Origin of the sequence: Mycobacterium sp. SA01 (genome assembly GCF_041287105.1) — a bacterium.
Classification (GTDB): domain Bacteria; phylum Actinomycetota; class Actinomycetes; order Mycobacteriales; family Mycobacteriaceae; genus Mycobacterium.
Window position 1 is genome coordinate 1 of record NZ_JBGGNO010000010.1, and the last position, 57,246, is coordinate 57,246.

The 57,246-nt window shown below is 65.7% G+C and carries 54 protein-coding genes (1 of these 54 only partly in view); 33 read left to right on the forward strand and 21 right to left on the reverse strand.

The window, feature by feature from the left end:
* The first annotated feature begins 49 nt into the window (after positions 1-49).
* From AB4879_RS02070 to AB4879_RS02100, 7 genes are read left to right on the forward strand one after another with little or no spacing between them, the layout of a single operon-like run.
* A complete protein-coding gene (locus tag AB4879_RS02070; RefSeq protein WP_370506216.1) occupies positions 50-1,327 on the forward strand; it encodes an MCE family protein in 1,278 nt (425 codons plus the stop codon).
* Positions 1,324-2,349, forward strand: a complete 1,026-nt coding sequence (locus AB4879_RS02075; RefSeq protein WP_370506217.1) for an MCE family protein — start codon at positions 1,324-1,326, stop codon at positions 2,347-2,349. Before AB4879_RS02070 ends, AB4879_RS02075 begins: the two co-directional genes overlap by 4 nt.
* Positions 2,349-3,431 carry an MCE family protein gene (locus AB4879_RS02080; RefSeq protein WP_370506218.1) on the forward strand — a complete coding sequence of 361 codons (1,083 nt, stop codon included), beginning with the start codon at positions 2,349-2,351 and terminating at the stop codon, positions 3,429-3,431. The genes AB4879_RS02075 and AB4879_RS02080 overlap by 1 nt, the downstream gene beginning before the upstream one ends.
* On the forward strand, positions 3,431-4,861 hold the full coding sequence (locus AB4879_RS02085; protein ID WP_370506219.1) for an MCE family protein: 1,431 nt from the start codon (positions 3,431-3,433) through the stop codon (positions 4,859-4,861). The genes AB4879_RS02080 and AB4879_RS02085 overlap by 1 nt, the downstream gene beginning before the upstream one ends.
* Positions 4,858-6,213 carry an MCE family protein gene (locus AB4879_RS02090; protein WP_370506220.1) on the forward strand — a complete coding sequence of 452 codons (1,356 nt, stop codon included), beginning with the start codon at positions 4,858-4,860 and terminating at the stop codon, positions 6,211-6,213. Before AB4879_RS02085 ends, AB4879_RS02090 begins: the two co-directional genes overlap by 4 nt.
* Entirely contained in the window at positions 6,214-7,923 is a 1,710-nt protein-coding gene (locus AB4879_RS02095) for an MCE family protein (protein ID WP_370506221.1), read from the forward strand.
* A 14-nt stretch (positions 7,924-7,937) separates the two neighbouring features.
* Positions 7,938-8,438: a hypothetical protein gene (locus AB4879_RS02100; protein WP_370506222.1), complete on the forward strand. Its 501-nt coding sequence runs from the start codon at positions 7,938-7,940 to the stop codon at positions 8,436-8,438.
* 3 nt (positions 8,439-8,441) lie between these two features.
* Here AB4879_RS02100 and AB4879_RS02105 read toward each other — a convergent pair whose 3' ends face one another.
* The 3 genes from AB4879_RS02105 to AB4879_RS02115 form a co-directional block, all read right to left on the reverse strand.
* Complete coding sequence (locus tag AB4879_RS02105) at positions 8,442-8,825, reverse strand: hypothetical protein (RefSeq protein WP_370506223.1); 384 nt, start codon at positions 8,823-8,825, stop codon at positions 8,442-8,444.
* 74 nt (positions 8,826-8,899) lie between these two features.
* Positions 8,900-9,358, reverse strand: coding sequence for a hypothetical protein (locus tag AB4879_RS02110; protein ID WP_370506224.1), 459 nt, complete (start codon positions 9,356-9,358; stop codon positions 8,900-8,902).
* A gap of 134 nt (positions 9,359-9,492) precedes the next feature.
* A complete protein-coding gene (locus AB4879_RS02115; RefSeq protein WP_370506225.1) occupies positions 9,493-10,269 on the reverse strand; it encodes a hypothetical protein in 777 nt (258 codons plus the stop codon).
* A 194-nt stretch (positions 10,270-10,463) separates the two neighbouring features.
* Between AB4879_RS02115 and AB4879_RS02120 the strand changes: the two genes are divergently transcribed.
* Positions 10,464-10,838: a hypothetical protein gene (locus AB4879_RS02120; protein ID WP_370506226.1), complete on the forward strand. Its 375-nt coding sequence runs from the start codon at positions 10,464-10,466 to the stop codon at positions 10,836-10,838.
* Positions 10,839-10,897: 59 nt separating this feature from the next.
* Here AB4879_RS02120 and AB4879_RS02125 read toward each other — a convergent pair whose 3' ends face one another.
* The gene (locus AB4879_RS02125) at positions 10,898-12,175 is read right to left on the reverse strand and encodes a cytochrome P450 (protein WP_370506227.1); all 1,278 of its coding nucleotides are present in this window, start codon (positions 12,173-12,175) and stop codon (positions 10,898-10,900) included.
* A gap of 140 nt (positions 12,176-12,315) precedes the next feature.
* On the opposite strand from AB4879_RS02125, the gene AB4879_RS02130 reads away from it, so the two are divergent.
* A complete protein-coding gene (locus tag AB4879_RS02130) occupies positions 12,316-13,002 on the forward strand; it encodes a TetR/AcrR family transcriptional regulator (RefSeq protein ID WP_036344143.1) in 687 nt (228 codons plus the stop codon).
* Here the strand turns inward: AB4879_RS02130 and AB4879_RS02135 are convergent.
* A complete protein-coding gene (locus tag AB4879_RS02135; protein ID WP_199190091.1) occupies positions 12,918-13,331 on the reverse strand; it encodes a hypothetical protein in 414 nt (137 codons plus the stop codon). The genes AB4879_RS02130 and AB4879_RS02135 overlap by 85 nt on opposite strands.
* A 132-nt stretch (positions 13,332-13,463) precedes the next feature.
* On the opposite strand from AB4879_RS02135, the gene AB4879_RS02140 reads away from it, so the two are divergent.
* The 3 genes from AB4879_RS02140 to AB4879_RS02150 are packed head-to-tail and all read left to right on the forward strand — an operon-like array spanning position 13,464 to position 16,783.
* Positions 13,464-14,693, forward strand: a complete 1,230-nt coding sequence (locus AB4879_RS02140) for an acetyl-CoA C-acetyltransferase (RefSeq protein ID WP_370506295.1) — start codon at positions 13,464-13,466, stop codon at positions 14,691-14,693.
* On the forward strand, positions 14,693-15,466 hold the full coding sequence (locus AB4879_RS02145; RefSeq protein WP_370506228.1) for an enoyl-CoA hydratase/isomerase family protein: 774 nt from the start codon (positions 14,693-14,695) through the stop codon (positions 15,464-15,466). Before AB4879_RS02140 ends, AB4879_RS02145 begins: the two co-directional genes overlap by 1 nt.
* Positions 15,467-15,484: 18 nt before the next feature.
* Complete coding sequence (locus AB4879_RS02150) at positions 15,485-16,783, forward strand: acyl-CoA dehydrogenase family protein (protein ID WP_370506229.1); 1,299 nt, start codon at positions 15,485-15,487, stop codon at positions 16,781-16,783.
* Here AB4879_RS02150 and AB4879_RS02155 read toward each other — a convergent pair.
* The 5 genes from AB4879_RS02155 to AB4879_RS02175 form a co-directional block, all read right to left on the reverse strand.
* Entirely contained in the window at positions 16,780-18,063 is a 1,284-nt protein-coding gene (locus tag AB4879_RS02155) for an HNH endonuclease signature motif containing protein (RefSeq protein ID WP_370506230.1), read from the reverse strand. The genes AB4879_RS02150 and AB4879_RS02155 overlap by 4 nt on opposite strands.
* A 107-nt stretch (positions 18,064-18,170) precedes the next feature.
* Positions 18,171-19,136, reverse strand: a complete 966-nt coding sequence (locus AB4879_RS02160) for a phosphotransferase family protein (protein ID WP_370506296.1) — start codon at positions 19,134-19,136, stop codon at positions 18,171-18,173.
* Positions 19,133-19,918, reverse strand: coding sequence for an SDR family NAD(P)-dependent oxidoreductase (locus tag AB4879_RS02165; RefSeq protein WP_370506231.1), 786 nt, complete (start codon positions 19,916-19,918; stop codon positions 19,133-19,135). Before AB4879_RS02165 ends, AB4879_RS02160 begins: the two co-directional genes overlap by 4 nt.
* 75 nt (positions 19,919-19,993) lie before the next feature.
* On the reverse strand, positions 19,994-21,100 hold the full coding sequence (locus AB4879_RS02170) for an NAD-dependent epimerase/dehydratase family protein (protein WP_370506232.1): 1,107 nt from the start codon (positions 21,098-21,100) through the stop codon (positions 19,994-19,996).
* Positions 21,100-21,594, reverse strand: coding sequence for a nuclear transport factor 2 family protein (locus AB4879_RS02175; protein WP_370506233.1), 495 nt, complete (start codon positions 21,592-21,594; stop codon positions 21,100-21,102). The genes AB4879_RS02170 and AB4879_RS02175 overlap by 1 nt, the downstream gene beginning before the upstream one ends.
* An 88-nt stretch (positions 21,595-21,682) precedes the next feature.
* Between AB4879_RS02175 and AB4879_RS02180 the strand changes: the two genes are divergently transcribed.
* The 6 genes from AB4879_RS02180 to AB4879_RS02205 are packed head-to-tail and all read left to right on the forward strand — an operon-like array spanning position 21,683 to position 27,496.
* Positions 21,683-22,324, forward strand: a complete 642-nt coding sequence (locus AB4879_RS02180) for a TetR/AcrR family transcriptional regulator (protein ID WP_370506234.1) — start codon at positions 21,683-21,685, stop codon at positions 22,322-22,324.
* Between the two features lie 26 nt (positions 22,325-22,350).
* Positions 22,351-23,169: a TauD/TfdA dioxygenase family protein gene (locus AB4879_RS02185; protein WP_370506235.1), complete on the forward strand. Its 819-nt coding sequence runs from the start codon at positions 22,351-22,353 to the stop codon at positions 23,167-23,169.
* Positions 23,169-24,296 (forward strand): LLM class flavin-dependent oxidoreductase, encoded by a 1,128-nt coding sequence (locus AB4879_RS02190; RefSeq protein WP_102808705.1) that lies wholly within the window; start codon positions 23,169-23,171, stop codon positions 24,294-24,296. The genes AB4879_RS02185 and AB4879_RS02190 overlap by 1 nt, the downstream gene beginning before the upstream one ends.
* On the forward strand, positions 24,293-25,462 hold the full coding sequence (locus tag AB4879_RS02195; protein WP_370506236.1) for a sulfotransferase: 1,170 nt from the start codon (positions 24,293-24,295) through the stop codon (positions 25,460-25,462). Before AB4879_RS02190 ends, AB4879_RS02195 begins: the two co-directional genes overlap by 4 nt.
* A gap of 6 nt (positions 25,463-25,468) precedes the next feature.
* Complete coding sequence (locus tag AB4879_RS02200) at positions 25,469-26,272, forward strand: sugar phosphate isomerase/epimerase family protein (protein WP_370506237.1); 804 nt, start codon at positions 25,469-25,471, stop codon at positions 26,270-26,272.
* Positions 26,273-26,287: 15 nt separating this feature from the next.
* Complete coding sequence (locus AB4879_RS02205) at positions 26,288-27,496, forward strand: hypothetical protein (protein WP_370506238.1); 1,209 nt, start codon at positions 26,288-26,290, stop codon at positions 27,494-27,496.
* Between the two features lie 8 nt (positions 27,497-27,504).
* On the opposite strand, the gene AB4879_RS02210 is transcribed toward AB4879_RS02205, so the two are convergent.
* Positions 27,505-28,221 carry an enoyl-CoA hydratase/isomerase family protein gene (locus AB4879_RS02210; protein ID WP_102808719.1) on the reverse strand — a complete coding sequence of 239 codons (717 nt, stop codon included), beginning with the start codon at positions 28,219-28,221 and terminating at the stop codon, positions 27,505-27,507.
* 73 nt (positions 28,222-28,294) lie between these two features.
* Between AB4879_RS02210 and AB4879_RS02215 the strand changes: the two genes are divergently transcribed.
* On the forward strand, positions 28,295-29,830 hold the full coding sequence (locus AB4879_RS02215; protein ID WP_370506239.1) for an AMP-binding protein: 1,536 nt from the start codon (positions 28,295-28,297) through the stop codon (positions 29,828-29,830).
* Between the two features lie 57 nt (positions 29,831-29,887).
* On the opposite strand, the gene AB4879_RS02220 is transcribed toward AB4879_RS02215, so the two are convergent.
* The 3 genes from AB4879_RS02220 to AB4879_RS02230 form a co-directional block, all read right to left on the reverse strand.
* Positions 29,888-30,715, reverse strand: coding sequence for a hypothetical protein (locus tag AB4879_RS02220; protein WP_370506240.1), 828 nt, complete (start codon positions 30,713-30,715; stop codon positions 29,888-29,890).
* Between the two features lie 108 nt (positions 30,716-30,823).
* Positions 30,824-32,470, reverse strand: coding sequence for an FAD-dependent oxidoreductase (locus AB4879_RS02225; protein WP_370506241.1), 1,647 nt, complete (start codon positions 32,468-32,470; stop codon positions 30,824-30,826).
* 137 nt (positions 32,471-32,607) lie between these two features.
* Positions 32,608-33,309, reverse strand: a complete 702-nt coding sequence (locus AB4879_RS02230; protein ID WP_051660174.1) for an IclR family transcriptional regulator — start codon at positions 33,307-33,309, stop codon at positions 32,608-32,610.
* Positions 33,310-33,480: 171 nt separating this feature from the next.
* On the opposite strand from AB4879_RS02230, the gene AB4879_RS02235 reads away from it, so the two are divergent.
* The 8 genes from AB4879_RS02235 to AB4879_RS02270 are packed head-to-tail and all read left to right on the forward strand — an operon-like array spanning position 33,481 to position 42,582.
* Complete coding sequence (locus AB4879_RS02235) at positions 33,481-34,344, forward strand: alpha/beta fold hydrolase (protein WP_102808698.1); 864 nt, start codon at positions 33,481-33,483, stop codon at positions 34,342-34,344.
* A gap of 2 nt (positions 34,345-34,346) precedes the next feature.
* Positions 34,347-36,026, forward strand: a complete 1,680-nt coding sequence (locus tag AB4879_RS02240; RefSeq protein ID WP_370506297.1) for a bifunctional 3-(3-hydroxy-phenyl)propionate/3-hydroxycinnamic acid hydroxylase — start codon at positions 34,347-34,349, stop codon at positions 36,024-36,026.
* Complete coding sequence (locus AB4879_RS02245; protein WP_370506298.1) at positions 35,974-36,891, forward strand: 3-carboxyethylcatechol 2,3-dioxygenase; 918 nt, start codon at positions 35,974-35,976, stop codon at positions 36,889-36,891. Before AB4879_RS02240 ends, AB4879_RS02245 begins: the two co-directional genes overlap by 53 nt.
* 29 nt (positions 36,892-36,920) lie before the next feature.
* The gene (locus tag AB4879_RS02250) at positions 36,921-38,651 is read left to right on the forward strand and encodes an FAD-binding protein (protein ID WP_370506299.1); all 1,731 of its coding nucleotides are present in this window, start codon (positions 36,921-36,923) and stop codon (positions 38,649-38,651) included.
* Entirely contained in the window at positions 38,648-39,952 is a 1,305-nt protein-coding gene (locus AB4879_RS02255) for an LLM class flavin-dependent oxidoreductase (protein WP_102808694.1), read from the forward strand. The genes AB4879_RS02250 and AB4879_RS02255 overlap by 4 nt, the downstream gene beginning before the upstream one ends.
* Before the next feature lie 4 nt (positions 39,953-39,956).
* On the forward strand, positions 39,957-40,769 hold the full coding sequence (locus AB4879_RS02260) for a coniferyl-alcohol dehydrogenase (RefSeq protein WP_370506242.1): 813 nt from the start codon (positions 39,957-39,959) through the stop codon (positions 40,767-40,769).
* A gap of 14 nt (positions 40,770-40,783) precedes the next feature.
* A complete protein-coding gene (locus tag AB4879_RS02265; RefSeq protein WP_370506243.1) occupies positions 40,784-41,764 on the forward strand; it encodes a cyclase family protein in 981 nt (326 codons plus the stop codon).
* Complete coding sequence (locus AB4879_RS02270) at positions 41,761-42,582, forward strand: alpha/beta fold hydrolase (RefSeq protein ID WP_370506244.1); 822 nt, start codon at positions 41,761-41,763, stop codon at positions 42,580-42,582. The genes AB4879_RS02265 and AB4879_RS02270 overlap by 4 nt, the downstream gene beginning before the upstream one ends.
* A gap of 78 nt (positions 42,583-42,660) precedes the next feature.
* On the opposite strand, the gene AB4879_RS02275 is transcribed toward AB4879_RS02270, so the two are convergent.
* From AB4879_RS02275 to AB4879_RS02285, 3 genes are read right to left on the reverse strand one after another with little or no spacing between them, the layout of a single operon-like run.
* On the reverse strand, positions 42,661-44,835 hold the full coding sequence (locus AB4879_RS02275; protein WP_370506245.1) for a molybdopterin-dependent oxidoreductase: 2,175 nt from the start codon (positions 44,833-44,835) through the stop codon (positions 42,661-42,663).
* Entirely contained in the window at positions 44,823-45,662 is an 840-nt protein-coding gene (locus AB4879_RS02280; RefSeq protein ID WP_036344180.1) for a mycofactocin-coupled SDR family oxidoreductase, read from the reverse strand. Before AB4879_RS02280 ends, AB4879_RS02275 begins: the two co-directional genes overlap by 13 nt.
* 34 nt (positions 45,663-45,696) lie before the next feature.
* The gene (locus AB4879_RS02285) at positions 45,697-46,878 is read right to left on the reverse strand and encodes a cytochrome P450 (protein ID WP_192827532.1); all 1,182 of its coding nucleotides are present in this window, start codon (positions 46,876-46,878) and stop codon (positions 45,697-45,699) included.
* Between the two features lie 216 nt (positions 46,879-47,094).
* Between AB4879_RS02285 and xylB the strand changes: the two genes are divergently transcribed.
* Positions 47,095-48,495, forward strand: coding sequence for a xylulokinase (gene xylB, locus AB4879_RS02290; RefSeq protein ID WP_370506246.1), 1,401 nt, complete (start codon positions 47,095-47,097; stop codon positions 48,493-48,495).
* On the opposite strand, the gene alr is transcribed toward xylB, so the two are convergent.
* The 4 genes from alr to AB4879_RS02310 all read right to left on the reverse strand — a co-directional run bounded on the left by alr (position 48,456) and on the right by AB4879_RS02310 (position 53,148).
* Complete coding sequence (alr, locus tag AB4879_RS02295; RefSeq protein ID WP_370506247.1) at positions 48,456-49,598, reverse strand: alanine racemase; 1,143 nt, start codon at positions 49,596-49,598, stop codon at positions 48,456-48,458. The two genes, xylB and alr, sit on opposite strands and share 40 nt — an antisense overlap.
* Position 49,599: 1 nt before the next feature.
* A complete protein-coding gene (locus tag AB4879_RS02300; protein WP_370506248.1) occupies positions 49,600-50,619 on the reverse strand; it encodes an aminotransferase class IV in 1,020 nt (339 codons plus the stop codon).
* A 22-nt stretch (positions 50,620-50,641) separates the two neighbouring features.
* A complete protein-coding gene (locus tag AB4879_RS02305) occupies positions 50,642-52,162 on the reverse strand; it encodes an APC family permease (RefSeq protein ID WP_370506249.1) in 1,521 nt (506 codons plus the stop codon).
* A 92-nt stretch (positions 52,163-52,254) separates the two neighbouring features.
* Positions 52,255-53,148, reverse strand: a complete 894-nt coding sequence (locus AB4879_RS02310) for a LysR family transcriptional regulator (RefSeq protein WP_370506250.1) — start codon at positions 53,146-53,148, stop codon at positions 52,255-52,257.
* 185 nt (positions 53,149-53,333) lie between these two features.
* On the opposite strand from AB4879_RS02310, the gene AB4879_RS02315 reads away from it, so the two are divergent.
* The 5 genes in view from AB4879_RS02315 to AB4879_RS02335 are tightly spaced (at most 46 nt apart) and all read left to right on the forward strand, a layout consistent with a single transcriptional unit that may run on beyond the window.
* Positions 53,334-54,149, forward strand: a complete 816-nt coding sequence (locus AB4879_RS02315; protein WP_370506251.1) for an SDR family NAD(P)-dependent oxidoreductase — start codon at positions 53,334-53,336, stop codon at positions 54,147-54,149.
* Positions 54,150-54,195: 46 nt separating this feature from the next.
* Complete coding sequence (locus AB4879_RS02320) at positions 54,196-54,861, forward strand: TetR/AcrR family transcriptional regulator (RefSeq protein ID WP_370506252.1); 666 nt, start codon at positions 54,196-54,198, stop codon at positions 54,859-54,861.
* A gap of 7 nt (positions 54,862-54,868) precedes the next feature.
* Positions 54,869-55,063 (forward strand): ferredoxin, encoded by a 195-nt coding sequence (locus AB4879_RS02325; RefSeq protein WP_370506253.1) that lies wholly within the window; start codon positions 54,869-54,871, stop codon positions 55,061-55,063.
* 3 nt (positions 55,064-55,066) lie between these two features.
* A complete protein-coding gene (locus tag AB4879_RS02330; RefSeq protein ID WP_370506254.1) occupies positions 55,067-56,305 on the forward strand; it encodes a cytochrome P450 in 1,239 nt (412 codons plus the stop codon).
* Positions 56,306-56,345: 40 nt separating this feature from the next.
* On the forward strand, positions 56,346-57,246 hold the 5' portion of the coding sequence (locus AB4879_RS02335; protein ID WP_370506255.1) for an amidohydrolase family protein. The gene runs 269 nt beyond the window's last position; the window shows 901 of its 1,170 coding nt (coding positions 1-901); the start codon lies at positions 56,346-56,348; its stop codon lies beyond the right edge, outside the window.

Sequence of the window (57,246 nt, forward strand, 5' to 3'; positions counted from 1 at the left end):
CATCTACGGCTCCAACGGCAACTTCAACCTGTCCGGATAGGGAGATGACGTGACACGCAATCTCGGTCCGGGCCCGGCCGACCGATCCGAAACCGAAACCGCCGCCGCACCGGTGGCGGCCCGAACCGGCGCCAGCTTCGGTGCGACCGGTTGGGCGCGGCCGGTGGCCGGCCTGTCCACCGTGGTCGTGGTGGTGGCGATCGTCGCGGTCGCCGTCGGCCTGTTCCGCGGCGACTTCACCAAAACCGTTCCGGTGACCGTGATCTCCGACCGCGCCGGCCTCGTCATGAACCCCGACGCCAGAGTCAAGATGCGCGGTGTCCAGGTCGGCAAGGTCGAGTCGATCGAGAGCCGCGCCGACGGCACGGCGGCGCTGCACCTGGCGATGGATCCCGCTGAGCTTCGCAAGATCCCGTCGAACGTGGTCGCCGACATCGCCTCGACGACGGTGTTCGGCGCCAAGTACGTCAACTTCGAGCCGCCGACCGATCCGTCCCCGAAACCCATGTACGCAGGCCAGGTTCTGCAGGGGCAGCACGTCACGGTCGAGATCAACACGGTCTTCCAACAGCTGAATCAGGTCCTGAACAAGATCGACCCGACCCAGCTGAACGCCACGCTCGGTGCACTGTCGAAGGCGTTCGCGGGTCGCGGCAAGCAATTCGGACAAACCGTTGCCGACTTCGACAGCCTGCTCGCCAAGCTGGAGCCCAGCCTGCCGAACATGGCCAAGGACATCGAGCTGACCGCTCCGGTGGCCGCCGCGTACGCCGACGCCGCGCCGGATCTGGTCAAGACCGTGCAGAACACCAACAAGATCAGCCAGAGCATCGTCGACGAGCAGCAGAACCTGGATACGTTCCTGGTCAACATGATCGGGCTGGCTGATCAGGGCAACGAGGTGCTCGGAACCAACCAGCCGGCACTGAGCAAGGTGCTCCATCTGCTGACGCCCACCACGGCACTGTTCAACGAATATGCGCCCGTGATCCCCTGCACGCTCAAAGCCATGGACTGGATTCGGTTGTCACCGCCTCTGCCGGACCCCGGCGTGGCCGTGGCGGTCGCCTTCACGCTGGGCATCGATCGGTACCGCTACCCGTCGAACCTACCCAAGGTGGCAGCCACGGGCGGCCCGCAATGCATGGGCCTGCCGTACCTCGGATTCGGCAACAAGGCCAAGTACCTGGTGACCGATACCGGTGTCAACCCGTGGCAGTACGGCAACCAAGGCATCGTGCTCAACTCCGACGGTCTCAAACAGCTGTTGTTCGGCCCGCTGGATGGGCCGCCGCGCAACACCGCACAGATCGGACAGCCGGGATGATGCGCACCACAAGCACTCTCGTCAAGTTCGGCGTGTTCGCCGTCATCATGGTGGTGCTGACCGCGTTCCTGTTCCTGACGTTCAGCAACTACCGCAGCGGCTCGACCAACCGGTATTCGGCGGTGTTCGGCGACGCCTCCCGGTTGAAGGAAGGCGACACCGTCCGCGTCGCCGGTGTCCGGGTCGGCACCGTCAACAGTGTCGACCTGCTGGCGGACAAGAGCGTCCTGGTCAAATTCGATGCCGACCGCGACATCGTCTTGACCACGGGAACCCAAGCGGCGGTGCGGTATTTGAACCTGACCGGTGATCGCTATCTGGAACTTATCGACGGACCCGGCTCGACCCGGGTGCTACCGGCGGGTTCCCAGATACCCAAGGACCGCACGCAGGGTGCACTTGACCTGGACCTTCTACTCGGCGGATTGCGGCCGGTCATCCAGGGACTCAATCCCCAGGACGTCAACGCGCTGACCGCGTCCCTGATCAACATTCTGCAGGGCCAGGGGGACACACTCGACTCGTTGTTGAGCAAGACCACGTCATTCTCGAATGCGTTGGCCGACAACAGCCAAACGGTCGAGCAGTTGATCGACAACCTCAAAGTCGTCGTCGACACACTCGCCAAAGACGGTGACAAGTTCTCCGGGGCCATTGACAAGCTGGAGAAGCTGATCACCGGGCTGTCGCAGGATCGCGAACCGATCGGCACCGCGATCACCCAGCTGGACAACGGAACCGCGTCGCTGACCAGTCTGTTGAACGAGGCCCGCACTCCGCTGAAGGGCGATATCGAGCAGCTCAACCGTTTGGCGCCGCTATTGGACGACAACAAGATCGTCCTCGACAGAGGCTTGCAGAGGGGGCCGGACAACTATCGCAAGATGGCCCGGCTCGGGGCCTACGGCGGCTGGATCATGTATTACATCTGCGGACTTGGCATCCGCGTCACCGACCTTCAGGGACGGACCGGGGTGTTCCCGATGATCAAACAAGAAACCGGTAGGTGTGCGGAGCCCTAATGCTGAAATACCGAGCTTCCAATTTGTGGCGTGCCGGTTTCCTCGGCGCGGTCCTGATCCTGTTGGTGATCGCTGTGGGATTGCAGCCCGAACGCTTGCTGCAGCTGGCTACGTCGGTCCGCCATCAGGCGTTGTTCACCGAGGCCGGTGGGATTGCCACCGGCAACGACGTGACGCTGTCTGGTATCAAGATCGGCACGGTCACCGATGTTTCACTGGACAACGGTGATGCGCTCGTCACGTTCACGACTGCGGGAAAGTACTCGCTGGGATCCGAGACCACCGCGCACATCCGCACCGGCTCCCTGTTGGGCGAGCGGGTGATCACCCTGGAATCTGCCGGCAGCGGGAGCCTTCGTTCCGGCGATGTCATTCCGACGACGCGCACGTCGTCGCCCTATTCGCTCACCGAAGCGGTCAGCGATCTGACCAGCAACACCGCTGGGACGGATACCGCGACGCTCAACCAGTCGCTGGACACTCTCTCAGCCACGATCGACCAGCTGGCACCAAAGCTGGGGCCGACGTTCGATGGTTTGAGCAAGCTGTCGCGATCACTGAACAGCCGTAACGAGAATCTGGCGGGCTTGCTCAAGAGCGCTTCCGACGTCACCACCGTGCTCGGGCAGCGCAGTCAGCAGCTGAACACCTTGATTCTTAATGCGAACGACCTGCTCGGTGTGCTCAACGACCGGCGCGAGGCGATCGTCGATCTACTGGCCAACACCGCGGCGGTGTCGGCCCAGCTGTCGGGTCTGGTGCACGACAACGAGGACAAACTGGCCCCGACTCTGCAGCGGTTGAATTCCGTTGTCGGGGTGCTGGAGAAGAACAAGGACAACATCGCTCAGATGCTGCCGAACGTGAAGAAGTTCATCTTGTCTGAGGGCGAGACTCTGGCGAACGGTCCCTACTACAACGCGTACGTGCCCAACCTGCAGCCTGCGCAGCTGCTGCAGCCCTTCATGGACTACGCGTTCGGCTTCCGCCGTGGCGTCAACGCGGGCCAGCCGCCGGACAATGCGGGGCCGCGGGCCGAATTGCCGCTGCCCTACAACGGCATCCCGGGAGGGTCACGTTGATGATGCGGAAACGTTGGGTGAAGGTTCTGTCGGTTCTGCTGACCGGACTGCTGGTAGTTGGTGCGGCGGTTCTCGTGCGCAACATTTTCTTCGGTCCGAAGACGGTCAACGCCATCTTCACCACCGCGACTGGTATCTACCCCGGTGATGATGTCCGGGTGTCGGGCGTCAAGGTCGGCACGATCAAGGCGATAGAGCCGCAGGGCACCCAGACCAAGCTGGTGCTCGATGTCGATCGCGACGTGCCGGTTCCGGCCGATGCCAAGGCGGTGATCGTGGCACAGAACCTGGTCGCCGCCCGCTACGTGCAGCTCACCCCGGCCTATCGCAAGAACACCGGGCAGAAACAGATGGCCGACGATGCGGTGATCCCATTGGACCGCACCGCGATCCCGGTCGAGTGGGACGAGGTCAAGCAGCAGTTGACCAGGCTGGCGACTGACCTCGGGCCGCAGAGCGGTGTATCGGGCACGTCGGTCTCGCGTTTCATCGACAGTGCGGCCGACGCACTCGACGGCAACGGTGACAAGCTGCGCCAGACCATCACCGAGTTGGCCGGCGTCTCGCGCGTTCTGGCCAACGGCAGCGGCAACGTCGTCGACATCATCAAGAACCTGCAGACCTTCGTCACCACATTGCGTGACAGCAGTGAACAGGTGGTGATGTTCCAGAATCGGCTGGCCACCTTGACCAGTGTGATCGACGGAAACCGGTCGGATCTCGATGGCGCACTCAAGAATCTGTCGGTGGCGATCGTCGACATTCAGCGGTTTGTCGCGGGCAGCCGCGATCAGACGTCTGAGCAGTTGCACCGGCTGACGAACGTCACCACGAACTTGTTGAACAACAAAATGGAGATCGAGAACCTGCTCCACATCGCGCCGAACGCGTTGAGCAATGCCTACAACATCTACAACCCGTCCTCCGGTAGCGCGGTCGGCCAGTTCGTGCTGAACAACTTCTCCAATCCCACCGAATTCGTCTGTGGCGCAATCGGCGCGATCGAGAACACCACCGCCCCCGAAACGGCAAAGCTGTGCAGCCAATACCTCGGCCCGGCGCTTCGTCTGCTGAACTTCAACTACCTGCCACTCGGAATCGATCCCTATCTGATGCCCGCAGCGTCGCCGGACGAACTTGTCTACTCGCAGCCGAACCTCGCCCCGGGTGCCGGTGGTCCGACTCCCGACGTCCCCCCGTTGCCGCCCTACCATTCGGCCTACGAGGGTGTCCAAATGGGGCCGGGTCCGTTCACCGGTCGCGCGCCAGGCGAGGCGCCCCCCGGCGCTGCCCAGTTGCTCCCGGGCGGATCTCCGGCAATACCGCCATCGGTGATCTCGTCGCTGCCCGGCATGTTGAATCCGGCGGGAGCGCCTGGTCCGGCACCCGGAGGACCCCCGATGGCCGCAGAAGCGGGAGGCACGCCATGATCGGCGCAAAGTCGTTGCAGCGGGCCGTGATCGCTGGGGCGTGCGTGGCGGCCACCACCACTGCCTGTTCGTTCCAGGGCGTCAACTCATTGCCACTGCCGGGCACGGTGGGCCGTGGTTCGGACGCGAGCGTCTACCATGCGGAGATCGCGAATATCGCGACGCTGGAGCCGAATTCACCGGTCATGATCAATGATGTCGTGGTCGGGAGCGTACGTAAGCTGACGGTCAAGAACTGGCATGCCGATGTGGAGTTCTCGGTCAAGCCCGATGTCGTGGTGCCGGCCAATGCCGTTGCCAGCGTGGGCCAGACGAGCTTGCTGGGCTCCATGCACCTGTCGCTGAACACCCCGGTCGGCCAGACGCCGAGCGGAAAGCTCTCGCCGGGCGGCACCATCGCTCTGAACGCAACCTCGACCTATCCGACCACCGAGCAGACCCTCGCCTCGCTGGCGGCAGTCGTCAACGGCGGTGGGCTGGGTCAGATCGGCGATGTCATCCACAACTTCAGCACCGCGGTCAGCGGCAACGAGGCGGCATTCCGCGACCTCATCACCCGGTTGGACACCTTCGTCGGAACGCTGGACAGTCAGCGCGACAACATCGTCTCGGTCATCCAGTCGTTGAACCGGATGACATCGACGTTCGCCGGGCAGCGCGACGACCTTGCCGCGGCCTTGCAGAAGATCCCGCCGGCCATCGACGTCCTGATCAAGGAAAGGCCCACGCTCACAACGGCGTTGGAGAAACTCGGTACCTTCAGCAATACCGCCAACACGTTGGTCAATGAGTCACAGGCCGACTTGGTGGCGAACCTGAAGAACCTGGAACCGGCGTTCAAGGCATTCGCCGACGTTGGCCCCAATCTGGACGCACTATTGGAGTACGCGGTCCACTTCCCGTTCACCCAGCAATTCATGGATCGCGCGATCCGCGGTGACTACTACAACCTGTTCGCGACCATCGATCTGACGGTCCCACGGTTGAAGCGGACGCTGATGCTCGGTACCAGATGGGGAGACGCGGATGCACAGCTGATTCCCGCTCCTGGCGATCCGTACTACCTCAATTACACCTACGACCCGCTCAAGACCGGTGTCACCCCGCCGCCGCCGGACGTCTTCGCCGACAACCCGCCGGTCCCGCCCCCACCGGCGGCCATCGCGGCCGCAGGTCCGATCCTTCCGCTGGTGCCTCCGCCTCCGACCTCGGTGCCGGGCACCGAGATCTACACCCGGGACCAGCTGGCCGCAACGGGCGTCACCCCGATCTTCGCGGGACCCTATGGGGCCCAACCCAATGCGCCGGCGAGTGTCGCGCCGCCGGCTCCGCCGACAGGAGGGGGCGGCTAAATGCTGACGCGTTTCGTCCGTACTCAGCTGATCATCTTCACGATCGCCTCGATCGTCGGTGTGGCGATCATGCTGTTCGCCTACATCCAGATACCCACTCTCCTAGGGGTGGGCCGCCTCACCGTCAAGCTGGATCTGCCCGCTACCGGCGGTCTCTACAAGTTCAGCAACGTCACCTATCGTGGCCTGCAGGTCGGCAAGGTCACCTCGATCGAACTGACCGACACCGGCGCTCTGGCGACGTTGTCTCTGGACACATCGCCGAAGATCCCGGCGGATCTCAAGGCCGAGGTACGCAGCATGTCGGCGGTGGGCGAGCAATACGTGGAACTGTTGCCGCGCACCGACAAAGCGCCCTACTTACAGGACGGGTCGGTCATCCCGGTCGGCAACGCATCGATCCCACAGGCGGTGGGCCCGATGCTCGACCAGGTGAGCAAGCTGGTCGGAAGCATTCCAAAAGACAAATTGAGCCAACTGCTGGGCGAGACCTACCAGGCGTTCAATGGGACGGGTTATGACTTCGGGTCGCTGGTGGATTCCGGTGCGACGATTACCAGGGACGCCAACGGAATCTCGGATAACACCCGGGCGCTGATTGATGACGCACGCCCGTTCATAGCGGCGCAGGAGATGACTACCGACTCGATTCGGACCTGGGCGCAGAGCCTGGCCGGTATCACTGGGCAGGTGGCCGACAACGACCCCCAGTTCCGGTCGATTCTGCGCGACGGTCCAGGTTTCGCCCAGGAGACATCGAAGCTGCTCGAGCAGATAAAGCCGACGTTGCCGGTCCTCTTGGCGAATCTGACGACGTTCGGTCAGATCTTCCTGACGTACAACAAGTCGGTCGAACAGTTGATGGTGCTCGTGCCGCCGTTCGTCGCCCAGATTCAGACCTACCTTCAATCCAACAACCCTGCAGGCATGCCGAATGGTGACTTCTCACTCGGACTCGGCGATCCCGCGGCCTGTACGGTTGGGTTTCTCCCGCCGTCCTCATGGCGCAACCCGGCCGACACCTCCGTGATCGACACACCGGACGGGCTGTATTGCAAGCTGCCGCAGGACTCGCCGGTGGCCGTCCGCGGCGCCCGTAACTACCCATGCGTGGAACATCCGGGTAAGCGCGCACCCACCGTCGAACTATGCAACGACCCCAACGGATTCCAACCGCTGGCCCAGCGTCAGCACGTCACCGGTCCGTACCCGATCGACCCGAACCTGGTCGCGCAGGGTGTCCCGATCGACAGCCGAGTTCTGCCGGATTCCAACATCTATGGGCCCCTGCAGGGCACTCCTTTGCCGGCTGGGGTGACCGCCCCACCACCGGGGGCCGCGCCGATCGACCCACCGCCACCGAATTTCGCGGGCACTGGACCCGGTCCGCTGCTGCCGGGTCAGCCGATCTACCAGACGCCGCCGGTCTCACCGCCGGGCCCGGAGGGCAACATCGGTCCGGATCCGATCAACCTGCCGGGACCCGCCAACATGCTGCCTTCTGATATGCAACCGCCGCCACCCCCGGAACCCGGTGTGCCACAAATTGCTCCAAGCGCCTTTTCGCCCAGTGGCCAGAAGGCGCCCGGGCTGCAAGTCGCCAAGTACGACCCACGAACGGGTCAGTACATGGGCAGCGACGGAACGCTGTACCGCCAGACCAACCTCGCCAAGCCGGCGACGACGTGGCAGGACATGCTGCAGAGCTGAAAAGGGGTATGTCTATGCGTGCACTTCAGGCGCTGAGCGCCATGGGCTTGGCCACAGCCGTTGGGATCTGTTGCGCCGCAACCGCTGCGGCGGACCAGGCCTGGGGCATCAACGGTACCTTCGCGACGTCGTCGAACGGTGACTGGGCGAAGCTCAACGAGCGCTACGAGAACCAGCCATCGGAGCGCGAGAACTGGACGATTTCGACCCAGTGCATTTCGCCCACGGAGTGCACCGGAACGGTGCAGAGCGACGCCGGCTGGACCGCGCCCATCTACACCACGAGTGGCCTGTGGTACATCAAGCGCACCGTTCCGAATTGGCGGTTCTGTGCCGACGGCGCGGCGATCGAGGGCTTCCAAGAGTACCGAATCTATCCGGTCGGCGCCGACGGTCACTATGACGGGGCGGCGAATGAATACACCGGCGAAAATCGGGTCATCGGCCCGAGTGGGTCGTGCGGGCGCAACCAGCCGCCAGTGATCCGGATGCCGTTTTACATGAAAAAGCTTTAGTGTCTACCAGTTTCGTATGGAGCACAGCGCCCCCCGGGGGCCGCTGTTCTGCCTGACCACTTGCCCGTTGATCTCCATCGTGCAGTTGAAACCGGCGGCGGCTTTGGGCAGTGCACCGGTGGCCTGGACCATGACCATGCCCCACTGGATCGGGTCAGTAAGGGTGGCCTCGAGTACCCACGGCTTGTTGGGGCCGACCGTGGCTTCGGCACTGGGGCTGAATACGTATGGGTCGTGGCTGTAGTCAGAGAACGTCGGCGGATCGGTGTCGCGGTAGTAGATCTCGGCGTTGACGGGTTTGTCGGCGGTAACGGTGTATCGGACGTTGAAGACCTGCGGCGGTGGGGGAGTAGCGGGATCGACTCCGGGCGGAGGGTCATCCGCCATTGCCGGCGCCGCGAGACCCGTTGCGGCGCAGAGCATTATCAAGGCGGCGGACATGGTCGAGGTGAATCGCATGGTCACATCCGGCTCAGGTGGAACGGATAGGTGAAGGCGCCACCCGGTGCCCCATCGCATCCGGCGTCGAACGACGACACCATCGATCCGCTGAGTGTGTTCGCGTCCCAGGTGTAGACGTCATGGGTGGGAATGGTTGGGCCGTAGTAGATGTCACCGCATCGCAGGCCGAAGGGGTCGTCGATGGTCAGCGTGTACTGGCCGTTGACCAGAGGTGCGTCGGTTTTGCTTTGAACGGCCTTCGCGATCGGTCGGGGCAGGGTGAACACGTGAACGCAGTTGGGGATGTTGGCGGCAGTGTCCTGCGCTACGCACGGCGTCACGGACCAGACCCAGGTATGAAAATCCCTGCGGTCGGGCATGATCAGCTCGTAATTGCCGAGGTACATCTCAGCGGATGCCGGCGGTGCGAGCGCCACCGTTGCCGCCACCACCACCGTGGTGATCACAAGGGATTTCACGCTGGCTTCCTCCACATTCGGTGCGCACGGTGCGAAGCCCCGATTATCGCACGCTGCGAGATTGGCATTCTCGTCATCGGAGAATACTATCTTCCGGCTTCCCGGAGAAAGGGTTTGGTGGTTCTGTTCGCCGGTCAGGCGAATTCGACGTCCGACACCTTCAGCTGGTCGCCGTCGCGCTCCAGGCTGACCACGACCCGCCAGACTCGGGGCTGCTGATCTTCCTTGGGTGCATCCGGCCCGGTGCGCTGCGAGGTCGCCGCGACGAGCACGGTGGCCGAATCCTTGTCCATCGACTCGACGGCGGTGTCGTTGACGGTGACTTTGGTGACGACCTTCGACTGCTGCATCGCCTTGATCAGATCGTCGGCGCCGTCCTGGAAATTGGCTTTGAACTTGCCCGTCGAGTCGTCGATGACCCGCTGCACGCTCTCCTTGGCCTGATTGAAGTCCATCGACATCAGGTTCACCACGCCTTGGCGGGCTGCTGCCGAGAACTCGGCGGTGCGGTGCCGCTGCGCCTCGGCGTCCCGGTGTTTCCAGACCATGTATCCGGTCACGCTGAGCAAGCCGAGGATCGCGAGGACGGTGATTGACGCGGCGACGATTCTGGCCCAGGAGCGCTTCGTCTTCGGCTTCTTCGGCTTCTTCGGCTTCGCGGGCACGGCGTCCGCAGTGGCTTCCTCGGTGTCTTCAGTGGTGTCGGCGTCGGCGCTCTCGGGATCGAACCCAGTCTCCGGGACGTCCGGCGCCTCGTCGCGAGACTCGGCCAGCTTGCGGCGCAATTCGTTTGCGCGCGCCCGGGCTGCCTCGGCGCGAGCCTCGGCGGCCGCCGCTGCAGCCTCCGCAGCCTCCGCGGAGTCCAGGTCGTCGGCGTCGGGAGCTTCGGATTCACGGTTGCCCGGCGGCATGGGACCCTCCTCGTTCATCGCGGTCGCATGGCGACGCGCGACGCTAGCACTGCTGCCCAGCATTACACAGCGACAAACCCGGTCTGTGGGAGGCAGGTTTTCTTGCCGGTTTCTTGTGAAGACCCGGAGAATTCGGTTACCAAATATGCGAGAGTGTTCGAGTGCGATCGACCGTGGCAGTTGTTGCTGCACTCATGGCGGCTGGAATGTTGATGCCGGCGTCGGCGTCCGCGGATCCCGACGGGCCGCCGATCAACGCCAACGAATGCAATGATGCGTTCTGCACCCCGGGCATCACGCCGGGTGTCGAACTCGGTGCCCCGTGCAGCAATACGACGTATTACGTGTTCGGCGTCGATACCCGCAACAACTGGGGCCGGTTGATTTTCTGCGGCTCACCGCGGCGCTACGAACCCCGGTATTTCCGGTCGCCGCCCATGGTGGGCGTCAAGAACTTGAACGCCGACTGCGTCGGCTACGAGAACTCCGTCGCGCAGGCTCCCGACGGGATGTTTCTGACCTGTGTCGCGGCCGGCGGGCGGACCCGCTGGGTGCAGGGCGACGCTTAAGTACCTGATCCAAAAGAGCCCTGGTCCGCCGATAGGCGGCCAGGGCTCTTTTGGTGCGGCTAGCCCCTGCCGGTGAACTTCACGTGGATGTCGGCCAGCCCGCGCAGGATGTACGTCGGCTCGTAGTTGTAGCGGCGGTCGCCGGCCGAGCCGTGGTACTCCTCGTCGATGGTGATCTCGCCCATCCGGTCCAGCATGCGCTCCAGCGAGACCCGTCCCTCCACTCGCGCCAGCGGTGCGCCGGGGCAGGAGTGGGCGCCACGGCCGAACGCGATGTGCTCGCGGACGTTGGGCCTGCGGACCTGGAATTCGTGGGGGTCGGTGAATCGCCGCGGATCGCGGTTGGCCGCACCGGGCAACACCATGACGACGGTCCCGGCTTTGATGTTCATGCCGCCGAGCGTGGTGCTCCGGCGAGCCAGCCGGGAATCGCTCTTGACCGGGCTCTCCAGGCGCAGTGACTCCTCGACGAAGGTCGGGATCAAACTGCGGTCCTCACGCAGCGCCTGCTGCAGGTCGGGTCGCTCCACCAGAGCCTTGATCGCCGCCGACAGCAGCTTGGCGGTGGTCTCCTGGCCGGCGGCGAACAGGAATGTCGCGGTGCGGACCACGTCGATGATCTCGGGGGTCGACCCGTCCGGGTACTTCGCGCTCGCCAGTTCGGTGAGCACGTCCTCGCGGGGATTGCGGCGACGTTCCTCGAGGTAGGCGCTGAACTTCTCGTCGAGGAACTCCAGCGGGTTGAGCCCCATCTTCTCGTGGTCGAGCGAGCCCACCCGGGCGCCCGGCCGATCGGCGCCGAGCACCGTGCGAAATTCCTTGTGATCCTCTTCGGGCACACCGAGAAGATCGGCAATCACCAACAGCGAGAACGGTTTTGCGTACTCGGCCAGGAACTCGCTGTGGCCCAGGGAGAGGAACTCGTCGAGCTGGCGATCGGCCAGCCGCCACATGAAGTCCTCGTTCTCCTTGAGGCGCTTGGGAGTCAGCAAGCGGCTGAGCAGTGAACGCGCCTTGGTGTGGTCGGGCGGGTCCATCGTCACCATGTGCTCGTACATGGGGAACTGGTTGCGGTGCGCGTCGATCGCAGCGTTGAGGTCGTCGCCGTCGGGGGTGAAGGGCAGGGGCGGGAACGGTCCGCCGAGGGCCACGATGTTGGAGAAGTCCTCGGGATTCTTGTAGACCTCGAGGGCTTCTTCGTAGCCGGTGACTGCCACGAAGCCGTGCGGGTCGAGCCGCAACACCGGGCTCTGCTCACGCAGGTAGTCGTAGTACGGGTACGGGTCGGGAACCAGCGACTGATCGGTGAGGAAGTCAACGGTGGCGAAATCGGTCATGCGTGTTATTTCCTCCCGGCGGGCTGATTGCTGTGCACCTGCTTAGCATGGCGTAAAGTACGTGGTCAAGGCTGGATCGCATCGGCCCACGTACTATCGGCGTGTTCAATCGGCGGTCGTGGACAGAGCAGAGGTGGCAGATGGCATCGGCGCGGCGGATCGGTGCGCCCGACGCGAAGAATCGTGCGGTGCTGTTGGACGCCGCTGAACAGCTGCTGATCGAAGAGGGCTACGCGGCGGTGACGTCACGCCGGGTCGCCGAGAAAGCGGGACTGAAGCCGCAACTCGTGCACTACTACTTCCGCACGATGGACGACCTGTTCCTGGAGATCTTCCGCCGCTACGCCGATCAGGGAATGGAAGCCCACCGGGTGGCGCTCGCCTCGCCGCAACCGTTGTGGGCGCTCTGGCGATTCGGGATCAACCCCGACGCCAGCCGTCTGACGATGGAGATGGCGGCGCTGGCCAACCATCGCAAGGCGCTGCGCACCGAGATGTCGCGATACGCCGAGCTGTTCCGCGAGCAGCAGCGAGAAGTGTTCGTGACCGCGCTGGACCGGCACGGTGTGCTGCCCAGTGAAGTGCCGCCGGTGGTCTGGTCGATCCTGCTGACCGGTCTGTCGACGGTGGTCATGCTGGGCGAGGCGCTCGGCGTGACCGCGGGCCACGCGGAGACCATGGAACTCGTGGAGCGCTACCTCACGCTGATGGAAGGACCGCCGCTGCCGGTGGACGACTCAGCTCACCAGTGGCGCAGCGAGCAGAGCGCGCCCTTGGGCCCGGAGTTCTCCGCGACGACGACGCCGTCGACCGCAAGTACGCAGTGAACGTTCGGCGGGGTGGGAGATAGCCCGCTGGTGGCCGCCACCATCGCCCACTCGTCGGGGTTCGCCAACGTCACGTTGAGCACCCACTTCTTGGTGGGGCCGATGTCCGCCTCGACCTTCGGGCTGAACACGTAGGGGTCGTGGCTGTAGTCCGACCAGTTCGCGGGCTCGGTGTCCCGGTAATAGATGTCGGCAGCCCGGAACGGCAGTTCCGAGAACACGCTGTATGTGACTTGGTGCAGTGGCTCTTCGGCGCCGGCCGGAGCCGACGAAGCGGCCACGCACACCGCAGCCAGTGCGATCGCAGAACCCACCCGGACAAAGCGCATGGCTCAGTTTGACATGGCGAAGTCGTCCCGGTGGACGGTTTCTTGTGTGGTGGGACCTTCTGTGCAACAGTGCGCTTAGAGAACTCGATTCTCGCTTTCGGCGAAGCAGCATTCCCAGTAAGGGGGCCGGCCATCAGGGACGCACTCATCCTCGACGCGGTGCGCACTCCTCGCGGCCGTGGCCGCCCCGACGGCGCGCTGCACGGTGTGCATCCGCAGGATCTGTTGGCGCAGTGCCTCACCGCGACAGTCGATCGGCTCGGCTTCGACCCCGCCGCCGTCGACGATGTGATCGCCGGTAACGGCATCTTGGCGGGGGAGCACGGTGACGACATCGCCAGGCTGTCGCTGCTGCTGGCCGGCTGGCCGCAGACGGTCCCGGGGATGACGTTGAACCGCTTCTGCGGATCCGGACAGCAGGCCGTCACGGTGGCGGCCGCCGGGATCGCCGGCGGCCAGCAGGATTTGGTGGTGGCCGGCGGCGTGGAATCGATGTCACGCTGGAACGTCAGCGTCGGTGCGCCGACGATCGACGGAGCGAATCCGGCCTTCCGGCGGTTGTATCCGACCGTGCCGCAGGGTGTTTCGGCGGACCTGATCGCCTCGATGGAGGGATTCAGCAGGGCGGACGTCGACGCGTTCGCGGTCACCAGCCAGGACCGCGCCGCAGCGGCCATCGCGGGCGGGCACTTCGACCGGTCGATCATCGCGGTGCGGGGCCGTGACGGGGAGGTCGTCGCGGACTCCGACGAGCACCCGCGGCCGGGTACGACAGCGGAAAAGTTGGCCAAGCTGCCACCCGCCTTTGAACGGATGGGCGCAGCGAACCTGGACGGCGAGGACCTCAGCTTCGACGAGATCTGTCTGAGCCGGTACCCGGATGTGGCGCGCATCGACCATGTTCACCATGCCGGCAACTCGTCGGGCGTCGTCGACGGTGCCGCGGTGGTGACGCTGGCGTCCGCGGAGTGGGCGCGGGCTCACGGTGCGGTGCCGCGTGCGCGGGTTCGCGCCACCGCGGCGATCGGCAGCGAGCCGATCATCATGCTCACCGCACCCGGCCCGGCCGCCGAGCGCGCTCTGGCCAAGGCCGGGATGACCGTCGGCGACATCGATCTCTGGGAGATCAACGAGGCGTTCGCCGCGGTGCCGCTCAAGACGATTCGCGATCTGCATCTGGACCCCGAACGGGTCAACGTCAACGGCGGAGCGATCGCGCTCGGACATCCGATCGGGGCCACCGGGGCCATGTTGATCGGCACCGTCCTCGACGAGTTGGAGCGCCGGGACCTCACCACCGGCTTGGTCACCATGTGCACCGGCGGTGGGATGGGCACGGCGACCGTCATCGAGCGAGTCTGATGACCGAGACCCTCGAACTCGAGACGCCAGCACCCGGCGTCGTGCTGATCCGGCTCAATCGTCCGAAACAACTCAACGCGATCAACGAGGTGATGCGCGACGAGCTTGCGCTGCTGCTGGCCTCGCTGGCGCGGGACACGTCGGTACACGCGGTGGTGATCACCGGCGCCGGGCGCGGCTTCTGTTCGGGTATCGACATCCGTGACTTCGGCCCGGGCATGCTCGACGCCCAGGCCCCCGCTATCGACCGGATGCGGTTCCAGGAGGCGATGGCGGGCCTGGTGCGCGCGGTCGCCGACCTGCCGCAACCGGTGATCGCGGCGGTCAACGGAGCGTGCGTGGGGGCCGGGCTGGCGTTGAGCCTCGCCGCCGATATCCGGATATGTTCCACTGCAGCCACATTCGGGAACGCGGCGATCCTGCTCGGGCTGTCCGGTGCGGAGATGGGGATGAGCTATCACTTGCCCCGGATCGTCGGGGCGGGGGTCGCCGCGGACTGGATGCTCACCGGCCGCACCGTGTCTGCCGAGGAGGCGGACCGTCGGGGCTTGGTGAGCCAACTGGTGGAGCCGGAGAAGCTTGCCGAGCGAGCCGTCGACATCGCCCGTGGGGTTGCCGATCTGGCGCCGTTCGGTGTTCAGCTGACGAAGCGGGCGCTGCAGGTGAACATCGCCGCCGCGGGGTTGGGCCAGGCGCTGGAGTTGGAGAACCGCAATCAGGTTCTCAGCCATGCGACCGATGATGCGGCAGCTCGCAGATCCAGCCGGTCGTAATCGAAAGGGACGAAGCATATGTCGTGGGATTTCTCCACTGACCCGGAGTGGGCGGATCAACTGAAGTGGGTCGAGGAGTTCGTTCGCTCGGAGTGTGAGCCGATCGACTACATCGTCACAGAATCCCATGACCTCACCGACCCGGTACGTCAGGCGCTGATTCCGCCGCTGCAGCAGATCGTCAAAGACCGTGGCCTGTGGGCAACTCACCTCGGCCCGCATCTCGGCGGCCCGGGCTACGGTCAGGTGAAGCTGGCGCTACTCAACGAGATCCTCGGCCGGTCGGAATGCGCGCCAATAGTTTTCGGCTCGCAGGCACCCGACTCGGGCAACAGTGAGATCCTCGCCCACTATGGCACGCCGGAGCTCAAGGAGCGTTACCTCGAGCCACTCCTGGACAACCGCATCATCTCCTGCTTTTCGATGACCGAACCGCAGGGCGGCGCGGATCCGAAGATCTTCGAGACCACCGCTGTGCAGGACGGCGACCACTGGGTCATCAACGGCGAGAAGTGGTATTCGTCGTTCGCGTCGAAGGCGTCGTTCATCATCGTGATGGCGATGACGGACCCCGATGCCGCGCCCTACGAGCGGTATTCGATGTTCGTGCTGCCCGGCGGTACCCCCGGCATCAACGTCCTGCGCGATGTCGGGCTGGGGTACCAGCCGATCGGGGGCGGCGGGCGCGAGGGTTACGTGCGGTACGAGAACGTGCGGGTGCCCGCCGACCACATGCTCGGCCCGCGTGGTGGCGCGTTCGTGGTGGCGCAAACCCGCCTGGGTGGCGGCCGAATTCACCACGCGATGCGCACCGTCGGCCTGGTGCGGCGGATCTTCGACATGATCTGCGAGCGGGCGGTGTCGCGCTACACCCAGGGCAGTGTGCTGGCGGACAAGCAAATGGTGCAGGAGATGATCGCCGACTCCTGGATGGAGATCGAGGCGTTCCGGCTGCTGACCTTGCAGACCGCGTGGAAGATCGACCAGTACAACGACTACAAGGCGGTGCGAGCCGACATCTCGGCTGTCAAGGCGATGATGCAGAAGGTGTTGCATGACGTTTCGGCGCGCGCGCTGCAGATTCACGGTTCGCTGGGCACCAGCCACGAGATGCCGTTCGTGCAGTACCTTACGGAGTCGTTCGTGCTGGGGCTCGCCGACGGGCCGACGGAGGTACACAAGGTGACCTTGGCCAGGCTGCTGCTCAAGAACCGCGAACCGGCGCCGGACCTGTTTCCCTCCGAGCACCTGCTCCGATTGCGTGCCGCCGCCGAGGAGAAGTTCGCCGACAAGCTGGCCGGCATTCCGCGCGGCTAGTCCTTTTCGTCGTCGTTGGGCAGGAAACGTTCAGGGTGGTGGTAGTCGTTGGTGCCGCCGATGAGCGGAACATCGTGCGGCGGAATCCATTCGGTGTGTCCGTTGGCGAGTTGGCGGGTGGTCCAGCCGTCGTTTTCGACGAGCAGGTTGTCACACTTACAGGCCAGGGTGAGGTCGTCGATGTCGGTGGCGCCGCCGTGTTTCCAGTCCTTGGCGGCGTGGTGGACTTGGCTGTTGTAGCCGTTGACGGTGCAGCCGGGTGCGGTGCAGCCACGGTACTTGGCCAACAGCATGATGCGCTGGTCCGCGGATGCCAAGCGTTTGGAACGGCCGAGCCAGAGTGATTGGCCGGTGACGCTGTCGAAGACGGCCAGATAGTGGTGGGCGGGGGTGGCCATCTGGATCAGGTCGGTGATCGGCAGCAGGGTGCCGCCCGCGGTGACGGCGTGCCCGGCCCCGGCCTGCAACTCCTGCAACGTGGTCGTGACGATGACGGTGACGGGAAGGCCGTTGTGCTGGCCGAGTTTGGGGTCACCGAGCCGGCCGCGCACCAATTCGGCGAGCGCATCGTGCTGGCGTTGGGCGTGGCTGCGTAGGTCGTCGGGTTCGGGTGCGGCGAATTTCGCCAGCCAGGCATCCAGCATCGCCCGCAGTTCTGGATCGGCTACCAGCTTCGCGACGCTCATGCCGTCCGGGCGTTGACCGCCACACCACACGAAGCCGCGCTTGCGGGCCCGGTCTTCGTCGGAGAATCTGCCGTCGGGGTTGAGGTGGGTGGCGAGGCGGTCGGCGATCTTCTCCAGCTGATCGGGACGCATGGTGTGGGCGTGTTCGGCCAGGGTGCGTTCGGCCTTCTCGATCTCGACCGGCCCGACATGGTCGGGCAGATCGCGGAAGAACTTCTGAATCACCCGCACATGCTCACCGTCGAGAAGCCCGGCGTCCCAGGCCTTCCCGGTCTCCGGCAGCAGCGCCGCCAAGGGTTCACCGGTCAGCGCGGTGCGGGCCGTCAGCTGCTCGGCATCACGCAGTCGGCGTTTGGCGGCGCCGCGGCTGATCCGCAAGACATCGGCCAACACGATCGGGATCGGTGGGCAGCCCTGGTAGCGATCCAGATGGGTGACCTGCTCGTGGGAGGCCGCGACCAGGCGCCGAATCGCACTTTCCAGCCGCTCGATGGGAGCGAAGCGTTGCGGCGCAGGCAGTTCCTCGATATCGGCGGCACCGAGGAGTTCGACCGCGGCGTCCAGCGCATCCAACGCCACACTGATCGAACCCATGTTCGAAACACTACGCCCGCCCACCGACAAAAAGACCGACGCCAAACCGACCTGTGGACGAACGCGGAACTGTGGAAAACGCTGCACCGCTTCGCGGTTCGGCTGTCCTAGCCGAGATGGTCCGCAGCTCGGGCCAGCAGTCTGGGCAGGGTCGCGACCATCGCCTCCAGTTCAGGGTCGGGTGCAGGTCGGCGTCGGTTGTGTTTGACGATCAGCGACCAGGTCGCCGTCGATTTGAAACAGGCGAGCGCCTGGAACCACGCCAGCCGAGGCGCGTCGCGCCCCAGCGCATCCTCGTACTCGGCGACCAGTTCCCGCACCGGCGGGGTCGTCCCGCGATGGGGCGTGGCTCGCCGATAGGTGTCCGGGTCGGAGTTGATCAAAAACCAGCCCACGTCGACACGCGGATCGCCGACTGACCAGATCTCCCAGTCGATCACAGCGGTGATGCCCTGCTCGCCGGCCAGCATGTTGCCCAACCGGAAGTCGCCGTGCACGATCGCAGGCGCGATCGGGGACGGGGTGGCAGCCCGTAGCGCGGCCGCAACCTGTTGCCAATCGGGGGCGAGCGCCGGATCCACCGTTTCCAATGTGCGACACCACTTGTCGACCTCCGCCACGGGCGCGACGACGGGCTCCGCGGCGAGGCCGAGCTCGGCAGGGGTCAACTCGTGCAGCGCACCCAGTGTCCGTGCGGCGTGACGGAACCGCGCGGCGACAGCGGGCTCGGGACCCGCGTCGTCGGTGTCGAACAGCGGCTCCACCGACGTTCCGGGGGCGAACGACATCACAAACAGCGGTGGGACCTCGGGGGGTTCGCCCGCGTCGTCGAACAGGATCTCCGGTACCGGAACCTGGGTGCCCTCCAGGATTCGGATGATCCTGGCCTGGCGGAGGACATCGCGGTGCGCGATGGGCGCATGACCGGGCGGGGCAACCTTCACCACGACGCGACGATCGGCGAGATCACCGGCGAAGGTCAGGCTCGACGCCCCACCGGCCAACGGTCGCAGTCCGGAAATCCCCCGGGGGGCAAGACGGGTCTGCAGCTCGTCGAGGAGATCGGTTGTCAGTTCAGTACGCCGATCTCGCGAAGAAATGTCTGGGTCTGCACGATGCGCCCTGTCACGGTCGACGAGTCGCAGGTACACAACTCCAACGCGGTCCGGGTGATCAGCTCGATGTCCTCGGTATCGGTCTTGGCCAGGTCCAGGGTGCCGGCACCCGGAGTGGCGACAGGGTTGGTCGGCGCGGCGGCGTTCACCGCAATACCGTCGTCGTACAGTTCGGCGGCAAGGCTTTTCGTCATCCGGTTCATCGCGGCCTTGGCCGTGCCGTAGATCCCAAACCCGGCGGTGCGGTCGAACTCGGAGAACGGCGGTCCCGGGGGCAGATCGCCGCCGACCGAGGTGAGGTTGAGCACCCACCCGCGGCCGCGCTCCCGCATGGCAGGGATGGCGAGCTGCGTCAGGTGCAGCGGTGCAACGACGTGCATCTCCAGCATCAACCGGACCCGCCGCTCGGGGAAGCCGTCCAGTGGGCGCAGGAAGGTCACCGCGGCATTGTTGACGACGATGTCGGGGGCGCCGACCTGAGCCACGGCCTCGGCGAACAACCGCTCGCGGTCCGCGGAGTCGGACAGGTCCGCAGCGATGGTGACCGCGGTGCCGCCGGCGTCGGCGATCTCCTGCTGGGTCTGCACCAGTGAGCCGTCGTATTTCGGATCGGGTTCTGCGGTGCGGGCGGTCAGCACCACGGTGGCGCCCTCCGCGGCCAGTCGCTGCGCAATTGCCTTGCCGAGGCCCCGGCTGCTGCCGGTCACCAATGCCACCTTGCCCGCGCACCGTCCTGACACGTCGGCTCCTCTCGCGACCATCCGAGAACCGGTTCTCGGATATTTGTGTTGCCAGGCCTTCTCGAACTGAGATGCCTAGTTGCCGGCACCGGCCAGGATTTCGGGCCCGTACTTCCCGGCGATGAAGTTCCACGGGTCGGCGTACTTGCCGCGGCCCTCTTGGCGGCGTTGCGCGGCCAGCACCAGCCGCAACGCCGGCCTGATGACCGGTCCGGCCAGTGCGAGAACGCTTTTCAGTGCGCCGCTTTGCGAACCGGATACCCAGGCCACGGTCTCGGACCAGGGGTGCTCTTGAAAGTCCAGCAGCGCTTGGGATTCCGTTGTGTCATACCACCCGGTGAAGCTCCACCCCCGGTCATCGTCGGGGTCACCGGGAAGACTGGCACCGGTCCCCAGTCGGCCCAGCCCCATCGCGGACATCATGTCGTCTTCGACGTCGCGGTGGGTGTGCAGGTGGGTGTCGTCGCCGCCGATCAACAGCACCTTGCCTGCGATGGCCTTGGCGCGGTCCACTCCGTTGGCGAAGGCCAATGCGACATCGCGGGCGTCGACGGTGTGCAACCGGTTGTCGCCGGGAGTGGCCCGCATCAGAACCAGGTAGTCGCTGTTCATCGAGCCTGCGGCATCGGGGGAGATGACACCGGCCAGGCGCAACATCGCGTACGGCAAGCCGCTGTCGGTGATCACCTTCTCGGCCAGCACCTTGTCCTCGCCATACTGGTCGATCGGATTCACCGGTGTCTGCGGAGTGATCAATTCGGGGTAGCGGTAGGGATTGCGGGATCCGTACACCGACGCACTCGACGCGTACACCATCGTCGGCGGCGCAGACAGCACGGCTGCGCCGTTGACCAGATTGGTGGTACCGCCGACATTGACCCGGCGGGCCAGCTTCGGATTGCGGTACGAGGCAGGCGAAAGCATCGCGGCCAGATGCACGATAGCGCTCGGAGAATGCTCGGTGAGCATTCCCTTCACCGCGTCGGCGTCGGTCAGGTCGGCGTACACCGGCAGGAAGGTTCCGGGGTGTGCCGCGGCGGCCAGTCGGGCAGCGACGGTCCGGGACGTCTCGGTCGGCAGATCCGTGGCGACGACGGTGTACCCCCGGTGTAACAGGATTTCTGCCGTGCGCCAGCCGACTTGACCGAACGCTCCGGTGACCAGAACTGTGCGCTGCGACATCAGACCATGCCTCGCTTTCGTGCCAGCCGCGCCGCGGAGTCGCGTAAGCGTGGCGAAATCCGGACAGAGAAAAGGGGATTGAACACGTCCTCGCGCAGCCTGGTCAGCGTCGACGTCTTGATCCGCCACTGGCCGTCGGCCTTCTCGTAGGTCTCGTGATAGTGGCCGTATCCCGCGAGGTTGACCCCGGGGGCCAGGCGCACAACATCATTCAGTGCCCAGATACCTGACGCGGTCGTCGGCGAGGTCAGCGCGATCTCGGGGGCGTGCACCTGGTGCACCGTGGGTTGGGAGGGCTTGCCGAGAGTCTTCTTGATGAACGCGACCATGTTGTCGGCGCCGGTGATGAGCACTCCGCCGGACGCGGTGGTGTCGCTGACGAAGTCGTCTGCGAAGACCTCCCGCCAGCCCGCCCAGTCTTTGGTGTCGAGTAGACGGCAGTACCGGGCTTTCAGCTGTTTGATCGCTTCGATGTCCGCTGCCTCGTCGGTCACCGGCATAGGTTAGCGAACTGGCGCTGCGCGGGAGACAGACTCAGACGGTCGCCGCCGATGTGATAGACCGCGACGTAAACTCTCGCGAATGGCAAAGGCATCGCCGGCGCAGCGGCGGGGCGGTCGGCCGCCACAGGTGGAGGCCGCCGCCCTTCACCAGCGGCTCAGGGAAGCCGCGGTGCGCACCTTCCTGGAGAACGGCTACGACGCGACCACGATGGTGGCGATCGCCGACGCCGCCGGAATCGCCAAGCCCACGCTGTATGCCCGCTACCCCGACAAGCGTGCCGTGTTCCTCGATGTCATCCCGTGGGCGTTCAGCCGTGCCGTGCCGGTCGACGCGGACGACACCGTCGACAAGAGAGATTTGCGCGCCGCCTTGATCGCCATCGGCCAGGGCGCGCTGCGTCATGCACTTGATCCGGACATCGTGCAGCTGCATCGAATCGCGCGAACTGAAGCGCATCGCTTTCCCGAATTCGCGCTCAGTGCCGACTCTCTGGGCTGGGCACGTCGCCAGCAGCAGGTGATGGATCTGCTGCGGCAACACGTAGCGGCCGGTGCCATCGACGTCGATGACATCGAACTCGCCGCCGAGCACTTCCTGGCAATGGTCGAGGTCCTGCCCGCCCGACTGGCAGATTTCGGCCTTTACCGCAGCCGTAGGGAAGAACGCCGACGTCTGCTGCACGCGGTCGATTTGTTCTTACGCGGAGTTCTACCCCGGTAACTGTACGCCTGTGTATAGTTTCGCCCATGGCATTGTCGGTCGTCGATATCGCACCGGCCATCGCGTCCGAAATCCGGGCGCCCAAGGCGGAGTTGCTCAACGGCGTGCATGCCGACACTATTCGCGACCTCCTCGAACGCCGTGGTGTGCTGGTGTTCCCGGGAATCGGATTCAGTGACTCCGAGCAGATCGAGTTCACGCAGACGCTGGGGACATTCGCACCCGAGCGCACGGGTGAACAGGTCTACTCCGTCACGCTGGACACCAGCATCAACGAGCTGGCCGACTATCTGAAGGGCTCGCTCTACTGGCACATCGACGGGACCATGAACGAGGTGCCGATCCGCGCCTCGTTGCTATCCAGCAAGGTTGTGTGCCCGGACGGTTCCGGTGATACCGAGTTCGCCAATACCTACGCGGCCTACGACGCGCTGGACGATGCTGACAAGGATGCGCTCGAATCGCTGCGGGTGATGCACTCGGCGTGGAACACGCTGTTCTACTACGACCCCGAACCCAGCTTCAAGACTCTGCGGACGATGATGGCTATCGGGGATCGCGAGCTGCCACTGGTGTGGACTCACCGCTCTGGGCGCAAGTCGCTGGTGCTGGGTTGCACGGCTCGCCATGTGGTTCACATGGATTTTCGCAAGAGCGTGGAACTGCTTGTCCGACTGCGTGAATGGGCCACACGGCCCGAATTCGTCTACCGTCACCGATGGTCGGTCGGTGATCTCGTCATTTGGGACAACACCGGCACCATGCACCGGGCAACACCGTACGACCCGCAGTCGGGCCGGTTGCTGCACCGCACCAAGTTGGAGGGCGAGGAGCCGTTCGCCTGATGGACGTCAAGCCCGCCGCGTTCTTGCGCACGACTCTTCCCCTGGACTTGTCGGGTCTCGACGACCTCGACGACGGTCGGTACCACTCGGTCTGGCTGCCCGACCACATGGTGAGCTTCTGGCCGGATTCGCTGTGGACACCGGAATTCACCGACCTGGCCACCGTGTCACCGTCACCCCACCGTCACCTCGACGGCATCGCGGTCGCCGCGGCCGCCGCCGTGCTCACCACCACCGTCCCGCTGGCCACCAGTGTGGTCGACACGGTGCGCCGCCATCCCGCCTCGCTCGCCCAAAGCGCTCTGACCGTCGACCACCTGTCCGGCGGGCGGTTCATTCTGGGTCTCGGCAGCGGTGAGGCGGAGAACATCGTTCCGTACGGTTTTGATTTCGCGAAGCCGGTCAGCCGATTCGAGGAAGCGCTGGAAGTGATTCGGCTGCTGTGGGATAGCCCGGGTCCGGTCGATTTCGAGGGTCGGTTCTACCGGCTCGAACACGCCCGCCTGGACGCCGAACCCTACGAGGGGCGGTTCCCGCCGATCTGGATCGGTGCCAGCGGCCCGCGCATGCTCGAGATCGTCGGGCGCTACGCGGACGGCTGGTGGCCGGCCGGCGCCTGGACACCCGAGCACTACGCGGACATGCTCGCCACGGTGCGCCAGTCGGCCGAACGGGCCGGACGTGATCCACTGGCGATCACCCCGTGCTTCGTGCAGGTCTGCCTGATCGCTGACGACGACGCCGCTCTCGAGCGCATCGTCCGCGCGCCGTTGGTGGCGAGCTTTCTGCTACAGGTATCGGCGCCGGTGTTGCGGCGCTTCGGATTCGACCATCCGATGGGGGAGAACTGGGGCGGATTCCACGACATCACCCCCGCGACGCTCACCCGGGAACGTCTGGTCGAGTTCCTGGCGAAGGTCGAGCCCGAGGCGATCCTCGCGGTCGTACCGCACGGCACACCCAAGCACGTCGCGCGGACCATCAAGTCGTATGTGGATGCAGGCTTGAGGGTTCCGAAGATCTTGGATTACAGCGCGATGGCCGGTCTGGAATTCAGCGCCGTGTCGGCAGCCAATGTGCGCCGAACCGAGGATGAGCTGTTGACGTTATGCGGGGTCCGGTCATGAGTGTCCGACTGAATGCCGAAGCCCTACTCGCGCGAGCCCGATCCGAGACGGGTTGCGTTGATTTCGGTGACCCGAGCCTACCGGAGCGGTTCACCCTGGCTGTCAACCACCTCAACGATATCGGCATGGGGGCCAGGGGAATTGCCGAAGCCGAGCGCGTCTGCCACTGGCTGCTGACGTCGCGACTAGAACTGATCGCCGACCGGAGCCGGTTTCCGATCGGCGAGGAGATGATCGACCAGCCGATGTTCGTCACGGGGGAACCGCGCTCGGGTACCACACTGATGCACGCGCTGATGTCGGTCGATCCGCACGGCCGCGCGCTGCGCTTCTGGGAGGTGATGTATCCATCGCCGCCGCCAGGTCTCACCGGCGCCGATGACCCGCGCCGGGCCACAGCAGACGCCGACTGGCGGGAGATCAATACCAAGATGCCCAAATGGCTGCACAGCCATCCGTACAACGACATGCTCGGTGACGGTCTCCCGGAAGACGAACGCACCTGGGCGTTCGATTTCCGGGTGATGACCCCGACCGCGTGGTGGCGAGTGCCGATGCAGACGCTGGTCGGCGGGCTGCCGACCGATCCAGCCGCGCAGTACCGGCTGCATAAGGCGATGCTGCAACAGTGCCAGTACCACCGGCCACGCAAGTACTGGGTGTTGAAGGGATTCCACGGGTTCCGTCTTGAAGCACTCTTCGACACCTATCCTGACGCGAATCTGCTCTGGCTACACCGTGATCCGGTTCAGGTCGCCGCATCGCGCACCATGATGATGGCCGACATTCTCGAGGGCATCGTCGGGCCCGTCGATCTGCAGGCTGCCGCAAAAATGCACCTTGAACTGACCCGGGACAGCATCGCCAACACGATGAACGCCCCGCTGGTGGACGACCCGCGGATCATGCACGTTCCATACCTCGATTTCATCGCGGATCCCGTCGCGACCGCACGGAACTACTACGCCTTCTGCGGACGGGATCTCACCGGTGAGGCCGAGGTTGCTATGCGCACCTACCTGGCCCAGAATCGCGGCGACCGATACGGCAAGTTCCGCTACTCCACCTCGCTGCTGACCGACATCGGCGAGGACCTCGACGATCTGCACGCCGAGTTCGCACCGTTTCGGCAACGGTTCAACGTTGCCATCGAGAAGCGGGACTGACCGGTCATGTGCGAACAGCTGTCCGTTCACGACGTCACCTTCCTCGGATCGAGTCCGGCTGAACTGCAGCGCAATTGGGCCGAGCTCGGGGTGCGGTGCCTCAGTGTGATCGACACAGAGTTGGTCGATCCTGAATTCCGGCGGATTGTCGCATCAGGTGACTATCTGGTGCAGGCCGTCTGTCACCTCTTCGGTGCCGGCCTAGTGCCTGCCGATGCGAGATCGGTCGACGCCGCCCGCGGCGCACTGTCGCAGCTGATACAGGTTGCCGCGTCCGTTGATGCCCGCTGCATCTACCTGCTCACCGGTGGTCGCGGCGCGCTCGGCTGGGAGCAGGCCGCCGACGCATTCAGTTCGGCGATCGAGCCGTGCGCGCGCGAGGCCGAGCAGGCCGGCATCAGCCTCGCGATCGAAAATGCTTCGGCCCTGTACGCCGACATCCACATGGCGCACAGCCTTCGCGACTGCATCACGCTCGCGGAGTTGGCCGGTCTCGACATCTGCATCGACCTGTTCCACTGCTGGGCCGAGGCCGACCTCGCGCGCCTGCTGCGCGCAGCGCTTCCGCGGACGCGGCTGATCCAGCTGAGCGACTACGTGCTCGGCGACCGTGGGCTTCCTGCCCGTGCGGTGCCCGGGGACGGTGTGATCCCGATTGAAACCGTTGTTGCGCAGGCATTGGCCGACGGTTACTCGTTGGGGTTCGACCTGGAACTGCTGGGCCCGCGGATCGACGCGGAGGGCAGACTGGCGGCCGCCCGGCGGGCGTGCGATGTGGTCCGCCGGATGTTCCACCGGCTCGGCGACTGAGGAGAGGGGAGTCCGGTGGCGTTTGGCGACGGCCCGGAGGACGAGGCGCTGGATGATGCGTGGAGCGAGTTCTGCGACCGATTGAAGGCCGCAGGCCGACAGTCGTTCAAAGACTTCAACGCCACCTCAGGGATTCAGCGGGCCGATGCGTTCCGCTTCCTCACCCAGAACCTGGGGCAGGCCTTCGACCTTGCGCTGGAAACCCGGGATCCGCGGTACCCGAGCATCCACGCCTTCTGCAGTCCGACACGCAAACTCGGCGGCGATAGTGCGGATTTCACCTATCAGCAGGCCTGGATTGACGGGGAATCGGTTTATCGGCTCGCTGGGACACGAGGTACCGCGAAATTTTTCAACGTCACCGTACAGGGTGCGCGGCCGGTCGGCCCACACGTCCTGCACGAGCCGTTCGGTGATGTGCCGGAAGCGAATCTGTTCGGCCACCAACTGCATGTCGAACCCGACGGTACTTTCGAGCTGTACGTCGGTGGGCCCGAGCGTGAACCGAACTGGCTGCCGACCACTTCCGCATCGCGAAAGTTGTTCATTCGCCAGGGCTTCGACGGATGGGATGAGCGGCCCGGGCAACTGCGCATCGAGCGCATCGACATGGCCGCACCCAAGCCGGTGCCGACGGCGGGCGCCATGGTCGAAGCGATGGGATGGGCGGGTGACTTCGTCACCGGCCTGATGACCAGCTGGCCGGAATTCCCGTACACCTACGGTGGTGTCGACAGCGAGCACCCGAATCGGTTTCCGGTTGTTGAAGCCACCGAGGCCGATACCAAGCGGGGCCGCGTAGCGACGAACATGTTCTGGGAGTTGAGCCCTGAGGACGCACTGATCGTCGAGTTCGACGCGCACGAGGGGCTCTGGATGATCACCAATATGGGCGCGTTCTTCACCAGCATGGACTTTCTGTACCGTCCGGTCAGCTACACCCCGAGCCGGGCGTCGGTGGACGGTGACGGCAAGGTCCGCCTCGTCCTCGCCCACGACGATCCGGGCGTGCACAACTGGGTCGACACCCAGGGCTTCGAGCGGGGCAACCTCACCTACCGTCACATGCTCGGGGGAGAGCCCGCCGTCCTGTCCACCCACCTGGTCGCTCGTGCCGAACTGGACGACGCGCTACCTCCGGATACCAATCGCATCACCGCATCCGAGCGCACCGCGCAGATGTGGGAACGATTCACCGCGGTGCGCGCCAGGTTCCCGCTGTGATGCCGTCGCTACTTCCCGCGGTTCATCACGCGGTCGGCGGCGGCCCAGTGCTCGTCGGACACCCACAGTTCGGCGAAGGCGTCGATGGCTTCGGCCGGTGTCACCCCGCCGATCACCTTCTTGATGCGGCCGGCCGGCCGGTTTGCCAACGACGTTGCCAGCGTGCGCCATTCGTCGTCGAACGAGTCTCGCGCCACGACGCGATCGATCAGCCCCCACCGTTCGGCCTCGCCGGCGGTGAGGACCGTGCCGGAGCCGGCGAGCAGCAGGGCTTTGCTTTTGCCGACGAGTGCCGCCAACCGTTCGGCGCCGCCCCAGGCCGGCATGATTGCCAACGTCACCTGGTTGAAGCCGATCTTGATGTCGTCCGCGGCGATCCGGATGTCTGCGGCGACGGCGACTTCGGCCCCGCCGCCGAGGGCATGCCCGTTGAGGGCGGCGATGACAGGGGCGGGGAAACCGGCGATGCGGTCGCAGATCGCGCGCATGCGGGCAGCCATCGCGGCGGCCTCCTCGGTGGTGCGCAGCGCGCTCAGTTCCTTGAGGTCGCCGCCGGACACGAATGCCCGGTCGCCGCCGCCGCGGATGACCAAGGCCTGCGCCCCGGCCGCCGCGTCGAGCGCCTCTTCGAGTTCACCCATGGTCGACAGGGCGATCGCGTTACGGGCATGCGGACGGTCGATGGTGAGGACCGCAAGGCCGTCGCTCGTCTCCAGATCGACCATGTTCGCGTTCTCCAATTTCGGTATTGGCATTCTCAGTGACGGAGAATAGCATCGCCAAGCGGAGGTGCTGTAGTTGAGGAATATCCCGGTTGAGCTGAGCAAACGCTACATCGACGAGGGCTGGTGGACCCCGGATACTCTCGGTGAGCTGCTGGCCAGGGGGCTGGCGGCCAACCCTGACACCGGGTTCTGGGTGCACTCCGCGGTGCGACCGTTCAGCGGGACCTTCCACGACGTGGAGGTCCTGGCACGCCGGCTGGCGGCGGGGTTGCGGGCCCGCGGGGTGGGCCCGGGCGACGTGATCGCGTTCCAGCTGCCCAACTGGGTCGAGGCCGCGGTGACGTATTGGGCGAGCTCGTTCCTCGGTGCTGTCGTCGTGCCGATCGTGCACTTCTACGGTCGCAAGGAATTGACCCACATCATCGGTACGGCACGGCCCAAGGTCTTCATCACCACCGAGCACTTCGGACACATGACGTTCCAGCCGGACCTGTGCGCCGACGTGCCCATCGTTGGGCTGGTGGGGGACAACTTCGAAGACCTGCTGGCCGACGAGCCGATGGACGGCGAGCTGCACACCGATCCAGCCGGCCCGGCGCTGATCGCGTTCACCTCCGGAACCACCCGAGACCCGAAGGGCGTGATCCACAGCCACCAAACGCTGGGGTTCGAGACCCGCCAGCTGCTGGAGAACTACGCGCCCGACCGCGGCAGGCAGATCACCGCGACGCCCGTCGGTCACTTCATCGGCATGGTCGGGGCTTTCCTGATCCCGGTGCTCGAAGGCGCTCCTATCGACCTGACCGACGTCTGGGATCCCCGCCGGGTGCTGGAACTGATGGAGTCCGAAGGCATGTCGATCGGCGGTGGCCCACCGTACTTCGTCACCAGCCTGCTCGATCACCCCGAGTTCACCGACGCACACATGAGCCGGATCAAGCATGTCGGCCTCGGCGGCTCGACGGTGCCGATCGCGGTGACCCGTCGGCTCGCCGATCTGGGTGTGCACGTCTTCCGCTCGTACGGCAGCACCGAGCATCCGTCGATCACCGGGTCACGGCCGAGCGCGCCGGAGGACAAGCGGCTGTTCACCGATGGCGACGCGCGTCCCGGGGTGGAGGTTCGTCTGACCGACGAGGGCGAGATTCTCTCCCGAGGGCCGGATCTGTGCCTGGGCTACACCGATGACACGCTGACCGCCAAGGCTTTTGACGCTGACGGTTGGTACCACACCGGAGACATCGGCGTGCTTGACGAGGACGGCTACCTGACGATCACCGACCGCAAGGCCGACGTGATCATCCGCGGTGGCGAGAACATCAGCGCCCTCGAAGTCGAGGAGCTGCTGCTGAGTATGCCCGCCGTCGCCGAGGCGGTGGTGGTCTCCGCGCCGGATGCCCGTCTCGGTGAGCACACCGCCGCCGTGCTGCGCGTCAGGGAAGGCCACCAGATGCCGACGATGCAGGAGGTTCGCGCACACTTCGAGAGCTGCGGAGCCGCACGACAGAAGTGGCCCGAGGAATTGCACGAGGTGGCCGACTACCCCCGTACCGCCAGCGGCAAGGTGCAGAAGTATCTGGTGCGCAAGCACATTGCCGAAGTCCAGTAAGCGTTGACATCGCACTGGGAGCGAACTTTTCGCCGAAGGCTCGCTCTCAGTGCGCTTTCAACGCCACGCCTCGTGGACTCGGCGCAGGATGTCGTACTTTCGGTGACCTGCCAGCACTCTGACGCGCCGCCAGCCGACCTGTGCGATGTACTCCGATCGGATCACGTCGCCGCCGTAGATCTCGCGATCGAGGCGGTGTTGCTCGCCGTCGTATTCGACCGCGACCATGACATCGGGCCAGCCCATGTCGATAAAGTAGTGCGAATACCCGTCGGCTCGCAGCACTGGAATCTGAGTCTTTGGGCGCGGAAATCCCGCGTCCATCAGCAACAGTCGCAGCCAGGTTTCACGCGGCGACTGCGCGCCGGCGTCGACAAGGTCCAGCAGCTCAGGCACGCGACGCAGACCTTTGACGTGGGGATGACTCTCGGCCACCGCGAGAACATCACCGACTCGGAAGTCGGTGGCCGCGGCCAGCGCGTCGAGCCGCTGGACAGCCTTGGCCGTGGGCCCGTGTCGCGCGAGGTCGAACGCGGTCCGCTCGATGCTGGTGACGGCCACACCGTGCCGCGACGTGATTTCCGCGTCGAACAACGTGTCTCGGCTGATCTGAACGCCCGCCGGAGACTTGCGACCAGGCCAATTCACTTCGATGACGGCGTTGTGGTCCACCCACTTTGCGCCATGCAGTGCTGACGCGGCCGCACCCGAGATGACACCTTGGCGTCCGGACCACAACCACGTGGCCATGGTCCTGTCGCGGAGCGACGGCGCACGCTTCGCGGTGTAGACGTCAGGCAGCACGCGTTGGTAGTGCGCCCGCAGGTCGTACTTCGTAACCCTGCCCGCCGCCAATGCCTCGCTGCCGATGAACACCTGCGCCATGGGTTGCAGGGTGTCAAAGAGCGCACATGGACGTGTTCACCCATCCACAGGGCGTTGAGAGTGCACTCAGAGCGAAGATTTCGCGAAATCTTCGTCCTCGATGCGCTGTCAACGCGTAGGCGCGCCCGCTGCCGCCAGGCCCGCGCGGTAGCCGAACACCATTGCCGGCCCCAGGGTTCCGCCGGCCCCACCGTAGGCGCGGCCCGTCACTCCTGCCATCGCGTTGCCCGCGGCGAACAGCCCGGGGATCGGCATGCCGTTGACGTGCAGCACTCGGCCGTCGCGGTCGGTGCGCGGGCCGCCCTTGGTGCCCATGGCGCCGATGCCCACCGGCACGGCGTAGTACGGCGGGGTGTCCAGCGGGCCGAGAGTCTGCAGAGCCGGGGTGGACGCCGAGTTGTCACCCCAGTACCCGTCGTATGCACTTGCGCCACGGCCGAATTCGGGGTCCACCTCGTCAGCGACGGCGGCGTTCCACGCGGCCAGGGTGGCGCCCAGCCCGTCGGCGTCGATGCCGGTCTTCTCCTCCAGTTCGGCCAGCGTCGCGGCCTTGTTGAACCAGTCGGGCGCCTCACCTCCGGGCTCGACACCCAGGAAGCCGTAGCGCTTCAGGTGCTGATCATCGAAAACGATCCACGCCGGATCGTTGACGTACCCCAGGCGCGGGTCGAGCTGATGGAACGGTCCGGACATCGAGTTGTATTCGCCGGCCTCGTTGAGGAAACGCTTCCCGAACCGGTTGACGATGATGCTGCGCGGCCGGGTGCGCTCCAGGCGCACACTGCGACTGCGCGGCCTGCCGCCGAGCGTGTCGCCGGGGATCTGAATGACCGGCACCCACCAGGCCTCGCCCATGTTCGCCAGATCGGCGCCGTGCGCCATGGCCATCCGCAATCCGTCGCCGGTGTTGTTCGGCGGTGACACCGGTCCGCGCAACGGCCCGCGCAGATAGGCCTCGACCAGCCTCTGATCCCATTCGAATCCACCGGTGCCGAGGATTACCGCTTTGTCGGCACGTACTCGAATCTCACGATCACCCAGGGCGATCCGTACTCCGGTGATCGCCGACGCTGAGCCGATCAGCTCGAGCGCGCGGGCCTCGGTGACCGGGGTGACGCCGAGATCCAGCAGGCCCTTGAGAAGGCCCGCGATCAACGCGGTACCGGCGACGCAGTAGTCGCCGTCCATATCGTCGACGGCGGCGTGGATGCGTGCCCGGGTCTCGGCGTCGATGCCGACGTTGCTGAAGTCGATCGGGAACGACGTGATGCGCGACGCCCAATCGTCTAGGGCGGCAAGGTCAAATGGCTTGGCGTTCAACGATCGTCCGCCACCTGGCTGACCACCCGGCAGTTCGGGCTTGTAGTCGGGGAAGCCCTCGGCGACCTCGAACTGCAGCGCGCTGTTGCCTTCGACAAAGTCCAGCATCGCCGGGCCGGTGCGCACAAAGGTCTCGACCAGTTCACGATCCATGACGCCCAGTGATTGGGCCTCAAGGTATTTCAGCGCATCGTCGACGGTCAGCTCACCACCGGCCGCCCGGTCATGCGCGGGAATCCAGACGATTCCGCCGGACACCGCGGTCGTGCCCCCGACGCTGGGCGCCTTCTCGAACACCGCGACCGATGCGCCACTTGCCGCTGCGGTCAGTGCGGCGGTCAGGCCGGCCGCGCCGGTACCGAGCACCACGACGTCGACTTCACGGTCCCACGTTGGTGGGCCAGACTGGCCGGAGTCCCAGGTGGTGTCCGCCATCGCTTCACTCCTCTTGCCGCACACTGGTATTGGCGTGTGCATCTACCGAACGTGGGTGTTCGTTGTTGTCACGCTAATGACGGCGATCGCACAGTGTCAAGCGCTCCATCCGGCAAAACCCCAGTTCAGCGGGGTGCTTAACTCAGAACGACCGAAAGGCGCTGCGCCGCTGCGATCGCCGACTCCCGCCCGCGCAGCACCACGTCTTCGCGGTGTGAGATCAGGTTGATGCACGTGTGCGGCGAGCCGGCCGGCCGGTGCACCGGCACCGCGAGACCGTAGGTGTTGGGCTCGACCTCCCCGTAGGTGATGATCCAGCCCTGCTCGCGCGCGCGGGTGACCAGCGGGCGTTCGCCGGGCCGCGCCGGCATGCTGGCCAGCAGTGCGATACCGGCCGCGCCGCGGTCGAGGGGATAGCGGCTGCCTTCGTGGAAGGACAGCTGGTAGGACACCCGGGTCGGCACGATCACGGCGATCGCGACCTGCTGATCACCCTCGGCCACCAGTAACGACACCGTGGTGTCGAGCTCGTCGGCGAGGTCGCGCAGCGTCGGCATCGACAGCTCGCGGATGTTGTTGTCGAACGACGCGCCCAGGGCGGCGAGCCCGGCCGCGGCGCGGAATCGCCCGTCCTCGGCTTTGGCCACCATCCGGTACGACGCCAACGTGCTCAGCAGCCGGTAGGCGATGGTCCGGTGCACCCCGATGTGGTCGGCGACCTGCTGAATGGTCAGCCCGCCCTTGGCGGCCGCGACCAGCTGCAACGCGTGCAGTCCGCGGGCCAGGGTTTGCGACCCGGGCGCAGCGCTGATCGGGCTCTCGGTGGGTGTCTGCGTCATGTCGTCCCCGTGCGTGAGGTGCGAAAGCGGGCTCGAGTCACCCCGAAGTGCCTTGACAGACCGCACTCCGAGAGTGATGCTCTTAAACTATCGCACACCGTAGTTCAATAATTACACATACCGCTTACAAAAAGCGAGAATCCCATTATCACCGAGGATAGGGGCAGCTGGGTGCCGGAGTTCGAGAGCGTCTGGAGTGATCTGCAGGGCGTTGCGTTCTCGCAGGGTTATCTGGATGCAGGCGGAGTGCGCACCCGCTATCTGCATGCCGGCGATCCGGGTAAGCCGACCCTGGTGTTGCTCCATGGCTCGGGCGGCCACGCCGAGGCGTACGTCCGTAACATCGAGGCGCACGCCGAGCACTTCTCGACCTGGTCGATCGACATGCTCGGGCACGGCTACACCGACAAGCCGGGGCATCTGTTGGAGATCCCGCACTACGTCGATCACCTTGCCGCCGTCCTCGACACCATCGGCGCGCAGCGGGCGCACATCTCCGGTGAATCGCTGGGCGGCTGGGTTGCGTCGCGCTTCGCCGTCGACCATCCCGACCGGCTCGAGCGGCTGGTGCTCAACACCGCGGGCGGTTCGCAAGCCGACCCCGAGGTGATGAAGCGGATCATCACGCTGTCGATGGCCGCCGCGGAGAACCCGAGCTGGGAGACTGTGCAGGCCAGGATCAAGTGGCTGATGGCGGACAAGTCCAAGGACTACGACGACATCGTCGCCAGCCGCCAGCGGGTGTACCGGCAGCCCGGGTTTGTCAACGCGATGCGCGACATCATGGCGTTGCAGGATCCGGATATCCGGCAGCGAAACCTGATGAGCCCCAGCGACTACGGCGCGATCACCGCGCCGACGCTGGTGCTGTGGACCAGTGACGACCCGACCGCCGACACGACGGAGGGCCGCCGGATCTCGGAGATGATCCCAGGTGCGCGCTTCGAGGTCATGCAAGGCTGCGGGCACTGGCCGCAATACGAGGACCCCAAGACGTTCAACCGCCTGCACATCGACTTCCTGATGGGGCGGTGAGTATGGAGTTCGACGTCGTCGTGGTGGGAGCCGGGCCAGTTGGACTGACGCTGGCCAATATCCTTGGCCTGCAGGGGGTCCGGACACTGGTCGTCGACGAGCGGGACGCGCTCATCGACTATCCGCGCGGAGTGGGCCTCGACGATGAAGCCCTGCGCACCTTTCAGGCGATCGGCCTGGTGGACGCGGTCCTGCCGCACACCGTGCCCAACCAGATCTTGCGGTTTTACGACGGCAAGCGGAGATTGCTCGCCGAGATGGCACCGCCCGACGCGCGGTTCGGCTGGCCCAAGCGCAACGGCTTCGTGCAGCCGCTGGTCGATGCCGAGTTGTACAAGGGGCTCAGCCGGTTCGACAATGTGGAGGTGGCGTGGGGTCATCCCATGACCTCGATCACCGAGACCGCCGATGGAGTCGTCGTCGAGTTGTCTCCGGCCGATTCCGAGCCCCGAAAGGTCAGCGCCCGCTACGTCGTCGGCTGCGACGGCGGCCGTAGCGCCACCCGTCGCCTGATGGGGGTGTCCTTCGACGGCACGACGTCGTCGACCCGCTGGCTGGTGGTCGACATCGCCAACGACCCACTCGGACATCCCAACAGCGAGGTCGGCGCCGACCCGGTTCGGCCCTACGTCTCGATCGCCATCGCCCACGGCATCCGGCGCTTCGAGTTCCTGATCCACAGCCACGAGACCGACGAACAGGCCGAGGATCCCGCGTTCGTCGCGCAGATGCTGTCCCGGCTGGTGCCGTACCCGGACAGGTGCGACATCATCCGCCGCCGCCTGTACACCCACCATTCGCGAATCGCGAGCTCATTCCGCAAGGGCCGCATTCTGATCGCCGGGGATGCCGCCCACCTCATGCCGGTGTGGCAGGGGCAGGGCTACAACAGTGGCATCCGTGATGCCGCCAACCTCGGCTGGAAGCTGGCTGCTGTGGTCAAGGGACGGGCCCGCGATGCGCTGCTGGACAGCTACGACGTCGAGCGCCGCAAGCACGCCCGCGCGATGATCGACCTTTCGACCACAGTCGGAAAGGTCATCTCACCGACCAACTCGCGTGTCGCCGCCGCCCGGGATGTGGTCGTTCGGGCCGCATCCCTGGTCCCGACGTTGAAGCGCTATGTACTGGAGATGCGGTTCAAGCCGATGCCGCGCTACGACCACGGTGCGGTGGTGCACAGCGAGCCACGGTCACCGTCGTCCGCGGTGGGCACCCTGTTCATCCAGCCGCGGGTAGACACCCGGGACAGCCAGAACGTCCTGCTCGACGACGTCATAGGCCCGTGGTTCGCGTTCGTGTGCTGGAGTAACAATCCCCGACAACTGTTGGGGGAGAAAGACTTCGCCGCGTGGAAATCGCTCGGTGCGGTCTTCGTTGCGCTGCGCCCGATCACCCAGTTGCACTGGACCGGACACGACGACCCCGACGTCATCGTCGTCGGGGACCGCACCGGCGCGCTCAAGGCGTGGTTCGACACGCACGAAGAGTCGGTGATGTTCCTGCGGCCGGACCGCTGCATCGCCGGCGCCTGCATCGCCCAACGCACACCGGAACTGAGCACGGCCCTGCTCGACACACTCACCTTGACCCCGGGAGGAGGCACCGATGCCACTGGCGCTCTGCTGTATGTCACACAGCCCGCTGCTGAACCTTCCCGGCCCGTCGGCGGAACTGCTTGACGACATCACCGCCCGGCTGGCCGAAACCCGGCAATTCGTCGCGGAATTCGACCCCGAGCTCGTGGTGATCTTCTCGCCGGACCACTACAACGGTTTCTTCTACCGGCTGATGCCGCCGTTCTGCATCGGCACCGCGGCCGCCGGCGTCGGCGACTACGGCACATACGCCGGACCGCTGAACGTGCCGGCCGCGCTCGCCAATGAGATGGCGGCCGCGGCGTGGGACGCCGGCGTCGACGTATCCCTGTCGTCGGCGATGGACGTCGATCACGGGACGGTGCAGCCGCTCGAGGTGCTGTTCGGGGATGCCGCAACGAGGCCGGTGATTCCGGTGTTCATCAACTCGGTCGCCACCCCGTTGGGCCCGCTCAAACGCACCCGCGCGCTGGGTGCCGCCATCGGTGACTACCTGGGCTCCCTGGATAAACGGGTACTGGTCGTCGGATCCGGTGGGCTGTCGCATGATCCGCCGGTGCCGACCCTGGCGACCGCGCCACCGGCCGCCCTGGAGCGCATCGTCGGTGGGGCGCCGATGTCACCGGAGGGTCGAGCTGCACGGCAGGACGCCGTGATCGCCGCGGCACACGAATTCGCCCATGGGGACAGCCCACTGCAGCCATTGAACCCGGACTGGGACCGTGCCCTGCTCGATCTCATCGACACCAACCGGCTGGCCGAGGTCGACGGTTGGACCAACGACTGGATCGCCCGTGAAGCCGGCAACTCCGCACACGAGATCCGAACCTGGGTGGCCGCATTCGCCGCGCTGGCATCCCAGGGTGATTATCAGACGCAGCAGCGCTACTATCGCGCTGCTCCAGAGTTGATCGCGGGATTCGCGATCCGGACGGCGGTACCCGAATGAGCGACGCTCGCGGAGCGAATCAACAGCAGATGAGCGACAACCACTTCGATCATTCCGTCGACGTCCTCGTCATCGGCTCCGGCGCCGGCGGGATGACCGCGGCGCTGCGCGCTGACGCGTTGGGGCTCGACACCCTGATCGTGGAGAAGTCGCCCAGATTCGGCGGATCCTCGGCACTGTCCGGCGGCGGCATCTGGGTACCCGGAGCGCCGTCGCAGCGCAAAGCCGGCTACTCCCCGGATCCTGACGGAGTGTTCACCTACCTCAAGACCATCACCGGCGGTCTGGTCAGCGACGAACGGCTGCGCGCCTACGTGGAGAACGCCCCGGCGATGATGGAGTTCCTCGAAAACGCGAGCAGCTGGTTCGAGTTCGTCTGGAAGCCGGGATACGCCGACTACTACCCCGAGCTGCCCGGCGGCTCCGAGCGGGGCAGCACCATTAATGTGCCCGAAATCGACCTGCGCAAACTCGGCAACGAGGAGTCGAATCTTCTCGCGCCACTGGCGTTGGCGCCGAAGGGAATCTGGTTCGCTCCCAAGGATCTTCGGCTGTTCTATCAGGTTCGGCAGAACTGGCGCGGCAAGGCCGTGCTGCTCAAGCTGATCTGGCGGATGTTCCGGGCCCGGGTGTTCGGCGATCGGATGGCGGCCATCGGGCAATCCCTGATGGCGAGGATGCGCCTTGCACTCAAAGAGAAGGACATCCCCCTGTGGCTGTCGGCGCCGATGACCGAGCTGATAGTTGATGCCGACGGCGTAGAAGGGCGAGTGGTCGGCGCGGTGGTGGAACGCAACGGCAAGCCCCTGCGGATCTCGGCGCGGTGCGGCGTGGTGGTGGCTTCCGGCGGATTCGACCACGATATGGCCTGGCGCCGTGAGCATCTACCGGTGCTGGAAAAGGACTGGAGCTTCGGCAATCCCGCGGCCACCGGCGACGGTATCCGGGCGGGGGAGAAGGTCGGCGCCGCAACCGACCTGCTCGACGAGGCGTGGTGGTTCCCGGCCATGTGCTGGCCGGACGGCCGCCTGCAGTTCATGCTGAACGAGCGGATGATGCCCGCGCAGTTCGTGGTCAACGGCGCCGGTAAGCGGTTCATCAACGAGGCCGCACCGTATATGGATTTCGCGCACGCGATGATCGACGGCCAGCGCTCTGGTGTGGAGCACATCCCGTGCTGGCTGGTCACCGACATCGCGTCGTTCCACCGCTACGTGGTCGGCGGGCACCTGCCCATCCCGAAGGTGCCGTTCGCTCCGGTACCCACCGGTCGCAAGATCCCGCAGGCCTGGCTGGACTCCGGAATCGTCAAGACCGCAGACACCTTCGGCGAGTTGGCCACCAAGATCGGTGTGCCGGCAGACGAATTGCAGCGCACCGCAGCCCGATTCAACGAACTCGCTCGCAAGGGCCACGACGATGATTTCAACCGGGGCGACAGCGCATACGACAACTACTACGGTGATCCGACGCTGCCCAACCCCAACCTGGCTCCGTTGGGCAAGGCACCGTATCTGGCGTTCCAGATCATCCTCGGCGACCTGGGCACCTCCGGCGGATTGCTCACCGACGAGCACGCCCGGGTGCTGCGCGAGGACGGCAGCGTCATCGGTGGTCTCTACGCCACCGGGAACGCCTCGGCCGCCGTCATGGGTCGCAGCTACGCCGGCGCCGGAGCCACCATCGGACCCGCTATGACGTTCGGATACGTCGCAGCAGAACACATCTCCCACAATTCCAATCGAGAGGTAACCGCATGAAGATCTCGCTGTTCTACGAGTTTCCGCTACCGCGGCCGTGGTCGGAGGACGACGAGCACCAGCTGTTCCAGCATGGCCTCGACGAGGTGGAGCTCGCAGACAAGGCCGGCTTCTCCACCGTGTGGCTCACCGAGCACCACTTCCTGGAGGAGTACTGCCACTCCACCGCACCCGAGATGTTCCTGGCCGCAGCCAGCCAGCGCACCAAGGACATCCGGCTCGGCTTCGGCGTGATGCACCTACTGCCGAACATCAACCCGCCGGCCCGCATCGCCGAACGCGTTGCCACCCTCGACCACCTGTCCAACGGACGGGTCGAATTCGGCACCGGTGAGGGTTCGTCGGTGGCCGAGCTCGGCGGCTTCGACGTCGACCCCGCCGACAAGCGCGCCCAGTGGGAAGAGGCGCTCGAGGTGTCGATCCGGTGCATGACCGAAGAGCCGTTCAGCGGGTTCAAGGGCGAGCATGTCGAGATGCCCGCCCGCAATGTGGTTCCCAAGCCGCTGCAGAAGCCGCACCCGCCGGTCTGGGTGGCCTGCACGCGCCCGTCGTCGGTCGAGATGGCCGCGCAGAAGGCCATCGGCGCACTGAGCTTCGCCTACACCGGCCCGGAGGCGCTCAAGGAGCGGGTCGACGGCTACTACCGCGACTTCGCGGAGCAGGGCGCGCCGATCACCCCGGCGATCAACCCCAACATCCTGGCCATCGGCGGCGACCTGTCGATGATGGTGGCCCGCTCCGACGAGGAGGCGCTCAAGCGGATCGGCATCGGTGGCGGCTTCTTCTCGTTCGGCATCATGCACTACTACCTGACCGGTATGCACACCCCCGGCCGGACGAAGGTCTGGGAGCGCTACGAGGAGGCAGTCAAGGAGGATCCGACGCTGGCGTACGGCCCGGGCCGCGGCGCCATCGGTTCGCCCGAAACCGTGCGGGAGTTCCTGCGGGGATACGAGGCCAGTGGCGTCGACGAGATCATCCTGCTGCTCAACCCGCGTAGCCACGAAGGCACGATGGAGTCCATCGAGATCATGGGCAAGGAGATCCTGCCCGAGTTCATCGAGCGGGATGCCAAGGCCGTCGCCGAGAAGGCCAAGCGCCTGGAGCCGGTGATCGAGAAGGTCGAGGCGCGCCGGCGGCCCTCGGAGGCACCGCTGTTCGACGAGACCTACGCCTTCGGCGGATTGCCGACCGGCCGCAACAAGTTCACCGCCGGAGAGATTCCGGAGGCGATGGCCGAGATCAACGAAGGCCGCGTGAAGGCCGCGCAATTGGAGAAGGAGAAGCGAGAGGCCAAGTAAGGCTGTGGTTCACATCGATGATCTGCTGCGGTATGACGGGCGCCGCGTGGTGGTCACCGGCTGCGCGTCGGGTATCGGCGCGCAGCTGTGCGATCAGCTGATCGCTCTGGATGCCGAGGTGGTCGGTCTCGATGTGCGCCGTCCGGCGAGCGGGGTCACCGAGTTCGTCGAGATCGATCTGGCTGACCCCGGCTCGATCGACCGGGCGGTGGACGCGGTCGGCGGCCCCGTCGACGCGCTGTTCAACGTGGCCGGGGTGTCGTCGGGAATCGGCAACCCCCTGCTGGTCGTGACGATCAACTTCCTGGGGACCCGTCGCCTCACCGAGGCGATGCTGCCGCAGCTGACGCCCGGCTCGTCGATCGTTTGCGTGTCCTCGCTGGCCGCCGCGAACTACCGTGAGAACCTGCCGCAGGCGGCCGGCCTGCTGGCGACGCGATCGATGGCCGAGGGTATCGGGTGGTGCCACGACCATCCCGACGCGCTGGCTGACGGCGGTTACCGGCTGTCCAAGGAGGCGATCATCGGTTACGCGGTCACCAATGCCGTGCCGCTGGGCGCGAAGGGCATCCGGATCAATTGCAGCGGACCGGGTGTCACCGACACCCCGATCCTCGACCAGCTGCGGTCGGCGTACGGGCAAGGACGACTCGACGACATCCCCAAGCCCCTGGGCCGGGTGTCGAACCCGGCGGAGCAGGCGGCGGTGCTGGCGTTCCTGGGCAGCAGGGCCGCCGGCTACATCACCGGTCAGGTCATCTGGGCCGACGGCGGCACCATCGCGGCGCGCCAAGCCGCCGACTACGAGAAGGGATGACCAGGGTGGCCACTATGAGCGATTTCCGTCGGGTCGCCGACGACGTCCGCAACTGGGGCCGGTGGGGCGACGACGACGAACTCGGCACGCTGAACCTCATCACTGCCGACAAAGTCGCGCAGGCAGCGGCAACGGTCAAGCATGGCAGGGTGTTTCCGCTCGGCGTCGACTTCGGTTCGTCAGGTCCGCAGGGGGCGTTCCAGTATCGGCAGAACCCCACTCATGTGATGACGATCGACGGCGGCGACGCGAACACGTTGCTGGAGTACGGGCCCTCGTGGCTGAGAAACCCGGCGGCCGTGCAGTTGAGCGGGTATTCCACGGCTGGGCCGATGCGGTTCAACGACGACATGATCATCATGCCGCTGCAGGCTGCCACGCAGTGGGATGCGCTGTCGCACGTGTACTACGAGGACAAGCTGTACAACGGCTTTCCCGCCGACTCGGTGACCAGTCTCGGCGCGTACTACCTGGGCATCGACAAGGTCGACGAAAAGGGCATCACATCCCGCGGCGTGTTGCTCGACATCGTGAAACTGCGCGGGGTGCCCACGTTCTGTGAACTCGGTGCGCCGATCACACCGGCCGAACTCGACGAGGCGGCCCGCAGGCAGGGCGTCACCATCGAACCGGGCGATATCGTGCTGATCCGAACGGGTTGGTGGGCACGGTTTTTGGAGACGCGTGACGGCCAGGAGCCCGGCGCAGGATTGGACTGGACGTGCGCATCGTGGCTGCACGATCATCAGGTCGCGGCGGTGGCGGCCGACAACCTGATGGTCGAGAACCCGGCGTCCGGGGTCGACGGCACCATCCTGCCGATGCACATGTTGTGCCTGCGGGATATGGGGTTGATGCTGGGCGAGTACTGGAACCTCACCGAACTGGCCGCCGACTGCGCGGCCGACGGCCGCTACGAGTTCCAGCTCGTCGCCCCGCCGCTGTCGGTTACCGGTGCGGTCGGCTCGCCGGTCAACCCGATCGCGATCAAGTGAGCATTCAGCATCGGACCCTCGTCGTCGACGGGCTGGTCACCCACTTCCTCGAGGCGGGGGAGGGCGAGCCGGTCATACTCCTGCACGGCGGCGAGTTCGGGGTGAGCGCCGAAATCGCCTGGGAAAGACTGATTCCCGAGCTCTCCCGGCACTACCGGGTGTTGGCCCCGGACATGCTGGGTTTCGGCGAGTCGGCGAAGGTCGTCGACTTCACCGATGGCCGGGGTATGCGAATCCGGCACATCGCCCGGTTCTGCGCTCTGCTGGGCATCGACTCGGCGCACTTCGTCGGCAACTCGATGGGTGCCATCAACCTGTTGGTGGACATGACCTCGGCGTCGCCGGTGCTGCCGGTGCGCACCGCGGTCACGATCTGCGGCGGCGGTGAGATCCAGAAGAACCGGCACACCACGGCGTTGTATGAGTACGACGCGACATTCGAGGCCATGCGGGCGATCGTGGAGGCGTTGTTCTTCGACGCGTCGTACCCCGTCGACGAGGATTATGTGCGACGACGCTACGAGTCGAGCGTGGCCCCCGGAGCCTGGGAGTCGCTGGCGGCAGCCAGATTTCGGCGACCAGGAGTGGACGCGCCGGCCACGCCGTCCAGTAAACGCGCCTACGAGCGCATCGCGGTGCCGGTACTGGTCGTGGAAGGGGCCGGCGACAAGCTGTTGCCCTCAGGGTGGGCCGCCGAGATCGCCGGGCAGATCACTGCGGGCCGTTCGGCGGTGATCGATGATGCCGGGCACTGCCCGCAGATCGAGCAGCCCGAGGCACTCGCCGAATTGCTGCTCGGGTTCTTCGCCGAGGTCTAGTCGCCGAAATCGACGTTGCGCAGCGTTCTACTCGCACCTCCCCGGCGAAACGTCGGTTTGGGCGAGGAAGAGAAAGGGTTAGGGCCGGACTCGCTCGATCCCCACCCACGCCGAACTCAATGCCGGCGTCTGCGACAACGGATCGACGGGGGAGCCGCCGACCAACAGATTCCGGTTGACGCCGAACGAGATCGGCTCCGCGCCACCGCGTGGGTCGAACACCCGCGACCCCCAACCATGGTCGACGATCACGACGCCGGGCCGGGGCTTATCGCTGACCACTGCGGTGAGCTCGACCGCGCCGATATCCGAGAACACCCTGACCCGATCGCCGTCCGCGACGCCCAGCGCGGCCGCATCGTCCGGGTTGATCACCGCGTGGTTGTCCTTCCCCGCCGGGTGCAGGCCGTCAATGTCGTTGAGCCACGAGTTCATCGAGTGCCGGCGCCGGCTGTTCGCCAGCTGGAACGGACGCCCGGCCGGTGCCACCGGATGTGGTTCGGCGAGCAGTTCGTGGGTGCGTGCCACGAACTCTGCGGGCGCAACGTGAATCTTCTTGTCCTCGGTGCGCAACGCCTTTCGCAGGTGGCCGAATTCGCGATTGCCGAAGACCCAGCCGTGCGGATGCGCCATCACGGCGCGCCAGCTGATCCCGCGACTCGATGCGATGATCATCCGGTCGATCCAGTGCGGCCCGAATGCCAGTGACGGCCTGCGGGTCACCCTCGCCAGCGCCCGCGTCGCTTTCACGAACCCGTTCACACCCCGGATCCCGAGAAAGGGCCGTTTCATCGCCAGCGTGAGATCGAGGAAGAACCGCCACTCCTCGCGAGCGTCATCTGGTGGGTCGACGGCCCGCCGCCCGTAGTGGACGTAGGGCTCGTCGTGCAGGCCGCTGGTGAGGGCCAGCAGATCGTCCCGCTCCAGCCAGTGCGCCGCCGGCAGCAGCCAGTGCGCATGCCGGTGGCTTTCGCGCTGCAGGAAGTCGATCACGACCAACAGATCGAGCTGGCCCAGCGCGGCATCCAGGCGCGCGCCGTCCGGTCCGGAGATGACGGGGTTGCCCGCATTGATCACCATCGCGCGGATCTGCCCCGCCCCGGAAGTGGTGATTTCGCCGGGCAATTCGTCGAGTCCGTGATGGCCGGCCACCATGGGCCGGCCTTGAACCCGGCTGAGGTGGTCCACCGGCTTGGCGAACGCCGCCAACTTCAGTGCGTCGACGTAGCCGCGCTCGAAGCGCCGTCCACCCGGCCGGTCCATCCGCCCGGTGATGACGTTGAGGACATGCCCCAGCCACTCGCCGATGGTCCCGGACACATGGAGTGACACCCCGGTGCGGGTGATCGCCATGGCGCCCGACGCGGTGGCGAAATCTCGTGCCAGCGTTTCGATCTCGGCGCGGGGGATACCGCAGCGCGTAGCCAGGTCGTCGAGGTCGGCGTCGGCGGCCAGTGCGCGCAGTGCGGCCATCCCCATGGCGAGGTCGCGGCAGTCGTCACGGTGCTCGAGGCCATCGTCGAGGATCACCTTCATCATGGCGAGTAGCAGCGCCCAGTCCTGGCCGGGGCGGACAGCCAGATGAGTGTCAGCTTTGTCAGCGCTCTCGGTGCGGACCGGGTCCACCACCACGATCCTGGCGCCCTGCCGCTGCCGCGCCAGCGCCCGTTTCCAGCCGCCCGGCACCGTCTCCACCCAATTCCAGGCGCTCACAGCGGGATTGGCGCCCACCAGTAGGAAGAAGTCGCAGTTGTCGATATCGGAGACGGGAACGAACAGTTGCGACCCATACATGGCCTGCGCTACGACGTGCAACGCGTTCTGATCGACCGAGCCGACGTAGTAGCGGTTCTGGCTGCCGATGGCGTCCAGCCAGCCGGTCATGAACAACAGGTTCGACGACGAGAAGCCGGACGGGTTGCCGGTGTAGGTGGCGACGGCATCCGGTCCGCCTGCGGAGATGATCGCCGACATCCGCGCGGAGATGTCGGCGACGGCATCCTCCCACGTCGCCTCGACGTAACCGTCGCCCACCCGCCGCATCGGACGGGTGATGCGGCGCGGATGTTCGACCAACTGGGCGGCGGTGCGGCCCTTGGCGCAGAAGTCGGCCCAACTGTGCGGATTCTGTTTGTCCGCAGAGATTTTCACCACCCGACCCGCCTCGACGGTGACCTCGACACCGCACGAGGCAAGGCAGTACCGGCAGAACGTGTGGACGGTCTGCGGCGGTGTGGGGGTTACTTCAAACAACTGCCGCCGTCGACGGGCAGTGTGACGCCGGTGATGTAGCGGGCTTCGTCGGAGGCCAGGAACAGCACCGCGTTGGCGATGTCTTCGGGTTCGACCCAGCCGATCGGTAGGGTGTGCATGAGCTGTCCGACCACCTTCATGTCCTCCGGGCCCGGGTTCTCCAGGTCGGGACGGAACAACTTCATCGTGCCCTCGTTCATGAACAGCGGGGTGTTGACGTTCGTCGGGTGTACCGAGTTGACCCGGATGTTCTGCGCTCCCAGCTCGACGGCGAACGTGCGCATCAGGCCGACCACGCCATGCTTGGCGGCGACATAGTGCCCGGTGTGCGGGTAGGCCTTGAGTCCGCCGACGGAGCTGGTCAGGATGATCGATCCACCGCGACCGCCTTCGAGGATGTGCGGCACACCGGCTTTCACCGTCTTCCACACGCCGCCGAGGTTGATGTCGATCATCGCGGTCCAGTCGGTCTCGCTGGTCTTGTCCAGCGTCTGGCCGCCGTTGCCGATGCCGGCGTTCGCCACGATGATGTCGAGGCGGCCGAGAGCGTCGACCCCCGCGTCGACTGCGTTCTTGAGCGCGTCGTAGTCGCGGACGTCGACTTCGGCGGTGTAGATCTGCCGGTTGTGGCCCTTGACCAGATCAGCGGTCTCGGCCAGGTCCTCCGGCGTCGACGCGGCGATCAGGTCGACGGTGTCGATCTTCTTGCAGATGTCGACCGCGATGATGTCGGCGCCTTCCGATGCCAGCCGCACGGCGTGCGCGCGGCCTTGCCCGCGGGCCGCGCCGGTGACGAACGCGACTTTGCCTTCTACCCGTCCTGCCATGGTTGTTCAGTCCTCTGTGTCGTAGTGATGGATCTCAGGAGACGATCGTGGGCATGGCGGCCCAACCGCGGACCGCGGCCGTCTCTGACTTGATTGCGTTCGGCCAGTCGACGTCCCACTCGGGAAAGCGCTTGAGAATCTCCTCGAGCGCGATGCGGCCCTCCATCCGGGCCAGCGCATTGCCCATGCAGAAGTGGGTTCCTCCACCGAACGTCATGTGGGACTTCAGTTCCCGGTGGATGTCGAAGACCTCGCCGTCCGGTGCGAAGCGACGGTGGTCACGGTTGGCCGCACCGAGCAGCAACAGCATTGCCGAACCTTCCGGGACGGTCTGCCCGTAGTACTCGACGTCACGGGTGACGTAACGGGCCAGCTGCAGTGCCGGGGGCTCCCAGCGCAGGATCTCCTCGATCGCCTGCGGGATCAGCGCCGGATTCTCGGCCAGCTCGCGGCGCTGATCGGGGTATTCAGCCAGGGTTTTCCCGGCCCAGCCGATCAGCCGGGTGGTGGTCTCGGACCCGGCGGTCGCGATGACCGTCAAGTACAGCAGCAGTTCCTCGCGATGCAACCGCCGAACAGTGCCGGTCTCGTCGGTGAACTCGGCATTGAGCAGATCGGTCATGATGTCATCGGACGGATGATCGCGCCGGTAGTCGATGAACTCGGCGAACACCTCGCCGGTGGCCAGGAGATCGACTTCCTTCTTCTGCAGGGTCGCCTCCCCGTGATCGGTGATCGCGCGCTGCCGATCCTCCGGAATGCCGAGGAGCATGCCGATCACCCGCATCGGCATCTGCTCGCCGAGGTCGTTGACGAAGTCGAACCGGCCCGTACCGACCAGCGGATCCAGGCAGCGGGTGGTAAATTCGCGGATCTGCGGTTCCAGCGCGGCAACTTTGCGCGGCGTGAACACCCGCGACAGCAGATTGCGGTGGATGTTGTGGATCGGCGGATCCTCGAAAATCAAAGTCCCTGGCGGAATTTCCATGCCGGACTTGATGATTTCCAGCAAGGCGCCGCGCCCGGAGATGAAGGTCTCGTGGTCGATGACGGCCTTGTTGACGTCGTCGTAGCGGCTCAGCGCATAGAAGTCGAGATCCGGGTTGTAGTACAACGGCGCCTCTTCGCGTATCCGCGCAAAGACCGGAAACGGGTCGATGTTGAGGTCGACGTCATAGGGGTCGTAATGAAGATCTCTGTCGGCACTGACTGTCACCGGAATGTCCTCCCATGGGCCTCGGTGAGAGCAACTGTTGCAGTTGCGTTGAAAAAGTGTCAATCCCATGTGCGGTTTGCGTCAGCTTTGCTGGCCAAGTGAGAGAACATCGTTCTCATCCCGCTCGCTTAGCGGGGCTGAGCGTTTGATCGGCCGGGGTGGCGACGGGTTGAATGGGGGAGTGACGCACCGACGCCCACACCTGACGGCCCGGCGGTGACTCTTGTTGCCGGCGTGGACTCGTCCACCCAGTCGTGCAAGGTCCTGATCTGTGATGCCGCCACTGGTGCGGTCGTGCGGTCGGCGACCACCCCGCATCCCCCGGGCACCGAGGTCGACCCCGAGCTCTGGTGGGATGCCCTCCAGCGCAGCATCGCCGACGCCGGTGGCATCGACGACGTGGCCGCGGTGTCGGTCGGTGGCCAGCAGCACGGCCTGGTCTGCCTCGACCGGCGTGGCGCGGTGGTGCGGCCCGCCTTGCTGTGGAACGACACCCGCTCCGATACGGCCGCCGCCGAACTGGTGACAGAACTGGGCGGAGCTGCCTGGTGGGCAGCTCAGATCGGCGTCGTGCCCGTCGCATCGATCACCGTCACCAAGCTTCGCTGGCTGGCCGACCACGAACCGGGCAACGCCGACTCGACCGCAGCGGTGTGTCTCCCACACGATTGGCTGACCTGGCGACTGCGCGGTACCACCGACATCGGTGAGTTGTGCACCGACCGCAGTGACGCCAGCGGCACCGGCTACTACTCGGCGGCGGCCGGTGGGTACCGAGACGATGTGCTCACCACCGCCATGCGCGGCCGCCGGCCGGCACTGCCACGGGTCCTGGGTCCGCACGAGCCGGCTGGGCAGACCGCCACCGGCGCGGTGTTGGGGCCTGGCGCCGGGGACAATGCCGCCGCCGCATTGGGACTCGGTGCCGGCGTCGGTGACTGCGTCGTCTCGTTGGGCACCTCCGGAGTGGTCAGCGCCGTGAGTGAAGCGCCGCCGCGTGACTCACACGGGCTGGTTGCCGGCTTCGCCGACGCGACAGGCCGGTATCTACCGCTGGTGTGCACTCTCAACGGCGCACCGGTTCTGGCCGCGGTCGCAGAAATGCTGGGGGTGACCCTCGAGGACTTCTCCCGCCTGGCGCTCAGTGCGCCTGCCGGTGCCGAAGGCCTGATCTGGGTGCCCTACTTCGACGGCGAACGCTCACCGAATCTGCCCGCCGCCTCCGGCGCGCTGCACGGTGTGACCAGTCGTAATCTGTTGCCGGCCAACATTGCCCGAGCTGCCGTCGAAGGATTACTCGCCTCGATGCGATTCTGTCTGGACAAGATCGCCGAGCAGGGAGTCGGCACCGAACGGGTGATGATCGTCGGCGGCGGGGTGCGCTCCGAAGCGGTCCGGCGGATCGCACCGGCCGTGCTGTCCATGGCGGTCGCGGTGCCTGAACCGGCCGAGTACGTCGCCCTCGGTGCCGCCCGTCAGGCAGCGTGGACGCTGAACGGCGGCGACTGCCCGAGCTGGTCGTCGGTCCGGTCCGTGGTCTATGAGGCCGAGCCGACTCCAACGGTGATGGAGCGCTATCAGGATGCCTGCCTGCTGACGCTGGGCCGAGATAGATAGCGCCGCACGGTGCGCCCTCTCACACCGGAGAGGATCTCGTAGTCGATCGTGCCCGCGGCGCGTGCCCAGTCCGCGGCCGTCTGCTCGCCGGTGATGCCCGACCCGAACAGCACTGCTCGGTCACCCTCGGTCACGCCGGTTGCGCCAGGGCCGAGGTCGACGACGAACTGGTCCATACAGACTCGTCCCGCACTGGGGAATCGTCGCCCGTCGATCATGACCGCGAACCCGTCCGACAGCACCCGAGGGATACCATCCGCGTAGCCACAGGCCACCACCGCGATCGTGGTGTCGCGCGGCGCGATCCACGTGTGGTTGTACGAAACGCCCTGTCCTGCCGAGATCTTCTTGACGAGCGCGATCTCGGCCGTCAGCGTCATCGCCGGTTCGAGACCGAAATCGCCGAGATGTGGAACGGGGGTGCGCCCGTAGATGGCGATTCCGGCGCGGACCAGATCGCGGGACAGGTCCGGGCGAGTGAGTGCCGCAGCCGAATTCGACACGTGCACCACCTGCGCGGGTGTGCCCGCTCGGCGCAGATCTGCCACGCAGTCATCCAGATGTGCCGCCTGCCGAGTATTCAGCGGGTGGTCCGGTTCATCGCCTCTGGCAAGGTGTGTCATCGCGGTCCGCATCACCACCGATCCGGATGCCGCAGATGCGGCGATTGCGTCGCACAGCTGCGGCCACTCCGGCAGCGCGGCGCCGCCGCGTCCGAGGCCGGTGTCGACCTTCACCCCGATCGTCGCGGCGGTGCCAACGGACTCGGCAGCCGCCACCACTGCCGACAACTGACCGACCGAGGACACCACCAATTCCACGCCTGCGATAATCGCGGCGGCGAAATCGCTTGTGGGCGTGTGGAGCCAGGCCACGATTGGAGCGGACACCCCGTCGCGGCGCAGTGCCAGGGCCTCGTCGACCGTGGCAACTCCGATCTCGGCCGCACCGGCCGCCAGCGCTGCGCGCGCGACCTGGCTGGCGCCGTGACCATAACCGTCGGCTTTGACAACTGCCATCACGCGCGATCGCGCACGCTCACCCACCACGCGCACGTTGTGGGCGATCGCGCCCAGGTCGACGACGGCCTCGACGGCCGCCACGTCAGTAGTCGATGGCTTCGATGAGCGGCGACGGCTCGTCCATCAACGCCCAGAAGCGATCCCGGATCGCCACCGTGAGTGGGCCTGGTCGGCCGTCGCTGAATGCCTCGCCGTCCAGTGAGACGATCGGCGTCACGCCGCCCGCGGTGGTCACCGCCATCAGCTCGTCGGCATCGTAGAGTTCGCGGCTGGTCACGTCGCACAAGGTCGCTTCGATGCCCATGGCGTCGGCGATCTCGAAGACCGTCTTGCGGGTGATCCCGGGCAGCGCGTTGCGCGACGGGGAGAACAGCTTGCCGTCCTTGACGATCACGACGTTGAAGCCCGGCCCCTCGGCCACACAGTTGTCGGCGTCCAACAGGATTGCGGTGCGAGCGCCGCGGTCCTTGGCCTCGAAGCTGGCCGCGGTCAGATCACCCCACTGGTAGTTCTTGATGGTCGGATCCACGGTGTTGCGGCCGGCTCGCCGGACGTGGCGCGGCACGATCGCGGTGGTGCCGAAGATCTGTTCCTCGGGCGGAAATGCCCAGAGGTAGGGGATCGCGTAGATGTAGACCTGATGGTTGAGTTTGGACAAGTCTTTCTCACCCTTGCGTTTTCCGTAGCCGCGGGTGACGGTCAGGTTGACGAACGACTCTCGAAGTCCCGACAGCGCGACGCAGCGCTTGGTGATGTCGGCCAGCTCCTCCTTGGTCATCCCGGGGTCCAGCCGCAGCTTGCGAGCGCCGTCGAGCAGCCGGTCCAGGTGATCGCCGAGCCGGAAGATGTTGCCATGCCAGACATGCGCGACGGTGTAGGTGAGATCGGAGTGGCCGAAGCCGGTGTCGAAAATGGAGATCCTGGCCTCCGAAGCCGGCACGTACTCACCTTCGATCCAGGCGGCGCCGCCGGCGAATTCGGTGGAGTAGTCCAACTCGTAGTCACTGTATTGGATGACCGACCCGGGTGGGGTGTCCTCGCGGATGGCGCCGGGCTCGACGCTGACCAGATTGCTGGTGGCGAATTCGGTGTGAATTGTCATGTGCGTGATTCCTTTTCGGGGTCTAGTCGTTGACCAGGTGGGTGCGGGCGAAGTCTGATCCGGCCTCGCCGCGGCTGAGACGGCCACGCAGTCCGGTGCCCCACCACAGGGCGCCGACCGCGACGATGCCGAGGAATACCCAGCCATTGCCGGCGAACTGTGGCAGGAATATCAGCGCCACCGCGACGGCGAGGAACACGACCAGCGCGGTGACGTAGACCGGTACGCGGAAGCGGCCCAGGTCGAAGGTGCCCGGTTCGCCCTGGGGGATGGTGCCTTTGCGCACGCCGACCAGCAGGCCGATCGTCTGCAGGATGTAGACCGAGAAGAACAACAGTGAGGCGATACCGAGGATGTAGTTGAACGCCTTCTCGTTGACCAAAGCGGATAGCAGCAACACGGTGGACAGGCATCCGAGACCGATGACCGCATACGTGGGGGTCTTGCTCTTGGCCGAGACATGACGCCACAGGTGGGAGGCCGGCAGCATGTTGTCCCTTGCCATCGAGTAGGTCAGCCGGGTGGCCACCAGGATGTTGGACAGCAAGCAAGCCAGGATGTTGGTGAGCGCAACGGCGACAACGATTTTGGTGACGACCGGCCCGGCCTGCTGGTTGATGATCTCCTCGATCGGCGCGGCCGAATTGGCCTGCACGGCCGCTTCGTCCCGGATCGCCAGCACGTAGACGACGTACATCAGCAGTTCGATCACGATCGAGGTGACCAGTGCGTAGAACATGGTGCGCGGGACCACGTGGCGGGCGTTCTTGGTCTCTTCGGCGACGTCGGCGCCGGACTCCACGCCGATCAGGCCGAAGAACGGGCCGAGTGCGGCGGCCAGCCAGGCCACCGCGTAGGAGTCCTTGTCGCCGGATTCACCGCCGGTGAACAGTGCCGAGATGGGTTGGTGGTGGTCGGGGGCGGAGAACGCGATGATTGCCACCAACAGGGTCGCGCCGACGGTGACGATCAGCTCCAGGCTCACGCCGATGTTGTTGACCATGGTGGCGAAGCGCACGCCATAGATGTTGATGAGCACGCAGAGGAACACCACGCCGATGGCGACGAGGATCTGCTCGCTCTGCGTCATGTTCCAGCCGAACAGGCCGCCGAGGTAGCCCGACAAGATGAAGCCGACGCCTGTCATGCCACTGATCCAGCCGAGCAGGGCGACGAACCCGGTGAACCAGCCGAGGCTGGGGCCGTTGATCCGGCTGGTCCACTGGTAGGCGTAGCCCGCCAGTGGAATCTTGGCTGTCAGGTCGGCCGCGATGAAGGCCCACAGCGAGAAGACGACTCCGGCCAGCAGCAGCGTCCACACGAACGGGCCGCCGGCGGTGAAATAGCCGGCGCCGAATCCGGTGAAGACCGCGGTCGTGGCACTGATGGTGGCGAATCCGATGGCGAACGAGGCAAGGGAGCCCACCGACCGGTCAAGTCGCTGCTGGTAGCCGAACTCGGCGAGCCGGGCGTCCTCGCTTTCGCCCGGACGGGCTGGGGGCGGTAACGGTGAATGAGTGGAGGGGGTCAGCGCATCGGTCATGGTCACTCCAGGTCAGGGCGGCTCATAGAACAACTGAAGCCAGGAAAACGCGCCGTGAACGGTTTTGGAAGTTCCACATTTCAATGGACTTATTAACGTGGTTTATCAGCGGGTTCCTCGCCGAAGTTCCAGTGCTCCTGAACGTGCGAGACCAGCGCCGCTGCCTGCGGAGACAGTCGCGCAGGGTGCCACGCGAGTGCGGTGTAGCTGGGCGGGCGCCCGGTGATCGGCACGTAAACAATTCCGGGCCGGTCGTAGAAATGCGCCACCGACGATGTCGTGAAGCTGATCCCGAGGCCCCGGGCGATCATCGTGGTCTCGGCTTCGTACGTCGCGGCGATGCCGGCGATGGACGGCGGCCGGTTGCCGCGCACGTCCATCGCCAGCCAGTAGTCGCGCCAGACGCCGGCGGTCATCGGGGCGCACACGATCGGTTCGTCGAGCAGGTCGGTGATGTCGACCTCGGGGCGGGTGGCCAGCCGGTGATCCCTGGGCAGGCACGCCACCCAGCTCTCGGCGTCCAGAAGAAGCATCCGGTGATCGGGCAGATCCACCGGCGGCCGGATCAGCGCGACCTCTGTGCTTCCGTCGCCGAGACCCGCGGTGGGGTCGGCGAAGTCGTACTCGCTGGGTTCGACGACCACGCCCGGGTGCGCCGCCTCGAAGTGCCGAACGATGCGGAACAACAGATCTGCTCCGGTGCCGATCAGATAGCCGAGTCGCAAGACACCCTGCTGTGTTCCCGACATCGTCACCAGGTTGGCGACGACGGCGTCAACACCGCTGAGCGCCTGCTGCACCTGGGGGAGCCACGCTGCGCCCAAATCCGTCAACGCGACCTCGCGGGTGTTGCGGGTGAACAACGCGACACCGAAGTGGAGCTCGAGTTGCTTGATCGCCGTCGACAACGCCGGCTGGGTGATGAACAGCTTGTCGGCGGCGCGCCGATAGTTCAGCTCGGTGCCAAGGACCGCGAAGTACCGCAACTGGCGCAACGTGACATCGACTTTCGTGGTGCCCTCCTGGCTCGAGACTGGTTGCGAGCTTCCAGTGTGCGTCGATCTCGGCGAGATCGGGCCATTTAAATCACGCGCTTGACTTACCACGCGGACTGCGAGTTGACTGCGAACGCGCACCGGATCGGCGTGCGGACGAGAGGGATTGGGCCGTCATGGGCAACGAATTGGCAGGCAAGGTCGCGGTCGTGACCGGCGGTGCGGCGGGGCTCGGGGCCGCCATCGTCGAGCGATTTCTGGGTGAGGGCGCGATCGTCGTGTTCGGCGACATCGACGCCGAACAGGGGCAGGCGCTGGCCGCGCGGCACGGGGAGAAAGCGCTGTTTCTTCCGACCGACGTCGCCGTCACCGAGCAGCTCACCCGCCTCATCGATACTGCGGTCGAGAAGTTCGGTGGCCTCGACGTAATGGTGAACAACGCCGGCGTCTCCGGAAGGATGCACCGGAGTTTCCTGGACGACGGCCTCGAGGATTTCGAGCAGGTGATGGCCGTCAACGTCAAAGCCGTGATGGCGGGAACCAGGGATGCCGCCCGGCACATGACGGAACGCGGCGGCTCGATCATCAACCTGACCTCGATCGGCGGAATGCAGGCCGGCGGCGGTGTGATGACCTATCGGGCGTCCAAGGCCGCGGTCATCCACTTCACCAAGTGCGCCGCGATCGAACTCGCCAACCATGAGATCCGGGTGAACTGCCTTGCGCCCGGCCACATTCGGACGGCCATCGTGTCGAAGTCCGCGCACGGCATGGATCCCGAGCAGGTGGCGAAGTTCGAAGCGGGCATTCGCGCGACCATGCGCGCCGACCGGCCGCTGGAGCGGGAGGGAACCGCCGAGGACGTGGCCGAAGCGATCCTGTACTTCGCAGGCGACCGCTCGCCGTACGTCACCGGCACCGTTCTGCCGGTCGATGGGGGAACCGCGGCGGGCAAGCCGGTGCCGAAGAAGAAAAAGCCGGCAGCTTCTTAAATCAATCGCTTGACTTAATCACGCTCGCGGCGTTGACTGGGCTGCGATGACCACCGCCACCACCCCTTCCGGGAGCACCCGCACCGATCGGGCGAGTCTGACCCGCGAAGCGATCCTCACCGCCGCCGAGCGGCTGTTTGCCGAGCACGGCGTCTTCGCGGTGTCCAACCGTCAGGTCAGTGAAGCGGCCGGGCAGGGCAACAATGCGGCCGTCGGCTACCACTTCGGCACCAAGACCGACCTGGTCCGCGCGATCGAGCACAAGCACGCCATACCGGTGGAACGGCTTCGCGAGCAACGGGTTGCGGCGATGGTCGACAGCACGGAGCTCCGGGACTGGGTGGAATGCCTGGTGCTACCGCTGACCGATCACCTGACGGAGCTGGGCAACCCCACCTGGTATGCCCGATTCGCCGCACAGGTGATGGCTGACCCGGCCTACCAGCAGACCGTCAGTCGCGACGCGCTCACGTTGCCCGCTCTGATCACGGTGCTCGAGGGCATCAATCGCTGCCTGCCGGACCTGCCGGCTCATGTCCGCGTCGAGCGCAAGATCATGGGCCGCAATCTGCTGATCCATACCTGTGCGGAATACGAACGTGCCCTCGCCGAGGGTTCAGCCCTGCCTCTGACCAATTGGCGCACAGCCGCTTCCGGACTGGTCGACGCGATCGTCGGACTGTGGCTGGCCCCCGTGACACGACAAGGTTAGTACCACGATGAAGGTCACCGTCGACCAGGACAAGTGTGTTTCCTCCGGCCAATGCGTGCTCAACGCGGCCGAGGTCTTCGATCAGCGCGACTCCGACGGTGTCGTGGTGCTGCTCGAAGCCAATCCGCCTGCCGACCAGGAAGACAACGCACGCCGGGCGGCCGCGGCCTGTCCCGCACAAGCCATCTACGTCGAGGAGTGAGGCATGTCGGACACATTGACGTCTGACCCGACCGAGGCGGCAACCGCCCCGGAGTATCCGATGGCACGTGAGGCGCGCTGCCCGTTCGCTCCGCCGCCTGGGCTGCTCACGATGAACGAGACCAAGCCGCTGTCGCGGGTGCGGATCTGGGACGGGAGCACCCCGTGGCTGGTGACCGGCTACGAAGCCGCCCGAACGCTGTTCGCCGATTCTCGGATCAGCGTCGACGACCGCAACCCGGGCTTCCCGCATTGGAACGAACACATGCGTGCCACGGTCGACAAGAGGCCGCGCTCGGTGTTCACATCCGACGCCGAGGAGCACACCCGGTTCCGGCGAATGCTGTCCAAGCCGTTCACCTTCCGCCGGGTGGAGACGTTGCGCGAAGTCATCCAGCAGGTCACCGACGAATGTATCGACGAGATCCTGGCCGGACCACAGCCCGCCGATTTGGTCGCCAAGCTCGCCCTGCCGGTGCCGACCCGAGTCATCAGCGACATGCTCGGCGTGCCCTATGAGGACCACGAGTTCTTCCAGGAGCACGCCAACGCCGGCCTGGCCCGCTACGCCGCGGCCGACGCCATGCAAAAGGGCGCAATGAGTCTGCACCAGTACCTCATCAACCTGGTGCGCAAGAAGCAGGAAGAGCCCGCCGAGGACGCCATCTCCGACCTCGCCGAACGGGTCACAGCCGGCGAGATCGACGTCAAGGAAGCCGCGCAGCTGGGCACCGGATTGCTCATCGCCGGGCACGAGACCACGGCCAACATGATCGGGCTCGGCCTCCTCGCGCTGCTGGAGAACCCCGAACAGGCAGCGTTGCTTCGTGATTCGGACGATCCGAAGTTCATCGCGAATGCCGTCGAGGAATTGATGAGGTATCTGTCGATCATCCAGACCGGCCAGCGCCGGGTGGCCCTCGAGGACATCGAGATCGGCGGAGAGACCATCAAGGCCGGCGAGGGCGTGATCCTCGATCTGGCCCCGGCCAACTGGGATCCCGCCATGTACCCCGACCCAGGCACGCTGGACCTGACTCGTGATGCCAGCCAGCAGTTGGGATTCGGCTACGGCAGGCACCAATGTGTCGGCCAGCAGTTGGCCCGTGCCGAGATGCAGATCGTGTTCCCCACAGTCCTGCGCCGCATACCCAACATGACATTGGCGATCCCGTTCGAAGAGGTGCCGTTCGCGGAAGACCACCTCGCCTACGGGGTCTACGAAGTCCCCGTTACCTGGTAGCCACCGAATACACGTTCCACAGCCCCGAATGGAGACCAGAATGACCAGCGCAAAAGCCACGCTGTATCCGCCGGAAGGTTTCGGTGCGCCGAAGAACCGCCACGGCCATTCCACCGGCGGGGTCGTGGGACTTCCGGCCGGTACCGAGATCTTCTCGGCCGACAACCACATCTCGGTGGCCGACGACATCTTCTACGACCGCTTTCCCGAGGAACTCAAAGGTTCTGCCCCGCGCATCTGGTACGAGGACGGCGCCTACATGGTCGGCATGAAGGGCAAGGCATGGACCGGTGGTGACTTCGGCCGGGTGCTGATGCAGTACGACGACCTCGCCGGCGCGGCGTCGAACAATATCGAGGCCCGCATCCGCGAGCTCAAAGAGGACGGCATCGACACCGAACTCGCCTTTCCGAACGCTGTACTCGCCTTGTTTCATTACCCGGACAAGTCGTTGCGGGAGCGGGTGTTCCGGATCTACAACGAGCACATCGCAGATCTGCAGGAGCGCTCCAACGGCCACTTCTACGGCGTCGGGCTGATCAACTGGTGGGACCCGAAAGGCACGCGCAGCACCCTGGAGGAGCTGAAAGCGCTGGGGCTCAAGACGTTCCTGCTTCCGCTGAACCCCGGCAAGGATGACGACGGCAACATCTACGACTACGGCAGCACCGACATGGACGCCGTGTGGGACGAGATCGAAGCATCGGGCGTACCCGTCAGCCACCACATCGGCGAGACGCCGCCGAAGACTCCGTGCCAGAACAACAGCGTGGTGGTCGGCATGATGGTCAACGTCGACTCGTTTCGCGAGCAGTTCGCCAAGTACGTGTTCTCCGGAATCCTCGACCGGCATCCCAGCCTGAAGGTCGGCTGGTTCGAGGGGGGCATCGCCTGGGTGCCCACCGCGTTGCAGGACGCCGAGCACATGCTGGCCTCCTATC

What these genes read in the sequence shown, in the direction of transcription:
- AB4879_RS02150 (WP_370506229.1), top strand. Translation starts at nt 15,485, where the DNA reads ATGTCGTGGGATTTCTCCACTGACCCGGAGTGGGCGGATCAACTGAAG.
- AB4879_RS02125 (WP_370506227.1), bottom strand. Translation starts at nt 12,175, where the DNA reads ATGACCGATTTCGCCACCGTTGACTTCCTCACCGATCAGTCGCTGGTT.
- AB4879_RS02230 (WP_051660174.1), bottom strand. Translation starts at nt 33,309, where the DNA reads ATGACGCAGACACCCACCGAGAGCCCGATCAGCGCTGCGCCCGGGTCG.
- AB4879_RS02185 (WP_370506235.1), top strand. Translation starts at nt 22,351, where the DNA reads ATGGCATTGTCGGTCGTCGATATCGCACCGGCCATCGCGTCCGAAATC.
- AB4879_RS02130 (WP_036344143.1), top strand. Translation starts at nt 12,316, where the DNA reads ATGGCATCGGCGCGGCGGATCGGTGCGCCCGACGCGAAGAATCGTGCG.
- AB4879_RS02190 (WP_102808705.1), top strand. Translation starts at nt 23,169, where the DNA reads ATGGACGTCAAGCCCGCCGCGTTCTTGCGCACGACTCTTCCCCTGGAC.
- AB4879_RS02220 (WP_370506240.1), bottom strand. Translation starts at nt 30,715, where the DNA reads ATGGCGCAGGTGTTCATCGGCAGCGAGGCATTGGCGGCGGGCAGGGTT.
- AB4879_RS02105 (WP_370506223.1), bottom strand. Translation starts at nt 8,825, where the DNA reads ATGGCGGATGACCCTCCGCCCGGAGTCGATCCCGCTACTCCCCCACCG.
- AB4879_RS02315 (WP_370506251.1), top strand. Translation starts at nt 53,334, where the DNA reads ATGGGCAACGAATTGGCAGGCAAGGTCGCGGTCGTGACCGGCGGTGCG.
- AB4879_RS02120 (WP_370506226.1), top strand. Translation starts at nt 10,464, where the DNA reads ATGGCGGCTGGAATGTTGATGCCGGCGTCGGCGTCCGCGGATCCCGAC.
- AB4879_RS02225 (WP_370506241.1), bottom strand. Translation starts at nt 32,470, where the DNA reads ATGGCGGACACCACCTGGGACTCCGGCCAGTCTGGCCCACCAACGTGG.
- AB4879_RS02320 (WP_370506252.1), top strand. Translation starts at nt 54,196, where the DNA reads ATGACCACCGCCACCACCCCTTCCGGGAGCACCCGCACCGATCGGGCG.
- AB4879_RS02305 (WP_370506249.1), bottom strand. Translation starts at nt 52,162, where the DNA reads ATGACCGATGCGCTGACCCCCTCCACTCATTCACCGTTACCGCCCCCA.
- AB4879_RS02330 (WP_370506254.1), top strand. Translation starts at nt 55,067, where the DNA reads ATGTCGGACACATTGACGTCTGACCCGACCGAGGCGGCAACCGCCCCG.
- AB4879_RS02090 (WP_370506220.1), top strand. Translation starts at nt 4,858, where the DNA reads ATGATCGGCGCAAAGTCGTTGCAGCGGGCCGTGATCGCTGGGGCGTGC.
- AB4879_RS02095 (WP_370506221.1), top strand. Translation starts at nt 6,214, where the DNA reads ATGCTGACGCGTTTCGTCCGTACTCAGCTGATCATCTTCACGATCGCC.
- AB4879_RS02210 (WP_102808719.1), bottom strand. Translation starts at nt 28,221, where the DNA reads ATGGTCGATCTGGAGACGAGCGACGGCCTTGCGGTCCTCACCATCGAC.
- AB4879_RS02280 (WP_036344180.1), bottom strand. Translation starts at nt 45,662, where the DNA reads ATGGCAGGACGGGTAGAAGGCAAAGTCGCGTTCGTCACCGGCGCGGCC.
- AB4879_RS02115 (WP_370506225.1), bottom strand. Translation starts at nt 10,269, where the DNA reads ATGCCGCCGGGCAACCGTGAATCCGAAGCTCCCGACGCCGACGACCTG.
- AB4879_RS02075 (WP_370506217.1), top strand. Translation starts at nt 1,324, where the DNA reads ATGATGCGCACCACAAGCACTCTCGTCAAGTTCGGCGTGTTCGCCGTC.
- AB4879_RS02085 (WP_370506219.1), top strand. Translation starts at nt 3,431, where the DNA reads ATGATGCGGAAACGTTGGGTGAAGGTTCTGTCGGTTCTGCTGACCGGA.
- AB4879_RS02145 (WP_370506228.1), top strand. Translation starts at nt 14,693, where the DNA reads ATGACCGAGACCCTCGAACTCGAGACGCCAGCACCCGGCGTCGTGCTG.
- AB4879_RS02135 (WP_199190091.1), bottom strand. Translation starts at nt 13,331, where the DNA reads ATGCGCTTTGTCCGGGTGGGTTCTGCGATCGCACTGGCTGCGGTGTGC.
- AB4879_RS02155 (WP_370506230.1), bottom strand. Translation starts at nt 18,063, where the DNA reads ATGGGTTCGATCAGTGTGGCGTTGGATGCGCTGGACGCCGCGGTCGAA.
- AB4879_RS02180 (WP_370506234.1), top strand. Translation starts at nt 21,683, where the DNA reads ATGGCAAAGGCATCGCCGGCGCAGCGGCGGGGCGGTCGGCCGCCACAG.
- AB4879_RS02200 (WP_370506237.1), top strand. Translation starts at nt 25,469, where the DNA reads ATGTGCGAACAGCTGTCCGTTCACGACGTCACCTTCCTCGGATCGAGT.
- AB4879_RS02325 (WP_370506253.1), top strand. Translation starts at nt 54,869, where the DNA reads ATGAAGGTCACCGTCGACCAGGACAAGTGTGTTTCCTCCGGCCAATGC.
- AB4879_RS02255 (WP_102808694.1), top strand. Translation starts at nt 38,648, where the DNA reads ATGAAGATCTCGCTGTTCTACGAGTTTCCGCTACCGCGGCCGTGGTCG.
- AB4879_RS02080 (WP_370506218.1), top strand. Translation starts at nt 2,349, where the DNA reads ATGCTGAAATACCGAGCTTCCAATTTGTGGCGTGCCGGTTTCCTCGGC.
- AB4879_RS02265 (WP_370506243.1), top strand. Translation starts at nt 40,784, where the DNA reads ATGAGCGATTTCCGTCGGGTCGCCGACGACGTCCGCAACTGGGGCCGG.
- AB4879_RS02250 (WP_370506299.1), top strand. Translation starts at nt 36,921, where the DNA reads ATGAGCGACAACCACTTCGATCATTCCGTCGACGTCCTCGTCATCGGC.
- AB4879_RS02245 (WP_370506298.1), top strand. Translation starts at nt 35,974, where the DNA reads ATGTCACACAGCCCGCTGCTGAACCTTCCCGGCCCGTCGGCGGAACTG.
- AB4879_RS02195 (WP_370506236.1), top strand. Translation starts at nt 24,293, where the DNA reads ATGAGTGTCCGACTGAATGCCGAAGCCCTACTCGCGCGAGCCCGATCC.
- AB4879_RS02100 (WP_370506222.1), top strand. Translation starts at nt 7,938, where the DNA reads ATGCGTGCACTTCAGGCGCTGAGCGCCATGGGCTTGGCCACAGCCGTT.
- AB4879_RS02300 (WP_370506248.1), bottom strand. Translation starts at nt 50,619, where the DNA reads ATGACAATTCACACCGAATTCGCCACCAGCAATCTGGTCAGCGTCGAG.
- AB4879_RS02170 (WP_370506232.1), bottom strand. Translation starts at nt 21,100, where the DNA reads ATGTCGCAGCGCACAGTTCTGGTCACCGGAGCGTTCGGTCAAGTCGGC.
- AB4879_RS02240 (WP_370506297.1), top strand. Translation starts at nt 34,347, where the DNA reads ATGGAGTTCGACGTCGTCGTGGTGGGAGCCGGGCCAGTTGGACTGACG.